The organism is Panacagrimonas sp. (genome assembly GCF_965216805.1).
Classification (GTDB): domain Bacteria; phylum Pseudomonadota; class Gammaproteobacteria; order Nevskiales; family Nevskiaceae; genus Panacagrimonas.
Genome location: NZ_CBDCGN010000002.1, coordinates 1,755,318 through 1,811,203 on the forward strand (window position 1 = coordinate 1,755,318; position 55,886 = coordinate 1,811,203).

General features: G+C 65.9%; 54 protein-coding genes, 3 pseudogenes and 1 other annotated feature (2 of these 58 cut by a window edge). Of the genes and pseudogenes, 29 read left to right on the plus strand and 28 right to left on the minus strand.

Translation table 11 applies throughout. From position 1 onward, the window contains the following. The 3 genes from ACOOHP_RS08355 to ACOOHP_RS08365 form a co-directional block, all read left to right on the plus strand. Positions 1-1,721, plus strand: partial view of a molybdopterin-containing oxidoreductase family protein gene (locus tag ACOOHP_RS08355; RefSeq protein ID WP_420465991.1) — the 3' portion only. It extends 409 nt beyond the left edge of the window; 1,721 of the gene's 2,130 nt are visible here — the last part of the coding sequence; its start codon lies off the left edge, out of view; its stop codon occupies positions 1,719-1,721. 18 nt (positions 1,722-1,739) lie between these two features. Next, on the plus strand, positions 1,740-2,045 hold the full coding sequence (locus ACOOHP_RS08360; protein WP_420465992.1) for a DUF362 domain-containing protein: 306 nt from the start codon (positions 1,740-1,742) through the stop codon (positions 2,043-2,045). Between the two features lie 256 nt (positions 2,046-2,301). Further along, positions 2,302-2,541, plus strand: coding sequence for a hypothetical protein (locus tag ACOOHP_RS08365; RefSeq protein WP_420465993.1), 240 nt, complete (start codon positions 2,302-2,304; stop codon positions 2,539-2,541). 16 nt (positions 2,542-2,557) lie between these two features. Here ACOOHP_RS08365 and ACOOHP_RS08370 read toward each other — a convergent pair whose 3' ends face one another. Further along, positions 2,558-3,472: a DMT family transporter gene (locus tag ACOOHP_RS08370; RefSeq protein WP_420465994.1), complete on the minus strand. Its 915-nt coding sequence runs from the start codon at positions 3,470-3,472 to the stop codon at positions 2,558-2,560. 152 nt (positions 3,473-3,624) lie between these two features. Continuing rightward, the gene (locus ACOOHP_RS08375) at positions 3,625-5,103 is read right to left on the minus strand and encodes a flavin-containing monooxygenase (protein ID WP_420465995.1); all 1,479 of its coding nucleotides are present in this window, start codon (positions 5,101-5,103) and stop codon (positions 3,625-3,627) included. A gap of 207 nt (positions 5,104-5,310) precedes the next feature. On the opposite strand from ACOOHP_RS08375, the gene ACOOHP_RS08380 reads away from it, so the two are divergent. The 4 genes from ACOOHP_RS08380 to ACOOHP_RS08395 all read left to right on the plus strand — a co-directional run bounded on the left by ACOOHP_RS08380 (position 5,311) and on the right by ACOOHP_RS08395 (position 9,829). Further along, positions 5,311-6,876 carry an AMP-binding protein gene (locus ACOOHP_RS08380; protein ID WP_420465996.1) on the plus strand — a complete coding sequence of 522 codons (1,566 nt, stop codon included), beginning with the start codon at positions 5,311-5,313 and terminating at the stop codon, positions 6,874-6,876. 141 nt (positions 6,877-7,017) lie between these two features. Beyond that, on the plus strand, positions 7,018-7,806 hold the full coding sequence (locus tag ACOOHP_RS08385) for an SDR family NAD(P)-dependent oxidoreductase (protein WP_420465997.1): 789 nt from the start codon (positions 7,018-7,020) through the stop codon (positions 7,804-7,806). Positions 7,807-7,865: 59 nt separating this feature from the next. Then, positions 7,866-8,648, plus strand: a complete 783-nt coding sequence (locus ACOOHP_RS08390) for an SDR family NAD(P)-dependent oxidoreductase (RefSeq protein ID WP_420465998.1) — start codon at positions 7,866-7,868, stop codon at positions 8,646-8,648. A gap of 11 nt (positions 8,649-8,659) precedes the next feature. Beyond that, the gene (locus ACOOHP_RS08395; protein WP_420465999.1) at positions 8,660-9,829 is read left to right on the plus strand and encodes an acyl-CoA dehydrogenase family protein; all 1,170 of its coding nucleotides are present in this window, start codon (positions 8,660-8,662) and stop codon (positions 9,827-9,829) included. A 107-nt stretch (positions 9,830-9,936) separates the two neighbouring features. Here the strand turns inward: ACOOHP_RS08395 and ACOOHP_RS08400 are convergent. After that, a pseudogene (locus tag ACOOHP_RS08400) lies at positions 9,937-10,104 on the minus strand (DUF4256 domain-containing protein); the annotation flags it as partial. Between the two features lie 54 nt (positions 10,105-10,158). On the opposite strand from ACOOHP_RS08400, the gene ACOOHP_RS08405 reads away from it, so the two are divergent. Then, positions 10,159-11,384, plus strand: a protein-coding gene (locus ACOOHP_RS08405; RefSeq protein WP_420466000.1) for an IS3 family transposase whose coding sequence is annotated in 2 segments (ribosomal slippage) — positions 10,159-10,444 and positions 10,444-11,384 — 1,227 coding nt in all. Because the reading frame shifts where the segments join, the coding sequence is not laid out codon by codon here. After that, positions 10,437-10,553: a sequence feature (AL1L pseudoknot), on the plus strand. (Overlaps the previous gene by 117 nt.) A gap of 39 nt (positions 11,385-11,423) precedes the next feature. Here ACOOHP_RS08405 and ACOOHP_RS08410 read toward each other — a convergent pair. The 3 genes and pseudogenes from ACOOHP_RS08410 to ACOOHP_RS08420 form a co-directional block, all read right to left on the minus strand. Then, positions 11,424-11,801, minus strand: a pseudogene (locus tag ACOOHP_RS08410) (DUF4256 domain-containing protein); the annotation flags it as partial. A gap of 202 nt (positions 11,802-12,003) precedes the next feature. Continuing rightward, positions 12,004-12,510, minus strand: a complete 507-nt coding sequence (locus tag ACOOHP_RS08415; protein ID WP_420466001.1) for a hypothetical protein — start codon at positions 12,508-12,510, stop codon at positions 12,004-12,006. Between the two features lie 177 nt (positions 12,511-12,687). After that, the gene (locus ACOOHP_RS08420) at positions 12,688-13,515 is read right to left on the minus strand and encodes a TIGR03084 family metal-binding protein (protein ID WP_420466002.1); all 828 of its coding nucleotides are present in this window, start codon (positions 13,513-13,515) and stop codon (positions 12,688-12,690) included. A 203-nt stretch (positions 13,516-13,718) separates the two neighbouring features. On the opposite strand from ACOOHP_RS08420, the gene ACOOHP_RS08425 reads away from it, so the two are divergent. Then, complete coding sequence (locus ACOOHP_RS08425; protein ID WP_420466003.1) at positions 13,719-14,450, plus strand: SDR family NAD(P)-dependent oxidoreductase; 732 nt, start codon at positions 13,719-13,721, stop codon at positions 14,448-14,450. Positions 14,451-14,526: 76 nt separating this feature from the next. Here ACOOHP_RS08425 and ACOOHP_RS08430 read toward each other — a convergent pair whose 3' ends face one another. Together ACOOHP_RS08430 and ACOOHP_RS08435 are read right to left on the minus strand one after the other, a co-directional pair. Then, on the minus strand, positions 14,527-15,294 hold the full coding sequence (locus tag ACOOHP_RS08430; RefSeq protein WP_420466004.1) for a TetR/AcrR family transcriptional regulator: 768 nt from the start codon (positions 15,292-15,294) through the stop codon (positions 14,527-14,529). Next, a complete protein-coding gene (locus ACOOHP_RS08435; RefSeq protein WP_420466005.1) occupies positions 15,267-16,076 on the minus strand; it encodes a helix-turn-helix domain-containing protein in 810 nt (269 codons plus the stop codon). The genes ACOOHP_RS08430 and ACOOHP_RS08435 overlap by 28 nt, the downstream gene beginning before the upstream one ends. A 374-nt stretch (positions 16,077-16,450) precedes the next feature. Here ACOOHP_RS08435 and ACOOHP_RS08440 point away from each other — a divergent pair, with 374 nt between their 5' ends. The 5 genes from ACOOHP_RS08440 (at position 16,451) to ACOOHP_RS08460 (ending at position 22,626) form a co-directional block, all read left to right on the plus strand. Next, the gene (locus ACOOHP_RS08440) at positions 16,451-18,070 is read left to right on the plus strand and encodes an acyl-CoA carboxylase subunit beta (RefSeq protein ID WP_420466006.1); all 1,620 of its coding nucleotides are present in this window, start codon (positions 16,451-16,453) and stop codon (positions 18,068-18,070) included. Then, on the plus strand, positions 18,067-20,037 hold the full coding sequence (locus tag ACOOHP_RS08445; protein WP_420466007.1) for an acetyl/propionyl/methylcrotonyl-CoA carboxylase subunit alpha: 1,971 nt from the start codon (positions 18,067-18,069) through the stop codon (positions 20,035-20,037). The genes ACOOHP_RS08440 and ACOOHP_RS08445 overlap by 4 nt, the downstream gene beginning before the upstream one ends. Beyond that, on the plus strand, positions 20,034-20,816 hold the full coding sequence (locus ACOOHP_RS08450) for an SDR family oxidoreductase (protein ID WP_420466008.1): 783 nt from the start codon (positions 20,034-20,036) through the stop codon (positions 20,814-20,816). The genes ACOOHP_RS08445 and ACOOHP_RS08450 overlap by 4 nt, the downstream gene beginning before the upstream one ends. A gap of 70 nt (positions 20,817-20,886) precedes the next feature. After that, entirely contained in the window at positions 20,887-21,729 is an 843-nt protein-coding gene (locus ACOOHP_RS08455; RefSeq protein ID WP_420466009.1) for an SDR family NAD(P)-dependent oxidoreductase, read from the plus strand. Positions 21,730-21,747: 18 nt separating this feature from the next. Further along, the gene (locus tag ACOOHP_RS08460) at positions 21,748-22,626 is read left to right on the plus strand and encodes a 3-keto-5-aminohexanoate cleavage protein (protein WP_420466010.1); all 879 of its coding nucleotides are present in this window, start codon (positions 21,748-21,750) and stop codon (positions 22,624-22,626) included. Between the two features lie 19 nt (positions 22,627-22,645). Here ACOOHP_RS08460 and ACOOHP_RS08465 read toward each other — a convergent pair whose 3' ends face one another. Then, complete coding sequence (locus ACOOHP_RS08465; RefSeq protein ID WP_420466011.1) at positions 22,646-23,563, minus strand: alpha/beta hydrolase; 918 nt, start codon at positions 23,561-23,563, stop codon at positions 22,646-22,648. Positions 23,564-23,719: 156 nt separating this feature from the next. Here ACOOHP_RS08465 and ACOOHP_RS08470 point away from each other — a divergent pair, with 156 nt between their 5' ends. The 3 genes from ACOOHP_RS08470 to ACOOHP_RS08480 all read left to right on the plus strand — a co-directional run bounded on the left by ACOOHP_RS08470 (position 23,720) and on the right by ACOOHP_RS08480 (position 27,519). Continuing rightward, positions 23,720-24,472 (plus strand): alpha/beta fold hydrolase, encoded by a 753-nt coding sequence (locus ACOOHP_RS08470; protein ID WP_420466012.1) that lies wholly within the window; start codon positions 23,720-23,722, stop codon positions 24,470-24,472. A 239-nt stretch (positions 24,473-24,711) separates the two neighbouring features. Then, entirely contained in the window at positions 24,712-25,875 is a 1,164-nt protein-coding gene (locus tag ACOOHP_RS08475) for a helix-turn-helix domain-containing protein (RefSeq protein ID WP_420466013.1), read from the plus strand. An 18-nt stretch (positions 25,876-25,893) separates the two neighbouring features. Continuing rightward, entirely contained in the window at positions 25,894-27,519 is a 1,626-nt protein-coding gene (locus ACOOHP_RS08480) for a flavin-containing monooxygenase (protein WP_420466014.1), read from the plus strand. A gap of 111 nt (positions 27,520-27,630) precedes the next feature. Here ACOOHP_RS08480 and ACOOHP_RS08485 read toward each other — a convergent pair whose 3' ends face one another. Then, the gene (locus ACOOHP_RS08485; RefSeq protein ID WP_420466015.1) at positions 27,631-29,877 is read right to left on the minus strand and encodes an NADP-dependent isocitrate dehydrogenase; all 2,247 of its coding nucleotides are present in this window, start codon (positions 29,875-29,877) and stop codon (positions 27,631-27,633) included. A gap of 276 nt (positions 29,878-30,153) precedes the next feature. Beyond that, positions 30,154-31,167, minus strand: a complete 1,014-nt coding sequence (locus ACOOHP_RS08490; protein WP_420466016.1) for a tyrosine-type recombinase/integrase — start codon at positions 31,165-31,167, stop codon at positions 30,154-30,156. A 286-nt stretch (positions 31,168-31,453) separates the two neighbouring features. Between ACOOHP_RS08490 and ACOOHP_RS08495 the strand changes: the two genes are divergently transcribed. From ACOOHP_RS08495 to ACOOHP_RS08550, 12 genes are all read left to right on the plus strand, one after another. Then, on the plus strand, positions 31,454-31,981 hold the full coding sequence (locus ACOOHP_RS08495; protein ID WP_420466017.1) for a MarR family winged helix-turn-helix transcriptional regulator: 528 nt from the start codon (positions 31,454-31,456) through the stop codon (positions 31,979-31,981). A 65-nt stretch (positions 31,982-32,046) separates the two neighbouring features. Beyond that, positions 32,047-32,859, plus strand: coding sequence for an enoyl-CoA hydratase/isomerase family protein (locus ACOOHP_RS08500; RefSeq protein WP_420466018.1), 813 nt, complete (start codon positions 32,047-32,049; stop codon positions 32,857-32,859). Then, entirely contained in the window at positions 32,856-33,758 is a 903-nt protein-coding gene (locus tag ACOOHP_RS08505) for an SDR family oxidoreductase (RefSeq protein ID WP_420466019.1), read from the plus strand. The genes ACOOHP_RS08500 and ACOOHP_RS08505 overlap by 4 nt, the downstream gene beginning before the upstream one ends. Positions 33,759-33,780: 22 nt before the next feature. Beyond that, positions 33,781-34,866 (plus strand): phosphotransferase family protein, encoded by a 1,086-nt coding sequence (locus tag ACOOHP_RS08510; protein WP_420466020.1) that lies wholly within the window; start codon positions 33,781-33,783, stop codon positions 34,864-34,866. Continuing rightward, the gene (locus ACOOHP_RS08515) at positions 34,863-35,333 is read left to right on the plus strand and encodes a hypothetical protein (RefSeq protein WP_420466021.1); all 471 of its coding nucleotides are present in this window, start codon (positions 34,863-34,865) and stop codon (positions 35,331-35,333) included. Before ACOOHP_RS08510 ends, ACOOHP_RS08515 begins: the two co-directional genes overlap by 4 nt. A gap of 80 nt (positions 35,334-35,413) precedes the next feature. Then, a complete protein-coding gene (locus ACOOHP_RS08520) occupies positions 35,414-36,157 on the plus strand; it encodes a hypothetical protein (RefSeq protein WP_420466022.1) in 744 nt (247 codons plus the stop codon). A gap of 18 nt (positions 36,158-36,175) precedes the next feature. After that, positions 36,176-36,784, plus strand: a complete 609-nt coding sequence (locus ACOOHP_RS08525) for a cytochrome c oxidase subunit 3 family protein (protein ID WP_420466023.1) — start codon at positions 36,176-36,178, stop codon at positions 36,782-36,784. Positions 36,785-36,789: 5 nt separating this feature from the next. Then, positions 36,790-37,050, plus strand: a complete 261-nt coding sequence (locus ACOOHP_RS08530) for a cytochrome C oxidase subunit IV family protein (protein ID WP_420466024.1) — start codon at positions 36,790-36,792, stop codon at positions 37,048-37,050. Between the two features lie 7 nt (positions 37,051-37,057). Further along, positions 37,058-38,170, plus strand: a complete 1,113-nt coding sequence (locus ACOOHP_RS08535; protein ID WP_420466025.1) for a hypothetical protein — start codon at positions 37,058-37,060, stop codon at positions 38,168-38,170. Between the two features lie 103 nt (positions 38,171-38,273). Beyond that, positions 38,274-39,038 carry a fatty acid desaturase gene (locus tag ACOOHP_RS08540; protein WP_420466026.1) on the plus strand — a complete coding sequence of 255 codons (765 nt, stop codon included), beginning with the start codon at positions 38,274-38,276 and terminating at the stop codon, positions 39,036-39,038. 36 nt (positions 39,039-39,074) lie between these two features. After that, the gene (locus ACOOHP_RS08545; protein WP_420466027.1) at positions 39,075-39,398 is read left to right on the plus strand and encodes a hypothetical protein; all 324 of its coding nucleotides are present in this window, start codon (positions 39,075-39,077) and stop codon (positions 39,396-39,398) included. Between the two features lie 43 nt (positions 39,399-39,441). Continuing rightward, on the plus strand, positions 39,442-41,013 hold the full coding sequence (locus ACOOHP_RS08550; RefSeq protein WP_420466028.1) for a long-chain-fatty-acid--CoA ligase: 1,572 nt from the start codon (positions 39,442-39,444) through the stop codon (positions 41,011-41,013). A gap of 636 nt (positions 41,014-41,649) precedes the next feature. Here the strand turns inward: ACOOHP_RS08550 and ACOOHP_RS08555 are convergent. The 17 genes and pseudogenes from ACOOHP_RS08555 to ACOOHP_RS08635 form a co-directional block, all read right to left on the minus strand. Beyond that, on the minus strand, positions 41,650-42,792 hold the full coding sequence (locus ACOOHP_RS08555) for an alkane 1-monooxygenase (protein WP_420466029.1): 1,143 nt from the start codon (positions 42,790-42,792) through the stop codon (positions 41,650-41,652). Between the two features lie 38 nt (positions 42,793-42,830). Next, positions 42,831-43,637 carry an SDR family NAD(P)-dependent oxidoreductase gene (locus ACOOHP_RS08560; RefSeq protein ID WP_420466030.1) on the minus strand — a complete coding sequence of 269 codons (807 nt, stop codon included), beginning with the start codon at positions 43,635-43,637 and terminating at the stop codon, positions 42,831-42,833. Between the two features lie 30 nt (positions 43,638-43,667). Next, positions 43,668-44,480 carry an enoyl-CoA hydratase/isomerase family protein gene (locus ACOOHP_RS08565; protein WP_420466031.1) on the minus strand — a complete coding sequence of 271 codons (813 nt, stop codon included), beginning with the start codon at positions 44,478-44,480 and terminating at the stop codon, positions 43,668-43,670. 27 nt (positions 44,481-44,507) lie between these two features. Continuing rightward, positions 44,508-45,668, minus strand: coding sequence for an acyl-CoA dehydrogenase family protein (locus ACOOHP_RS08570; protein WP_420466032.1), 1,161 nt, complete (start codon positions 45,666-45,668; stop codon positions 44,508-44,510). 16 nt (positions 45,669-45,684) lie between these two features. Further along, entirely contained in the window at positions 45,685-46,185 is a 501-nt protein-coding gene (locus ACOOHP_RS08575) for a MarR family winged helix-turn-helix transcriptional regulator (protein ID WP_420466033.1), read from the minus strand. 246 nt (positions 46,186-46,431) lie between these two features. Then, entirely contained in the window at positions 46,432-46,845 is a 414-nt protein-coding gene (locus tag ACOOHP_RS08580; protein WP_420466034.1) for an ExbD/TolR family protein, read from the minus strand. An 84-nt stretch (positions 46,846-46,929) separates the two neighbouring features. Then, positions 46,930-47,640, minus strand: a complete 711-nt coding sequence (locus ACOOHP_RS08585; protein ID WP_420466035.1) for a MotA/TolQ/ExbB proton channel family protein — start codon at positions 47,638-47,640, stop codon at positions 46,930-46,932. Positions 47,641-47,657: 17 nt separating this feature from the next. Continuing rightward, positions 47,658-48,278: an energy transducer TonB gene (locus tag ACOOHP_RS08590; RefSeq protein WP_420466036.1), complete on the minus strand. Its 621-nt coding sequence runs from the start codon at positions 48,276-48,278 to the stop codon at positions 47,658-47,660. A 240-nt stretch (positions 48,279-48,518) separates the two neighbouring features. Then, positions 48,519-48,878, minus strand: coding sequence for a DUF3325 domain-containing protein (locus tag ACOOHP_RS08595; RefSeq protein ID WP_420466037.1), 360 nt, complete (start codon positions 48,876-48,878; stop codon positions 48,519-48,521). Beyond that, positions 48,857-50,512, minus strand: a complete 1,656-nt coding sequence (locus ACOOHP_RS08600; RefSeq protein ID WP_420466038.1) for a PepSY-associated TM helix domain-containing protein — start codon at positions 50,510-50,512, stop codon at positions 48,857-48,859. Before ACOOHP_RS08600 ends, ACOOHP_RS08595 begins: the two co-directional genes overlap by 22 nt. Next, the gene (locus ACOOHP_RS08605) at positions 50,509-52,209 is read right to left on the minus strand and encodes a TonB-dependent siderophore receptor (RefSeq protein WP_420466039.1); all 1,701 of its coding nucleotides are present in this window, start codon (positions 52,207-52,209) and stop codon (positions 50,509-50,511) included. Before ACOOHP_RS08605 ends, ACOOHP_RS08600 begins: the two co-directional genes overlap by 4 nt. Positions 52,210-52,330: 121 nt before the next feature. Beyond that, positions 52,331-52,804: pseudogene (locus tag ACOOHP_RS08610) on the minus strand (STN domain-containing protein); the annotation flags it as partial. Further along, positions 52,746-53,129 carry a type II toxin-antitoxin system VapC family toxin gene (locus ACOOHP_RS08615; RefSeq protein ID WP_420466040.1) on the minus strand — a complete coding sequence of 128 codons (384 nt, stop codon included), beginning with the start codon at positions 53,127-53,129 and terminating at the stop codon, positions 52,746-52,748. The gene ACOOHP_RS08615 and the pseudogene ACOOHP_RS08610, both read right to left, overlap by 59 nt. Next, a complete protein-coding gene (locus ACOOHP_RS08620) occupies positions 53,126-53,332 on the minus strand; it encodes an AbrB/MazE/SpoVT family DNA-binding domain-containing protein (protein ID WP_420466041.1) in 207 nt (68 codons plus the stop codon). The genes ACOOHP_RS08615 and ACOOHP_RS08620 overlap by 4 nt, the downstream gene beginning before the upstream one ends. Before the next feature lie 64 nt (positions 53,333-53,396). Then, the gene (locus tag ACOOHP_RS08625) at positions 53,397-54,341 is read right to left on the minus strand and encodes a FecR domain-containing protein (RefSeq protein WP_420466042.1); all 945 of its coding nucleotides are present in this window, start codon (positions 54,339-54,341) and stop codon (positions 53,397-53,399) included. 12 nt (positions 54,342-54,353) lie between these two features. Continuing rightward, on the minus strand, positions 54,354-54,866 hold the full coding sequence (locus ACOOHP_RS08630) for a sigma-70 family RNA polymerase sigma factor (protein WP_420466043.1): 513 nt from the start codon (positions 54,864-54,866) through the stop codon (positions 54,354-54,356). A gap of 350 nt (positions 54,867-55,216) precedes the next feature. Beyond that, a protein-coding gene (locus ACOOHP_RS08635; protein ID WP_420466044.1) for a DUF6607 family protein crosses the window boundary here: on the minus strand, positions 55,217-55,886 show its 3' portion. It continues 383 nt past the right edge of the window; 670 of the gene's 1,053 nt are visible here — the last part of the coding sequence; its start codon lies beyond the right edge, outside the window; the stop codon is at positions 55,217-55,219.

A 55,886-nucleotide genomic window follows, 5' to 3' on the forward strand; every position in this document is an offset into this window, starting at 1 on the left:
CCACGGTTTCCGAGCGCACTTTCTGCGATTCCGGCGCCTCCACCGCCTACATCATGACCCTGGGCCCGACGCCGGGCATGGACCCGGAGAGCCTGCAGCACTCGCGCTTCATCATCCTGTGGGCCTGCAATCTGCTCAGCACCAATGCGCACCTGTGGCCGTTCATCGATCACGCGAAGAAGAACGGCGCCAAGGTGGTGGTGATCGACCCCGCGCGCACCGGAACCTCGGCGATGGCCGACCAGCACATCCGCGTGCGCCCCGGCACCGACGGCGCGCTGGCGCTGGCGCTGATCCACGTGATCGTCAACGAGGGCCTGCTCGATCGCGATTATGTGGATCGCTACACCACCGGCTTCGACGAGCTGGTGCCGCACGTCGCGCAGTACACCCCGGAGTTCGCGGCGACACAGACCGGCGTCGACGCCGAGGTGATCCGCACGCTCGCGCGCGAGTACGCGGCGGCGCAGCCGGCGGCGATCCACATCGGCGTCGCCATCGAACGCTCGGCCGGTGGCGGACAACTGGTGCGCGCACTGGCCTGCCTGCCGGCGCTGGTCGGCGCCTGGCGCAAGCCCGGCGGCGGCCTGCTGCAACTGCCCCTGTGGGCGTTTCCGGTGCGCTGGGACGTACTCCACCGTGCGGACCTGATCCCGCCCGGTACGCGCGTGCTCAACCAGTGGCAGCTCGGTCGTGCGCTCACCGGCGACATGGCGCTGGACCCGCCGATTCGCTCGCTGTGCGTATACAACAGCAATCCGCTGGTGGTGGCACCCGACCAGCTCAGGCTGAAGGAAGGCCTGGCGCGCGACGACCTGTTCACCGTGGTCAGCGACCACTTTCTGACCGACACCGCGCGCTATGCCGACCTGGTGCTGCCGGCGACGACGCAGGTCGAGCAGGTGGATCTGATGTTCTCCTGGGGTCATCTCTATCTCACCTTCAATCGCCCGGCGGTGGCGCCGCAAGGCGAGGCGGTGAGCAATGCCGAGCTGTTCCGCCGGCTCGCAGCCACCCTGGGCTTCGACGATGCGTTCTTCCAGCGCAGCGACGAGCAGATCCTGCGCGAGGCGGTGGACTGGGACAGTCCGGTCATGCAGGGCATTTCCATGTCGTTATTGGAAACCCAAGGCTGGGCGCGGCTGAATCTGCCCGCCGCGGACGTGTTCGCGCCGCATGCCGAGGGCGGGTTCCCCACGCCTTCGGGCAAGGTCGAGATCAAGGCGTCGATGGCGACGGGTGGCAACTTCGTGCTGCCGACGTTTCGTCAGGGCTACAACGAGCATCAGGATGGCTCGCCGGTGGCGGCGCTTCCAACTTACGTGCCGCCGCGCGAATCAGGCCCGCAGCCCGACGCGCGCTACCCGCTGGCGATGATGTCGCCCAAGAGCCATGCGTTTCTCAACTCCACCTACGGCAACCACCGGCGTCAGGCCGCACGCGAAGGCGAGCAGAAGATCTTTCTGCATCCCAGCGACGCCGATACACGCGGCATCCGCAACGACGACGCCGTGCGCGTCTACAACGAGCGCGGCTCGTTCATGGCCGTGGCGCGGATTGGCGAAGAGACCATGCCCGGTGTCGTGATCGCGCCGATGGGGCACTGGGTGGCCACCTCGCGTGCGCAGGCCACACCGGCAGCGCTGAACCCCACCGCGTTCGCCGACCTTGGCGCCGCGCCGACCTTTTCCGACAATCGCGTCGAGGTGGGCTTAGCCTAGCCCGCACGAGGTTCGCACATGCCACATGTGATCACCGACAACTGCCAGGCCTGCCGTTACACCGAGTGCGTCGGCGTGTGTCCGGTCGACTGCTTTCATGGCTCGGCCGATCGTCTGTACATCGACCCGGACGTCTGTATCGACTGCGCTGCCTGCGTGCCGATCTGTCCGGTCAAGGCCATCAGCGACAGCTTCGACCTGGAGTCCGGTGCCGAAGCGCTGATCGAACTCAATCGCAGACGCGCGCGCGAACTGCCGGTGGTGGCTGACCAGTGCGATCCGCTGCCCACCGCCGCAGACCGCCGGCTGGCGCTGGGCTATTGAACGGCGCGACCCCGCGCGATCGGGGCCTCCACACCGAGTGGGCCGGCGCGGTGATCCGAAAAGCGGAGGTTAGTCACGGATCACACGGACGAACACGGATCAAAACATCAACCTGCTGAGCATCGTTGCGTCAGCGATTGAGCGACTTGATCGGCGCTCGCAAGTAGCCGATTTTCGATCCTTGTCATCCGTGAAATCCGTGGCAACCGGTTTTTCGCAGGATAATGCGCGCCCGCAAAAGCCAAGGGCCATCGTCGTGACACCTGAACCCCCCACGCCAGCCGGGACGCCCGCGCCCAAGCGCCTCAACTCGTTCCAGATCCTGGGCGCGGTACTGTCCGCGGCCGGCGGTGTGCGCGGCATCAGCAAGCGCGGCAGCAGCATTGCCGACGCCAGCACCGGTGCCATCCTCGGCGCCATCCTGATCTTCTGCGCAGTGCTAGGCCTGGGGCTCTACGCCTTCGTGCATGCCATCGAGGCGTCGGTCGCCAGCTAGCCCATCGCTGCGGGCCTCAGCCCTGCGCGGCTGCCGCCAGGGCGCGTCGCGACAGATGCGACTTCAGCGCCACCACCGCACCGGATGCTGCGATCACGCCCATGCCGACCAGGCTGGTCAACGGCGACATCTGCCCGAACACCAGCCATCCGAGCAGCGCGGCCCACACCAGTTGCAGGTACATCATTGGCGCCAGCATCGATGCCGGTGCGTAGCGGTGCGCGGCGGTGAACAGGAAATGGCCGGCGCCGCCGAGCACGCCCATGCTGAGAAACAGCAGCACCTGCAGCGGTGTCGGCGCGTGACCGCCCCAGAACCACGGCAGCGAAATGCCGAACAGGATGGAGCCCACCAGCGCGGTGTAGAACAGCAGCGCCACCGTGCGTTCGGTGGTGGCCAGTACGCGCGACAACAACTGGTAGGCTGCGATCACGCTCGCCGCGCACATTGCGTACGCCACCCCCGCGGGATCCAGACCACCGCCGGGACGCGCGATCATCAGCACGCCCGCGAAACCGGCAGCGGCTGCCGCCCAGCCGACCTTGCCGACGTGCTCGCGCATGAACTGTCCGGCCACCACCAGCACCAGCAGCGGCGCCAGGAACACGATGGCGGTGGCCTCGGCCACCGGCATGCGCTGCAGGGCCAGTCCCATGAACAGCGATGCCGCGGCCAGGCAGAACGCCCGCACCAGCACCAGCCCGGTGCGCTGCGTGCGGACCAGGTCGCGGCCCTGCGTGGGGGTCAGCAGGACCACCATCAGCAGGCAATGCACCACGTAACGCACCGCCATCACCACCGGCACCGGGTAATCGGCGGTGAGGATCTTGGTGGTGGTATCCATGCAGGCGAACAGCAGCACCGCCGCCACCACCAGCAGGGCGCCGCGCACCGGGTGCGAGCCCGTCGATACCGCGGGTGTCAACGCCATTGCCGGTCGGCAGGGCTCACTGGCCGGCGCTGCGATGCCGCCTTTGGGGTGCGTCGATACCACTGCGCTTCGATCATGAGCACGAATGTAGAAGGGCCAAAGCGCAAGTGTGGCAGCAGATGAGGCTGCGCAGGGACGGCGCCGACCCGGCGTCAGGCCGGCGGGTGGGTCCGGATCTCGAACTCCTGCGGATTCCACCGGCCCAGCGCTGCGCGAAATTCGTCGGGTGTGCCGGTCCAGGTTTCCGGCACGCCTTTTTCGTCCATGTACCAGCTCTTGCAGCCGGTGACCCAGATGGTGTCGGGCAGCGCGGCCCAATTCTGCTTGATGAACGCGTCCATTGCTTCTGATTTTGCGGCGACGCTGCGCCAGTTATGCGCGTGGGCGGTGCGGATGACGCTGACGATGTGATCGGCAATCACTTCCGAATACGCGACCGCGCTGAAGTTGCCGCGCGGCGAGAACGGTCCGCCCAGGATCATGAAGTTGGGGAAGCCCGGAACGTGGGTGGAAAGATGGGCGCCGGCCTGCTGTTTCCAGATGTCGCTTACGCTGTCGCCGCGCTCGTTGAACACTTCGATCGGGCGGAAGTAGGCGCGGGTGTCGAAGCCCGTCGCCAGAATCAGTACGTCCAGTGGATGGGTGTTGCCGTCGCCGTCGACCACCGCCTGCGGTTCGACGCGCGCAACATCGGCGCGCACGATCTTCACATTGGGTTGGGCGACGGCCGGGTAGTAATCCCAGGACATCACCAGGCGCTTGCACAGCGGCTCGAAGTTGGGGGTGAGCTTGCCCCGCAGTTGCGGGTCCTTGACCCGGGTCAGGTTCCAGCGGCAGCCGCCCTGCAGCAGCTTGCGCTGCCAGCCTGGCCGGATGACCGCTTCGGCGAACACGCGCTCGAAGAACCACTGGAAGAAGCGCCCGGCGGTTCTGCCGATCCACGGGAAGCGCTTGATCAGTCCGCGCTCGGCGCGGCCGTAGCGGCGATTCATCAGCGGAAAAATCCACTGCGGTGTGCGCATGAACACGGTCAGGTCCACGCCATCCTGCGCCAGCGCGGTGATTACCTGGGTACCGCTGGAACCGGTGCCGATGACGCCGACCCGTTTTCCCTTCAGGTCCAGCTCCTGCGGCCAGCGTGCAGTGTGAAAGCTCGGGCCCTGAAAGCCCTCCAGTCCCGGCAGCTTCGGAATGGCCGGAACATGCAGCGGCCCGGTGGCGGCGACGAAAAATTCGGCGCTGTCTTCCACACCCTGGTCGGTGCGGATATGCCAGCGGCTGCCGTCGAAGCGGGCCTGCGTGACCCGCTGGCCGAAGACGACGTCGCGGCGCAGATCGTATTTTTTGCAGACCTTGAGCATGTACTGCTGCAGTTCCGGCCCGCTGGCCAGGCGTGCGCTCCAGCCCGGGTTGTGCTCGAAAGAAAAATTGTAGTGATGCGAGGGCACGTCGCAGGCGACGCCGGGGTAGCGGTTCTCGCGCCAGGTGCCGCCGACCTCGTCGGCTTTCTCGTAGATCGCCAGATCGGGAAAGCCGGCTTCGCGCAGCTTGATGGCCAAGGCCATGCCGGCTGCGCCGGCGCCGACGATGATCGTTCGTGGCCGCTGCGGTGCAAGGCCTGCGCCGTCCATGGGTGTCGTCCTTCCGGTGGTTTGACTACGATGCGGCGCAGTCTGGGGCGCTCCTGCGCAGGCGTCTTGTGCCGACCGGCCAGGGCGACCGCTGGACGCAAGACAGCCCCGCGCGCGGGCTGCAGCCTGGGCTTGCGCGGCGGGTAGGCCTGCGCCGCGCGCCGCGCGTATCGCCGGCAGACCCGACGCCACAGGAGGCGACAGCGGATGGAGACGCAGACCACCTTGATCAATCGCGTGGCGGTGGGCGACATCGTGCGCCGCGCCGCGGTACTGCACCCGCACAAGACCGCCTTCATCGACGGCGAACGTGTCATCAGTTACGGCGAGCTGGACCGGCGTTGCAACCAGTTCGCGCATCACCTGCGCGGGCGTGGCCTGCGCAAGGGCGACAGCGTGGCCTGCCTGTGCGTGAACTCGCTGGATTTCATCATCGCTGCCTTCGGGATCGCCAAGGCCGGTCTGGTGTGGGTGCCGATGAACGTGCTGCTCACCCGCGAGCAGCTCGACTACATCCTGGACAAGGTGGACGCCAGGCTGCTGATTCTGGATCGCAACTTTCTACCCGTCATGCAGGGGCCGGGGCGGGCCCCGCCATCGATGTTGACGGTCGAACCGGGCGCGGACGACGCCGGCTCTGCTGCGTCCGGCTTCGGGCAGGCGCTGAATGCCCAGCCGACCACCGATCCGGAGGCGGACATCGGTGATCGCGATACCGCCATCGTGATGTTCACCAGCGGCACCACGGCGCAACAGAAAGGCGTGGTGATCAGCCATCTGGCGGTGTATCTGGCGACCCTGAACAACATCATCGATATGGAGATGCAGGCGGACGACGTCACCGTCGCCATGCTGCCGTTCTTCCATTGCGCGCAGCACACCCTGGTCACCTCGTTCCTCCATCGCGGCGCCACCCAGATCGTCATGCGCGGCTTCGACGCCGTGACGCTGATGGATCGCATCACCCGCCACCGCGTCACCTGGTGCTTTGCGCTGCCCACCATGTGGCGCGCAGTGCTGGACCACCCGCAGCGAGACCGGTATCGCTTCGATTCCATGCGCTACGGCCTGTACGCGATGACCCCGATGGACCCCGAAACTCTCAGGCGCATGATCGAGGAGATCTGCCCGCGCTTTGCCCTGAGCAGCGGCCAGACCGAGGTGTATCCGTCCGCGTGCGTGTTCAAGCCCGAGCTGCAGTTCGAGAAGAATGGCCAGTACTGGGGCCAGCAGGCGCTCACCGCCGAGTTCCAGATCATGGACGACGCCGGCCGCCTGCTGCCGCGCGGGCAGGTTGGCGAGCTGGTCGTTCGCGGACCCACCGTGATGATGGAATACCTCAAGGACCCGGAGGCCACGCGTGCGGCGCGCGCACACGGCTGGCATCACACCGGCGATCTGGGCCTGATCGACGACGATGGCCTGTTCCTGTTTCACGACCGCAAGAAGGACATGATCAAGTCCGGCGGCGAGAACGTGGCCTCGTGCTCGGTGGAAGGCGCGCTGCTGGGGCATCCCGGCGTCGCCGCCGCCGCCGTGGTCGGCCTGCCGCATGATCGCTGGATCGAGGCGGTGACCGCCTTCGTGGTGCCCAAGGCCGGCGTCGACGTCAGCGAAGCCGACATCATCCAGTGGTGCCGCGGCCGCCTGGGCCAGCACGAAGTCCCCAAGAAAGTGGTGTTCCTGCAAAGCTTTCCGATGACCGTCACCGGCAAGGTGCTCAAGCACGTGATCCGCAAGGAACATGTGAATCTGTTCAAGACCCCGCCATGATCTGAAGCGCCGGCTCCGGCCGTCAGCCGGTCCGCGCAAGACTCGTGAACTCTCGCCTGCCTAGGCTTATGCAGCGTGGCGTGGGCATCTCGCCGTTTTCGATAATCCGCGTCGCGCTGTCATTTGCCGAGGGACGTGAACATGAGTGATGGCACCGAAAAACCGCGCGGCCGCCTGTCCGGGAAAGTATCGATCGTCACCGGCGGTGCCTCCGGGATCGGCGAGGCCACCTGCCTGCTGTTTGCGCGCGAGGGCGCCACGGTGATCGTGGTGGACATCCAGTCCGACAAGGGACAGGCGCTGGCGGCCCGGATTCGCGAAGGTGGCGGCAAGGCCGAGTTCCTGCACTGCGACATGGCGGTCCACGCGCAGGTGAAAGCGATGATCGAGTACGCCGGCAACACCTACGGCCGGCTCGACGTGCTGGTCAACAACGCCGCGGTGGAGAGCCCGCTGGCGGAGGTGGACACCACCGAAGAAGAGTACGACCGCATCATGGACGTCAACGTCAAGGGCGTGTTTCTGGCCACCAAGTACGCGGTGCCCTTGATGAAGCGCAACGGCGGCGGCTCCATCGTGAACATTTCGTCGGCCTACGGGATGATCGGCAGCCCCGGGTTTGCCGCCTACCACGCCTCCAAGGGCGCGGTGCGGCTGTTGACCAAGAGCACCGCGGTCACGCATGCGCGCGACGGCGTCCGCGCCAACTCCATCCATCCCGGTGCGGTGGACACGCCGCTGCTGCGCGAGGCGATCAACACCAATCCGGATCCGCAGCGCTTCGAAACCACGGTGGCCAACATGCAGCCCATCGGTCGCCTCGGGCGGCCCGAGGAGATCGCCTACGGCTGCCTGTATCTGGCTTCCGACGAATCGAAGTTCTGTGTCGGCAGCGAGCTGAGCATCGACGGCGGCATGGTGGCGCAGTAGCTCGTCCGCTGCGCGCATCCGCGACATTCCAGATAGATCATCGACACGGAGACAGCGCCATGCGCTTCGGCATCGACACCCCCGACTTTCCCGACTCCGGCTGCGCCATCGTCTTTGGTGGCAGCGGTGGGCTGGGCATGGCCAGCGCCGGCCTGATGGCGCAGCGCGGCAGCGCCATTGTGGTCACTTATCGTTCGCGCCGGGACGAATCTCAGCAGTTCGTGGAGCAGTTGCGCGGCCTGGGCTACCGGGCCGAGGCCATGGCCTGCGATGTCACCGATCGCGCGCAGGTGGACGCGGTTTATGCGGGTGCACTGAAGTCCTTTGGTCGCGTGCATACGGTGGTGTCGGCCGGCGGTCTGGTGTTCGATACCGGCCCGCTCGCGGACTTCAGGCCGGAGTCCTTTCGCGGCGTGATCGAGACCGACGTGGTCGGGTTCTTCAACATCGCGCAGGCCGGTATTCCGGTTCTGCGGGAAGGCAAGGGCGGCTCTTTCGTGGCGCTCATCACCTGCGCCACGCAGCGCACGGTGCCGCTGGATGCGCTGTCCGCCACGCCCAAGGCGGCGGTGCAGATGCTGGTGCGTCACATCGCCACCGAAGAAGCGCGCAACGGCATCCGTGCCAACTCGGTGGGGCCGGGCGTGGTCAACGGCGGCATGGTGATTCCCATGATGAAGACCGAAACCAGGAAGCTGCTGGACATGGCAGTGGAGTTCACACCGCTGGGCCGGCTGGCGTCCTGCGAGGAAATTGCCGAGGCCGTGGCCTATCTGGCGTCGTCCAAGGCCGCCTACATCACCGGCCAGGCCTTGATGGTGGACGGAGGCCTGTCGGCCTGACCCGACCCCGGATGACCGAACCCAGTCCGCTGCCGCACTACTTCACGCACGAACACGAGCAGTTCCGCGCCAGCCTGCGCGAATTCATTGCACGCGAGGTGACGCCGCACGTCGCCGCATGGGACGCCGCCGGCCGTTTCCCGCGGGAGCTGTACCAGCGCTTCGGCGAACTGGGATTTCTGGCGGTGGGATACCCGGAGGAATACGGCGGCACGCCCGCCGACGCCTTCTACAACATCGTGATCGCCGAAGAGTTCGCCCGCTGCGGCGCCGGTGGCGTGCAGGCCTCCATCAATTCGCACAGCATCACCATGCCACTGCTGGTGGCAGTGGGCGGCGAGGCGATCAAGCGACGTATCGTGCCCAAGGTGATCTCGGGGCAGTGGATTCCGGCCCTGGCGGTGACCGAACCATCCGGCGGATCCGACGTGGCACAACTGCGTACCAACGCCGTGCGTGACGGCGACCATTACGTCGTCAACGGCGAAAAGACGTTCATCACCTCGGGCATGCGCGCGGACGTGATCGTCACCGCGGTGCGCACCGACCCCGAATCCAAGGGAGCCAATGGCATCTCGGTGCTGGCCATCGACGGCAACACGCCCGGTCTGACCCGGACCGAACTCGACAAGATGGGTTGGTGGTCTTCGGATACCGCGCACCTGCATTTCAACAACTGCCGGGTGCCGGTGAGCGATCGGGTGGGCGAGGAGCACCAGGGCTTCCGCGCCTTCATGCACAACTTCAACAGCGAGCGCTTGTATCTCGCCGCGCTGGCCTACAGCTTCGCGCAAGTGTGTTTTGAGGAGGCGCTGGACTGGGCCAGGCAGCGCAAGACCTTCGGCCATTTACTGTCCGAACGTCAGGTCATCCGCCACAAGCTCATGGACATGGCGCTCAAGATCGACGCCGCGCGCAGTCTGGTCCACGAACTCACCTGGCGCATTCAGAGCCAGTCGGACCGTCCTGCCGAACTGGTTGCCCGCATCTGCATGGCCAAGGTGCTGGCCACCCAGGCCATGCAGTTCTGCGCCGACCAGGCGATCCAGATTCTGGGCGGCGCCGGCTATATGCGCGGTACCCGCTCCGAGCGCATCTATCGCGAGGTCAAGGTGATGATGATCGGCGGCGGTTCGGAAGAGATCATGAAAGATCTGGCTGCACGGCAGTTGGGAGTTTGAGCGGCGCGGGGTCGACGCAGCGCCATCTTTGATACGGCGACCCGTCGATTTCGAGACTATAGATAGCGTCGCGATGAAAAGACGCCAGCGCGCCCGTGCCGGCGATGCTAAACCCTCAAAACGCCGCGGAAGCCCCTCACGGCGTAGTACGACTGCGCGCCATTGTGGTAGACGAAGACGTGGTCATAACGGCGGTCGCAGAACAGCGCGCCACCCAGCTTTCTGATGGCGGCGGGTGTCCGGATCCAGCTCGAGGTCTTGGTGTCGAAGCATCCCATTTGAACCGCCCCGGGAATCTCGGAGGCTCCCTCACTTGAGAGAATGGAGCCATGACCAGAGCATCGAAGTATTCCCCGGAAGTGCAGGAGCGCGCGGTCCGGATGGTGGCGGAGCACGCGGCGCAGCACACCTCGCAGTGGGCAGCGATTGAATCGATTGCTGCCAAGATTGGTTGTACAGCCGAGACGTTGCGGCGCTGGGTGCGCCAGGGCGAGCGTGACGCCGGTGTACGGCCCGGCCTGACCACGGCCGAGGGCGAGCGGATCAAGGCGCTGGAGCGCGAGGTCCGTGAACTGCGCCAGGCCAATGAGATTTTGCGCAAGGCATCGGCGTATTTTGCGCAGGCGGAGCTCGACCGCCCGTTCAAACGATGAAGGCGTTCATCGACGAGCATCGCTCGGTCCACGGGGTCGAGCCGATCTGCAAGGTGCTGCCGATTGCCCCGTCGACGTACTACGCCCACGCGGCTCGCGAGGCAGACCCACAGCGCCGTTCTACGAGGGACCAGCGAGATCGAGCGCTGGTGCCGGAGATCGAACGGGTCTGGAACGAAAACTTCCAGGTCTACGGCGTGCGCAAGGTGTGGCGGCAACTGCGGCGCGAAGGCTTTGATCTGGCCCGCTGCACGGTGGCGCGCCTGATGAAGCGCCTGGGCTTGCGTGGCGTCATCCGCGGCAAGTCGGTGCGCACGACGGTGAGTGATGCCAACGCACCTTGCCCGCTGGATCATGTCCGTCGTCACTTCAAGGCGGATCGGCCGAACAAGCTGTGGGTCTCGGACTTCACCTACGTGTCGACCTGGCAGGGCTTCGTCTACGTCGCCTTCGTCATCGACGTCTTCGCCCGGCGCATCGTCGGCTGGCGGGCTTCGTCCTCGGCGCGGACCGACCTGGTGCTCGACGCGCTGGAGCAGGCGCTGCATGAGCGCAAACCGGTCGGCCCGGATCGGCTGGTGCATCACAGCGACAGAGGTGTCCAGTACGTGTCGATCCGCTACACCGAGCGTCTTGCCGACGCGGGTCTCGAACCTTCCGTGGGCAGTGTGGGCGATTCCTACGACAACGCGCTGGCCGAGACCATCAACGGCTTGTACAAGGCCGAGGTGATTCACCGGCGGCCTTCCTGGCAACGCCGCGAAGACGTCGAGTGGGCCACGCTGCAGTGGGTGGACTGGTACAACAATCGCCGACTGATGGAACCGCTTGGCAACATCCCACCCGCCGAAGCAGAAGCTGCCTACTATTCACAAATCCCGAGTCTCGCCCTCGCGGCGTGACTCACAACAACGAGCCTCCGGGAAAACCGGGGCGGTTCACATTCGCTGCAGATCGCGATACTGATCCTCGCTCAGCAATTCGACGCCCATGCCTGTGGCCATGTCGATCGCGCTGTTGTGCGGACGGTGCTCTTTCCGGGACTCCAGTCCTTCGCGGTCGTAGCAAACGCTGCGGCGGCCGGCAGGACTTTCCGCAGAGCAATCGAAGAAGACCAGTTCTGCGGTCCCGGGGTCCTGGGCCACCACGTCCGGCTCGCCGCCGCTGCGCTCCATCTCTTCAAGCGAACGCAACTTCTCCGGCCGGGCGCCCAGCCTCACCAGCACCGCCGACCACTCGATTCGCTTGTGGCGGTGCATGTTGGTTTCGAATCGCGCTTTCAGCGCGCCGAACAGTTGTACCCGCTGCCTGGCGTTCATCGTGCAAGCTTTGCCGAGTTATTACGGTGCGTCCAATCCTGTAAGTCGAAGCAGGTGACGCCCGTGCGGTGGCGGTCGACCGCAGCTCTGCCCCGGACCCCATCGCTTTCGCTCAGTGCTCAGGCGGCAACATTCAACTGCCAGGCCACGCCGAAGCGGTAGTTGGGCCCAGTTGCCATGCTGCCTGCCGGGCACCGAAGCGCTACGGAATCAGGGTCAGGGTGAAGCGAAAGATCTCCACTCCTTCCCGCGAACACCAGGTCGTCGTCTTGAACGGATGCCCCTTTAGGCCCGTGGTGTACTGCGGTCGGACATATCTCCCGCTCCGCCCTTGAAGGACGAACGAGAACGTTCCTCCAGTTACATTCGCTTCGCCGTACCTTGCCGGACTTGCCCGATCTTGCGTGCGATTGGATTCGAACTTGCACTCGATCAATGTTGATTGCACCGGCGATCGATATAAGAATTCGAATCCATGCCACAAGCAGTTGTTCTCGTTTCCGGCAACTACACATCTTCCGGACTCGACATATGGAAACTGATTGCCGGTCTGGGAAATATAGGCATCCCCGTTGGTTCGAAACTCAAGCAGCCCACTTCTCAATGCTGACACCTCAAAAGCCTGTGCTGCTTTTGGGGGAGCCTTGGTGGAGCAACCGAGCAGGATCAGAACGACACCACGGATGATGATTCGGTTGAGGCTGATCACCGATCATGTATCCGTCGTTGCTCTGAACGTTCTTTGGATTAAATGCTTCATCCTTTCATTTCGCAAGCGTCAACCCGTTGGGTGAAAGATGAGAAGTCTCCATGATTGCGTGGCGCCACCTGAAGGTTCGATCCAGGTCCGAGAGGAAGAACAACCTCTCCGACGATTCGCGATCGGTTAACCAGGGCGTTCATGTGATGCGATGCTCGCGCTACCGCCCCGCAGCCCGGGCACCGGCGGGTCTTCCGCCTTTCCCGCGAAGCATTGTGCGATCGCCATCCAGCGCCTTGCCGGATCTCCGATGACTTGCAGCAGGGTGTCTGCGACATTGCGCCCCTGGGTGACGACGTGGCAGAAGTCACTCGCCGATCCTTCGATGCGATGTTCATCCGAAGGGGGGTTCCATTCCCAGATGGCGCCGGAGGGCGCGGTGAGGCGCAGGTAGGGCGCGGGTGCGGGCGGTGTCAGGCCGCGATTGGCAAAACAGAACGCATAGGTCTTGACGCCCAGGGTGGCGATGGCGCGGATGCCATCGGTGTAACGGCGCTGCCGGCCCAGCAGATCGTAGATGTCCTGGCCGTGTGCCCAAGTTTCCATATAACGTGCGGTGACGAACATGCGCGCCCCCATGTCGGGGCCGAACCAGGCCAAGCGGGCCTTGGGGTGCAGCACGGACAGGCGCCGGCCGAGGTCGTCGAAGCTGTCGCTCCAGGCTTGTCTCATCGCAGCGCCGGCCAGATGCTGCAGATGCTCGCGGGTGAAGTCGGTCAGCGCGATGCCGCGATCAAGTGCGGCCAGCACCGGCGCGGCGGCGCTCCTGAACATGTCCGCGCCCTTGAGCGCAGCGACCGCCCATTGGTCGGAAAGGTACAGGTGGGCCACCACGTCCCAGACGGTCCACTGCTTGAACGGCGTGGGTCGCGCCCAATCCTGCGGCTGCAGAGTTTGCAGCACAGCACCCAGCGTCTGGCCTTCTTCCTGCAGGTTGGCGACTTCCTGGAACATCGCTGAGGTCCTTTGCAAGTGAGTTGCGTTGCCGACTGCATTGTCGATGGCAATCAGAGCGTGCTTCTTGTCGCCACCCGCTGCGCGCCGCAGCGCCTGGGTGCAAGACCTTTCCGCTTCGCGTCACGAAAGTCGGGCGTGACGCCGCAAAGCGGCTGCAGGAACGCGGTTGCAGAAGCCGGATGAAATCGGGAGGTCAGCACATGGGTCTGCTCACGGGCAAGGTGGCGATCGTGACGGGCGCGGCCAGCGGTCAGGGCGCGGCCGAAGCGCGCCGCATGGTGGAGGAGGGCGCTTGCGTGACCTTGGCTGACGTACAGTCAGGGAGCGCGCTGGCGGCGGAACTGGGCGCAGAACGCGCGCAGTTTCTCGCCCTGGATGTACGTTCGTGCGAGAACTGGACGCGGGTGGTGGAGCAGACGCTGGCGCGGTTCGGGCGGCTGGACATTCTGGTCAACAACGCAGCGGTGTTTCACCTGGCTACGTTCGAGCAGACCACCGACGAAATCTTCGACTCGATCTTCGAAGTGAACCAGCGTGGCGCCTTCTACGGCATGCGCGCGGTGCTTCCCGCACTGCGCCAGGCCGGCGGCGGCTGCATTCTGAACATCAGTTCCACCTCCGGCCTGCGGGCGGTGCCGGGCATGTGGGCCTATGGCTCCAGCAAGTGGGCAATCCGCGGCATGAGCCGTCACGCCGCGCTGGAACTGGCGCCACACAACATCCGCGTGAACTGCGTGTTTCCCGGCACCATCGACACGCCGATGCTGGGAGCGCTGCCGCAGGAGGCCAGGGCGGGCCTTGCCCCCCTGGTGCCGATCGGTCGCCTGGGCACGCCGGAGGAAGTGGCCAACGTGGTGTGCTTTCTGGCTTCCGACCAGGCGCGCTATGTCACAGGTGCCGAGATCGGCGTGGACGGCGCCATGGGCGCTTGAGCATGACGGCGGCGCGGTTGCCCGCGGGGTCGCGGACGACGCCGGGCTTGCCACGATGCTGGACGCAAGCCGTGGCCTAGGCCTCGCTCGCGGCGAAGCGACGCGGCAGACGCCGCTCCAATGCGCGCAGACGTACCAGCAGCGGGGCGCGCTGCGCGTCGTTGGTCAGGCCCAGCAGCAGCAGGCCGGTGCCGTAAGCGACCTGGGTGCGAAATTCGTCGTCGTCGATTTCGGACTGCACCCACAGGTCCAGCGCGCCGATGAAGTGAGTCACCAGCTGGCGTGCCAGTGCATCGCGCGCCAACGGCGTCGGCATCTGACCGGCCTTGTCCAGCGCGGACAGCGCGCGCTGCCAATAGCCCAGCGAGCGGTCCAGGAATCGCGGACGGTGGGCAGGATCGCTCACGCCCAGCAGGAACTGGTACAGCGGCCGGTAGAACGCAGGGTCTTCGGCAAAGACATCAGCGGCGATACGGGCGGCCGCCATGACTTGTGCGACCGGGTCCGGGTCCACCCGGCTGCGGCCCTGGCGACGCAGCACCGATTCCAGCGAGCGGTTGAGCAACGCATACAGCACGCCGGATTTGGAGCCGAAAAGATTGTAGGGCGTGGGGCCGCTGAGCCGCGCGCGCTTGGCCAGCACGGCCATGGAAAACTCGGTGGCGCCGGTTTCGCGCACCAGGGCCTCGGCGGCATCCAGAATGCGCCTGCGCCGGTCCTGCTTGTTGCGCTCACGCAGTGGCAGCGTGGCGTCCTGCGCGCTGTCGGCTCCCGCTGCAGGCAGGACGACGAACAGGTTGACACCGGCGTCGATGCTCATGTCACCGCAGCGCTGGCGGGCCATTGCGCGACCACCGCCAGGCGCCGCGATCCGGCAAAGATGTCGCGCGGCGTGTAGCCGTAGAACTGGCGGATGGAATGACTGAAATGGGTGGAGTCGGCATAGCCCGCATCCAGCGCCACGTCCACCAGGCTGTTGGCGCCGCCCACCATGGGCATGAGGCCACGCGCACGCTTCCATGCGCGCAGACGGCGGAACGTGGTCTGGGTCTGGCTGCTGAACAAATGGGTGAAGCGCGAGAACGACAGGCCGGCGTCTGCCGCGCAGGCCTCGGCGCTGAGATTGCCGGCGTGGCTGGCGTTGATCTTCCCGATCGCGCGCGCGATGCGAGGGTCCAGTGCACGCGCCGGCAGCGCATGACCGAAGAAGTGCAGATCGAACGCTTCGGGTGCGCGCAGCGGACGCTCGAAACCATCCAGCAGTCGCGTATGAGTTTCGCGGCGCCGCGCGGGTGTGGCGATCAGGTCGGGCAGGGCGGGATCGCCGTCGACGGTCTCGGATTCGATCAGGATCTGCACCAGCTCGCGATCCGGCGTGGCCACGCGATGCGGCGCGTACGGCGGCACCAGCGCGATGTGTTCGCGGTACGCCGGATGACCGTTCACCGAGATTTCGAACGGCCGGTCCAGCGACAGGTAGAAGACCCAGGCGCCGAACGTTCGCACACCGGGCTTTCCGAACAGGCTGCGATAGGCAATGCGTGAGGATGTCACCAGCATGATGCGCGGGCGGCCGTCGCGGTTGTGTTTGCCTGCATCCGCGGACCGGGCTTCGCGATCGTTCACATCTCCTCCACGTTCCCGCGACGGCGGGAGTGATTTTTAGTGAGCTAAAAGCTGCCAGTATTGTGTGCGCGGCACAAGCCAGGGCCAAACCCGACCTTCGCGTTTGCAACCGGTCCGCACAAGACCGGTCCGGAGCCTGCATCTTAGTGTGGGGCCGTGGGTTTCGTTGTGTCGTTCGAAGATTCTGAGGCGAGCCAACTTGAATGCCGCGAAACGAGATGTCGCTGTTGCCGCCGGTTGCGATGCATGGGGATGCGCGGCGCTGGCCGCTCCGCGGTGCGCAGTCCCCGGGTTACCGGCACCATGCATCGACAGCGTTTCGTACCCACTTTTTTTGCGCCGACCTTTACTGATAATCACACCGCCGGTGCTCGATGCCCGTCATTGAATCCTTGATTGCCGCTGGCAGCGACAGCTTCCGGCATAACCGCGATGCCAACCTCGCGCAGTTGCAGCGGGTCCGCGCTCTGGAGGCGCGAACCCGCACTGCCTCTGCGGCGGCCAAGCCGCGGTTCGACAAGCGCGGGCAACTGCTGCCGCGCGAGCGCGTGGCTCTGCTGCTGGATCCGGGTGCGCCGTTCCTGGAGCTGTGTACCCTGGCTGGCTATGGCATGGATGTGCCGGACCCGGATCGCAGCGTGCCCGGCGGCGGCGTCATCGCGGGCATCGGTTATGTGGCCGGCACGCGCTGCATGGTGCTGGCCAACGACTCGGGCATCGATGCCGGCGCGCTGCAGCCCAAGGGTCTCGACAAGCAGCTGCGCGTGCAGGAACTGGCTCTGGCGAATCGGCTGCCCTATGTGCAGCTGGTGGAAAGTGCGGGTGCCAACCTGCTGGCCTACAAGGTCGAAGAGTTCGTCAAGGGCGGCAATCTGTTCCGCAATCTTGCACGGCTGTCCGCCGCTGGCCTGCCGGTGGTGACGGTGACGCATGGTTCGTCCACCGCTGGCGGTGCCTACCAGACCGGCCTGTCCGACTACATCGTGATGGTGCGCGGCCGCACCCGCGCATTTCTGGCCGGACCGCCACTGCTCAAGGCGGCCACCGGGGAGGTCGCCAGTGAAGAGGAACTCGGCGGCGCAGAAATGCATACCGGCATTTCCGGTCTGGGCGACTACCTGGCCGAGGACGATCGCGATGCCATTCGCATTGCGCGCGAGATCGTTGCCAAGCTGCGCTGGAACCAGGCGCTGCCGGCGCCGACATCGCCAGGGTTTCTGCCGCCGCGGTATCCGGATGAAGAATTGCTGGGTCTGATGCCTGCCGACTACCGGCGTCCGGTCGACATGAAAGAGGTGATCGCACGGCTGGTGGACGATTCCGATTTTCTGGAATTCAGTCCCGGCTACGGCGCCCAGACCGTATGCGGTCACGCCGCCATCGAGGGACATGCGCTGGGTCTGATCACCAACAACGGTCCCATCGACAGTGCCGGTGCCGCCAAGGCCACCCATTTCATCCAGGCCTGCTGCCAGGCACAGGTGCCTATCGTCTACCTGCAGAACATCACCGGGTACATGGTGGGCCGCATGCACGAAGAAGCCGGCATCATCAAGCATGGCTCCAAGATGATTCAGGCAGTGACCAGTGCCACCGTGCCGCAGATCACCATTCAGTGCGGTGCCTCGTTCGGCGCCGGCAACTACGGCATGTGCGGTCGCGGATTTCATCCGCGGTTCCTGTTCTCATGGCCCAATTCCAAGGTCGCGGTGATGGGCGGCGAGCAGGCTGCCAGGACCATGACCATCGTCAACGAAGCGGCCATGGCACGGAAGGGCCAGGTGGATCGCGCCAAGCTCGATGCGATGGAGCGGAACATCATCGAAACCTTCGACCGCCAGATGGACGTATTCGCCACCAGTGCGCACGTGCTCGACGACGGCGTGATCGATCCGCGCGACACGCGCGCGGTGCTGGCCTACACCTTGTCGGTGTGTCGCGATGCGCAGGCGCGCCCGCTGCAACCGATGCAGTTCTCGGTGGCGCGCCCATGAGTGTGTGCACGCCTTTCGACAAGATCCTGATTGCCAACCGCGGCGAGATCGCGCTGCGGGTGATGCGCAGCGCACGCAGGCTGGGCTACCGGACCGTGGCGGTCTACTCCACCGCCGATGCGCACGCGCGACACGTGCGCGAGGCCGATCAGGCGGTGTGCATCGGCCAGGCGCTTCCTTCGCAGTCCTACCTGCGCATCGATGCCGTCCTGGCCGCGGCCCGCGCCACCGGCGCGCAGGCGGTGCATCCCGGCTATGGTTTTCTGGCCGAGAACGAAGCGTTTGCACGTGCCTGTCGCGACGCAGGCCTGGTGTTCATCGGTCCGTCGCCGGAAGCGATCGCGGCGATGGGGCACAAGGCCGGTGCCAAGCGGCGCATGCAGGAGGCCGGCGTGCCCTGCGTGCCGGGCTTTCTGGGCGATCAGGATCCCGCGCGGCTGGCGTCGGAGGCTCGGCGCATCGGGTATCCGGTGATGATCAAGGCGGTGGCCGGCGGCGGTGGGCGTGGCATGCGTCTGGTGCGTCGCGAGGAGGATTTCGCCGATGCCCTGATCAGCGCGCGTTCCGAAGCCCACAGCGCCTTCGGTGACGCCGATGTGCTGCTGGAGCGCGCGGTGCTGCAGCCGCGTCACATCGAGATTCAGATCCTGGCCGATCGGCACGGCAACGCAATTCATCTGGGCGAACGCGATTGCTCGGTGCAACGTCGCCACCAGAAGCTGATCGAGGAATCGCCATCGCCCGCGGTGAGTCCCGCGCTACGCGTCGAGATGGGTGCCGCCGCGGTGCAGGCCGCGCTGGCCATTGGTTACGAGGGCGCCGGCACGCTGGAGTTTCTGCTCGACGGCAACGGTCGCTGGTACTTCATGGAAATGAACACACGGCTGCAGGTCGAGCACCCGGTGACCGAGGCGCTGACCGGGCTGGACCTGGTGGAACTGCAGTTGCGCATCGCCGCGGGCGAGACGCTGCCGCTCGGGCAGGACGATGTGACGTTCAACGGTCATGCCATCGAAGTACGCCTGTGTGCAGAAGACCCGGAGCAGGGCTTCATGCCGCAGAGCGGCCGCATGGGCTGGTGGCAGATGCCGGAGGCGCGCGTGCGGGTGGAGCATGCGCTGTCGTCCGGTATGGAGGTGCCGCCCTACTACGACTCCATGATCGCCAAGCTGATCGCGCGTGGCCGCACACGCGATGACACCAGGCGTCTGCTTGCCAGCGCGCTGGACCAGGCGGTGGCGCTGGGCGTGACCACCAATCGCAGCTTTCTGGCGCGCTGCCTGCGCCATCCTGAATTCGCGGCCGGCGGCGCCACCACGGCGTTCGTCGATACCCATGCCGAAGCGCTGCTGGCGCGCTGCCCGCAGGACGACGATCGCGCGCTGGCAGTGGCGGCGATGCTGCTGCGCGCCACGCAGCAGGACGCGGTGCCGTCGGCGGCGCTGTCGCCGATGCTGCCGGTGCATCTTCGCGTCGGTTGCGGTGAACGCGTGCACGAGGTGACGCTGCGCCCGGAGTCGGGTGAGCGCTTTGCCGCCAGCCTGCGCGAGCAGCGCTTCACCCTGGCCTTGATCGGGTTGGACGCCGGTACGGCACGGATCGAATGCGACGGCGTGGCCGAAGCGGTGGTTTGGTGGCGCGCCGGTGCGGTAATGCATCTGCAGTTCCGCGGTCGCAATTATTCCGTGGAAGACCGCAGCCTGTCGGCGAGCGCGGCGGCCGGTGCCGCCCGCGACGGAAAAATCCGGGCGTCGATGAATGGCCGTGTCATTGCCATACACGCCGCGGTCGGCGATACGCTGAGCGCGGGTCAGCCGGTGATGACCTTGGAGGCCATGAAGATGGAGCACACCCACACCGCACCCGTCGCCGGCATCCTGCGCGTGCTCAGTGCCGCGATCGACGACCAGGTCGGCGCGGCGCGCGTGATCGCGGAGATCGAAGCCGCGAACGCGAGCGCGCCATGAGCCCGCTGCAAGACGATCTGTTCGATCTGAGCGGCAAGCTGGCACTGGTCAACGGCGCCAGCCGCGGCATCGGCGAATCCTGTGCGCGAGCGCTGGCGGCCTATGGTGCCCGCGTGATCGTGAGCAGCCGCAAGCAGGACGCCTGCGAAGCGGTGGCCGCCAGCATCCGCGACGCCGGCGGCCAATGCGAGGCGCGTGCCTGTCACAGTGGCGACCTGCAACAGGTGGAAGCCCTGTTCGCCGGCATCGAGCGCGACCACGGGCGGCTCGATGTGCTGATGAACAACGCCGCCACCAGTCCGTACTACGGTCCGGTCTGCGACACCGATCTGGCCTCGTTCGACAAGGTCATGGACGTCAACTTCAAGGGCTACTTCTTTGCCAGCGCACGCGGCGCACGGCTGATGGCAAAGATCGGCGGCGGCAGCATCATCAACACCGCCTCGGTGTTCGGCCTGCAACCGGGTGGCGGCGACGGCGCCGCGATCTACTCGATCTCCAAAGGGGCGGTCATCACCATGACCAAGGCTTTCGCCAGCGAATGCGCGGCGATGGGCGTGCGCGTAAACGCCTTGCTGCCGGGCCTGACCCGGACCCGTTTTGCCAGCGCCTTGCTGGAAAGCGACGCCACCATGGGCACGATGCTGCCGCGCATCGCGCTCAAGCGCGTGGCTCAGCCCGACGAGATGGCCGGCGCGGTGGTGTTTCTGGCTTCCAAGGCGTCGAGCTACGTCACCGGCAGTCTGCTGGTGGTCGACGGCGGCTACTCGATCAACTGAGAGCCTGTGAAAATATCGCCCACCTACTGCGGTCGCCGCTACGGCGTTCAATTTTTTTACAGGCTCTGAGATGAAAACACTGGGCGGAAAGGTGGCGGTGATTACCGGCGCCGGCAGCGGCATCGGCCGTGCGCTGTCGCTGGCCTGCGCGCGGCAGGGTATGCATCTGGCATTGCTGGACCTGAAGCCGGCGGGGCTGCAGCAGACCGCACAGTTGCTGGATCCGGCTTGCGCGCCACCCCTGCTGCTGGCTTGCGACGTGACCGACGAGCAGGCGGTGGAGACCGCGGCGCAGGCGGTGTACGCACGCTACGGCGGCGCGCACTTGCTGTTCAACAATGCCGGCGTGTTCACCGGCGGGCCGCTGTGGCAGGCCCCGGTCGCGGAATGGCGCCGGCAGTTCGACGTCAACGTCATGGGTGTGGTGCACGGCCTGCGCAGCTTCATTCCGCGCATGCTGGCCGCCGGCGAACCGGCCCACATCGTCAATACCGCGTCTGTCGGCGGTCTGACCTCGCCGCCGCATTACAGCGTGTATGCAGCGACCAAGCATGCGGTGGTGGCGCTGAGCGAATGTCTGCATCACGACCTGCAAGCGGAGCGGGCGGCCATCGGCGTGTCGGTTCTGTGCCCGGCCTTCGTCCGAACTGCGATCGCCGACGCGCCTGCCGAAGACCTGGCCGGGGCGACCAGTCCCGCCGCTGCAGAACACCTGGCCGCTACGCGCAAACTGATGGAGCATGCGCGTCTGAGTGCGGACGATGTCGCGGGCATCGCCATCGAAGGCGTGCTGCAGGACCGTTTCTACATCCTCACGCATCCGGGATCCCGGGCGGGGATCGAATGGCGCATGCGGGATATCCTGCAGGATCGCGCGCCGACCAATCCGATGCGACCTCCTTCAACAAACTGAGCTATCGGAAGCCCAACCATGTCCTCCAGCAAAGTCGTCATCACCTGCGCGCTCAACGGCGTGCTCACCGACCCCAAGCAGCATCACGTGCCGGTCACGCCGCAGGAGATGGCCGCGGAGGCCAGGCGCGCCTACGACCAGGGCGCCACGGTGATGCATATGCACCTGCGTCGCCAGGAGCCCAACCAGGGCCACGTGCCGTCCTGGGATGCCCAGCTGTCGGCCGAGGTGCAGCAGGCGATCCGCGAGGCCTGCCCGGGCGTGATCATCAATCACACCACCGGCGTGGTCGGGCCGGACATCGAAGCGGCGCTGGACTGCGTACGACGGACGCGGCCGGAGATCGCGGCCTGCAATGCCGGTTCGCTCAACTATCTGAAGACGCGCGCCGACGGTCGCTGGGCCTGGCCGCCGATGCTGTTCGACAATCCGGTGCACAAGGTCGAGGCGTTCCTGAAAGTGATGAAGACGGCCGGATCGCTGCCGGAGTTCGAATGCTTCGATGTCGGCATCGTGCGTTGCGTGGGCATGTACCGCGAGGCGCGGATGTACGAAGGCCCGCTGGAATATAACTTCGTCATGGGGGTGGCCTCGGGCATGCCCACCGAGCCCGACCTGCTGCCGCTGCTGATCAAGCTGATGAAGGCGGAATCGAGCTGGTCGGTCACCGCCATCGGCCGCGCGGAAATCTGGCCGCTGCATCGACGCACCGCAGAACTGGGCGGCCACCTGCGCACCGGGCTGGAGGACACCTTTTACCTGCCCGACGGCGCCAAGGCGACCTCCAACGGCCAGCTCATCGAACAGATGGCGCGCTATGCGCGCGAATGTGGCCGCGAAATCGCCACCCCGGCCGAAGCACGCGAGCTGCTCAGGCTATCCGCGGTCAGCGCCTGAGCCGCCGGCGCGCAAGCGCTCAGCTTTTGCGCGCCAACCTCGGCTGCAGGAAATTGCCGATCGCTTCCAGCACTTCGCAACTGCGCGGAATGGCGCCGGACATCCAGAACACGCCATGGATCAGGCCGTCCAGCGAGATGTGGACGGCATCGTTGCCGGCCCGCTGCAGCGCATTGAGATACTCGATGGCCTCGTCGCGTGAGGGATCGTATTCCGCGGTGAGGATCAGCGCCGGCGCCAGACCGGACAGAGAGGCGTTGAGCGGCGAAGCCAGCGGGCTTTCGATGTCCGCCGGCTGCGTCAGATAGTGCTGCCAGAACCAGTCCACGGCGGCGCGGGTGATCAGGTAACCCTCGGCGTGCAGGGTCTTGGATTCGCCGCTGCAGCGATGATCGATGACCGGGTAGATCAGCACCTGTGCGGCCAGCGGCAGGCCGGCGTCGCGTGCGCGGATGGCGGTGACCGCGGCGAGGTTGCCGCCGGCGCTGTCGCCGACGACGGCGATGCGCTGTGGGTCCACACCCAGGCGTTCGGCGTTGGCGCGCAGCCACTCGAGCGCGGCGTAGACGTCGTCGGTCTGCGCGGGAAAGCGCGCCTCCGGTGCCAGCCGATAGGAAGTCGCCACCACGACCGCGCCGGTCTCGTTGGCCATGGCCCGCGCCGGCTCGTCGCAGACCCCGAGATGCCCGCCGACCCAGCCGCCGCCGTGCGTATAGAGAATGGCTGAGCCGTTGGCATTGTCCGGGGTGTACACCCGTAACGGCACGCTGTTGAGGTCGAGGTCCTCCACGCTGCGCACGTCCTGCGGCGTGTTCTGCAGTTGCGGAAAGGTGTCGACGACGGCACGCGCTTCGGCCACGCTGAGCTGCTCGAACGACTTCACCCCTTGCTTCTGCAGGGCGGCGAGGATGAAGCGGGCGGTCGGATCAAGAGCCATGGTGACGATCTCGCAAGCGGTGGACGGCGTGCAGCCGGACGTGGCATTGCACCACATCCGCGCGCGCCTGCACTGTCTCGAATTGAGACACTGCAGCGGGCGGCGCGTTGACTAGAATCGGAGCTGCTCACTGTCGCTTCCGAACCGGGGTTGCTCATGTCCGTTATCGCGAAATTCGCCGCTGTCGAAGGCGCAGGTCCGCGCAAGGTACTGGTCCTGCATGGCTGGGCGCTGGACAGCGGGGTATGGCTGACCACACGCGCGCTCAGCAATACGCGCGACTTCACCTGGGCTTATCTGGACTTTCCCGCCTACGGCGTCAACCGTGCGATGGCTCCGGCCGCCGATGTGGACGGCATGGCGCAGGCGGCGCTGGCGGCGGTGGACGAACTGGGCTGGAGCTCGTTCGCCGTGCTGGGACATTCCATGGGCGGCGCCACCGCCCTGCGCGTGGCCACCCTGCGGCCGCAGAGCGTGACGGCGGTCGCCGCCGTGACACCAGTATCGCCCGGCGGCACTCCGCTGGACGCCGACACGTTTGCCGCTTTCGATGCCGCCTGGGCCGATCCCGCGGCCGCGATCAGGGGTCATCTGTCGCCCGGCATGCAGGCCGACGATCTGACGCGCCTGGTGGATCGCAACCGCGCCAGCATGGATCGGCCCACCTGGACCGCGTACCTGAAGAACTGGACTTCGCCTGACTTCATACCGGCGCTGGCCGACTACGCAGGTGCGGTCACGCTGTTCTACGGACAGACCGATCCGTTCGTGACCGCGGCCTACCTGCAGCCCACCTTGAAAGCGCTCCGCAAGGGCCGGCTGGTCGCCCTGGACGACGCCGGTCATTACCCGATGATCGAATCCGCCGCGGCGTCCCAGGCCGCTTTCGAAAGCGCGCTGCGGCTCTGAGAGGATGGCCGGCTCCGCCGGCCCCTCCTTGATCGCCAACGGGTCCGGTCGGCGATTGGCGAACGGCGAAACGGGGTTGTCGCCCTAACTGCCGCGCGTGCGCCAGAGGTGCTCCAATTCCTGGTCGCCACGCCCGCTGTTTACGGGCAGTAAGGCAGAACCGATAGCAGGGGCACGAGGTTGCGCATGACGCCACCTCGTCGAAACGACCCGCACCCTGCACGACGCGAGGAGGACACATGGGCAACGCTGTTGCGGCGCAGGCCGGCGACCCGATCCCGGGCGAGGGCCTGCTGCGCGCCTTCGCTGCTCGCAGCCGTGTCTGCGACGGGCCGCTGATCGCGGTGTCGCCGTCTTACTTGATCGGCAACTGGGCGGCACAGCCGCTGCTGGCGGCCATCGATCTGGCCCGGGTCGCGACGGCGTTCGAAAGCGGCAGCAGCGAGTTCGGCGTCATCGAAGCGTTCGAGCGGACCGATCCCGGCTACCTGATCCGGCCGCCGATCGCGCAGCCCGCGGCGGTCGCCGATGTCTGCCAGCGCGGACGCAACGACGCTCGCCTGCGGGAACTGCTGCCGGGACAGAGCGAGCTGATCGCCGATACCCGCGGCAATGCTGCGCGCATCATGCAGGCGGGCGGTCATGTCCTGGTGTCGGGCGAACCCGGTGTCGGCAAACGCACGCTTGCCGAAGGTCTGCTGGCGGCCGAGGCAGCCGTGGTGGCAACGATCGATGTGGCCATACGGGCGGACTGGATTGAGGCCACGCAGACGGCGCTGCAGACCGGCAGGGCGGTGGTGCTGCAGCACGCGCACGCCCTGGCTGAGGTGAATCTGGCCGAATGCCAAGGCCTGCTGCGGCTGGCGTGCGCGCAGGGTCTGCGGGTGGTGCTGACCGCCACCCCCAATCTACCGCTGCACTTGCACGCGCTCGCCGCGCATACGCCCTGGCGGTTGTGGATTCCCCCACTGCGCGACCGCCTGGAGGACATTCCGCAGATCGTTGCCGCGTGGACGCGCCAACGGCGCCCGCGGCCACCGCGACCCGGTGCCGAGGCGCTGCGCTGGCTGTGGTCGCGGACCTGGCCGGGCAACCTGCGCGAGCTTGCGCAGGCCTTGCGTGAAGATGGACGCCCGGCCTGGAGCGGCCATCGGCTGCCCGCCTGCTCCAACGACGAAGACGGCCGCTACGCGCCGCGCGCGCGGGCTCAGCAGGTGCAGAAGCGGGCGCTGGTTCAGGCCCTGGCACGCTGCGGCGGCAACCGCAGCCATGCCGCACTGATGCTGGGCCTGTCGCGCGCCACCCTGTATCGAAAGATGGCGCAATTCGGAATCGCCCGTATGGGAGCTTCCCATGCAGGCCACCCGGCAATGCCGGTCCGGCAGAATCCCGCTGTGCCCTAACTCTCCCTGGAACGTGACATGACTGCAGACTCCACTTCACCCTCGGCCGACGTCCAGCATTGCGATGCGGTGGTGGTCGGTGCCGGTTTCGCCGGCGTGTACCAGGTCCTGCGCCTCACCCGCGCCGGCTATCGCGTGCGCGCGATCGAAAAAGCGCCCGATGTCGGCGGCACCTGGTACTGGAACCGCTATCCCGGCGCGCGTTGCGACATCGAGAGCCTCACCTATTCGTACTCCTTCGACGCCGACCTGCAGCGTGAATGGAAATGGCCGCAGCGTTACGCCGAGCAGCCGGACATCCTGCGCTACATCCAGCACGTGGCCGAGCGCTTCGATCTGCGCAAGCACTTCACGTTCGCAACCAGCGTGGAGGCGGCGATCTACGACGAAGCGTCCCAGCGCTGGCAGGTGCGGACCTCGTCCGGCGAGCAGATTTCCGCCCAGTTCTTCGTGATGGCCACCGGCTGCCTGTCGCGACCGCTGGAGCCCAGGTTCAAGGACATGGAGCGCTTTCGGGGCGCCCGCTACATGACCAGCCGCTGGCCGCACGAAGGGGTGGATTTCAGCGGCAAGCGGGTGGGCATCATCGGAACCGGCTCCAGCTCGATCCAGGCCACGCCGCTGATTGCGCAGCAGGCGGAGCACCTGTTCGTGTTTCAGCGCACGCCGCAGTTCGCGATCCCGGCCTGGAACCGTGCGCTGACCGATGCGGAGATGCGTCACGCGCAGGAGACCTACGACGAGATCCGGCGTCTGTGCCGGCAGTCCGAGGTCGGCATCTCCTACGAGGGGCCGGACCACGGCGCCAAGGAAGCGGACGCCGAATCGCTGCGCCGGCAGCTCGAATTCGCCTGGGAACGCGGCGGCTACCTGATGCTGGCGGCCTATCCCGATCTGGTCACCGACCTGGAGTCGAACCGGATCGTCAGCGATTGGGTCAAGGAAAAGATCCGCGCCCGCATCAAGGACCCCGAAGTGGCGCGCAAGCTGATGCCGCAGTACCCGCTGGGTGCCAAGCGGCTATGTGTGGATACCAATTACTTCGAAACCTTCAATCGCGACAACGTGACCCTGGTGGACCTGCGCGAATCCGCCATCGACGGTTTCACCGAGCAGGGCTTGCGCACGGCCGACGGCAAGGAGTACGCGTTCGATGCGGTGATCTTCGCCACCGGTTTCGACGCCATGACCGGCGCGCTGCTGGCGGTGGACATCCGCGGTCGCAACGGCCTGAGCCTGCGCGAGAAGTGGAAGCGGGGTACCAGGAACTATCTGGGTGTGACCGTATCCGGCTTTCCCAACATGTTCATCATCACCGGCCCCGGCAGTCCGTCGGTGCTCTACAACATGGTCAGCAGCATCGAGCAGAACGTCGACTTCGTGTTCGACGCCATCGAACACGTGCGTAAAAACCGTTACGCCAGCATCGAGGCCAAGGCGCGCGAGGAGAGCGCTTGGACGCAGTATGTCGACTGGGTGTCCAAACAGACCATCTATACCAAGGTCCAGTCCTGGTACACCGGCGGCAATGTCGACGGCAAACCCACCGGATTCATGCCCTATGCCGGCGGCGGCCTGACCTATTTCGAGTTCGCCCGCCAGGCCGTGGAAAACGGTTATCGCGGTTTCACCCTGGCGAACTGAAGGTCGGAGCGGTACAGGCCCGGCGTGATCAGGTGTTGCCGCGGGCGCATGCCGTGAAGCCTGCGCGCCGCGGCTTGCACTGTAGCGACGCCAGCCGCGGGTGGCGCTTGGTCAGCTGTTGTCCGCCCGCGTCGCGGCGAGCGCGTCCTTGAAGGTCTGGCTCGGCTGCATGACCGCTTCGAGCTTGGCGCGGTCGGGCATGTAGTAGCCGCCGATGTCCACCGGCTTGCCCTGCACGTCGGACAGTTCGCCGACGATGGTCTTCTCGCGCTCGGTGAGCGTGGTGGCCAGTTTGGCGAAACGGGCCTGCAGGGCGGGGTCCTGGGTCTGTGCCGCCAGTTCCTGCGCCCAGTACATGGCCAGATAGAACTGGCTGCCGCGGTTGTCGAGCTGGCCGGTCCTGGGCGACGGATTCTTGTTGGTGTCGAGCAGCTTGCCGGTGGCGGCGTCCAGGGTCTTGGCCAGGATGGTCGCCCGCGGATTGCCGCTCTTGATGCCCAGGTCCTCCAGGCTCACCGCCAGCGCCATGAACTCGCCCAGCGAATCCCAGCGTAGGTGGTTTTCCTCCACCAGCTGCTTGACGTGTTTGGGCGCCGAGCCGCCGGCGCCGGTTTCGTACATGCCGCCTCCGGCCATCAGAGGCACCACGGACAGCATCTTGGCGCTGGTGCCCAGCTCCATGATGGGGAACAGATCGGTCAGATAGTCGCGCAGGATGTTGCCGGTGACGGAGATGGTGTCGAGGCCGCGAATGGCGCGCTCCAGCGTGTAACGCATGGCACGCACCTGCGACATGATCTGAATGTCGAGCCCGCTGGTGTCATGGTCCTTCAGGTAGGCCCGGACCTTCTTGATCATCTCGTTTTCGTGCGGGCGATAGGGATCCAGCCAGAACACCGCCGGCATGCCCGACAGGCGCGCGCGCGTGACCGCCAGCTTCACCCAGTCGCGTATCGGCGCATCCTTGACCTGGCACATGCGCCAGATGTCGCCGGCCTCGACGTGCTGCGTCAGCAGCACTTCGCCGGTGGCCAGATCGACGATATTGGCCACACCGTCATGGCTGACTTCGAAGGTCTTGTCGTGCGAGCCGTACTCCTCGGCCTGCTGCGCCATCAGGCCCACGTTGGGCACCGTGCCCATGGTGCGCGGATCGAAGTTTCCGTTGGTTTTGCAGAAGTTGATCATCTCCTGGTAGATGCGCGCGAAGGTGCTCTCCGGAATGACCGCCTTGGTGTCCTTGGGCCGGCCGTCGGCGCCCCACATCTTGCCGCCCAGGCGGATCATGGCCGGCATCGAGGCATCGACGATCACGTCGTTGGGCGCGTGCAGATTGGAGATGCCCTTGGCCGAATCCACCATCGCCAGCTCGGGGCGGTGTTCGTGGCAGGCGTGCAGGTCGCGGATGATCTCCTCGCGCTTGGAGGAGGGCAGGGTCTCGAGCTTGTCGTAGAGATTGACCAGGCCGTTGTTGACGTTGACGCCAAGCTGGTCAAACAGCTCGCCGTGCTTGTCGAAGGCCTCCTTGTAGAAGATGCGCACCGCATGGCCGAACACGATGGGGTGCGACACCTTCATCATGGTGGCCTTGACGTGCAGCGAGAACATCACGCCGGTCTTGCGCGCGTCTTCCATCTGCTCTTCGTAGAAGGCCAGCAGCGCCTTCTTGCTCATGAACATGCTGTCGATGATCTCGCCCGCCTGCAGCGAAACCTTGGGCTTGAGCACCAGGGTCCGGCCGTCGCGCGTCTGCAGTTCCATCTTGACGTCGCGGGCGCGGTCCAGGGTCATGGACTTCTCGCCGTGGTAGAAGTCGCCGTGCTTCATGTGCGCCACATGCGTGCGCGAAGCCATGCTCCACTCGCCCATGCTGTGCGGATTCTTGCGCGCGTATTCCTTCACCGCCCTGGGTGCGCGCCGGTCGGAATTGCCTTCGCGCAGCACCGGGTTCACCGCGCTGCCCAGGCACTTCGAATAACGCTTGCGGATGGCTTGCTCCTCTTCGGTCCGCGGGTCCTCCGGAAAGTCCGGAACCGGGTAGCCCTTGGCCTGCAGCTCCTTGATGGCACTCACCAGCTGATGCACCGAAGCACTGATGTTGGGCAGCTTGATGATGTTGGTATCCGGCAGCAGGGTCAGCCGGCCCAGCTCGGCCAGATTGTCCGGTACGCGCTGTTCTTCGCCGAGGAAATCCGGGAACTCGCCGAGGATGCGGGCGGCCACCGATATGTCGCTGGTGACCACCTGGATGCCGGCCGGCTCGGCGAACGTGCGCACGATCGGCAGGAAGGCACAGGTTGCAAGCAGCGGCGCTTCATCGGTGAGGGTGTAGATGATGGTGGGCGGTTGTTCGCGCATGTTCGCGGTCCTGAATACGAAAAGGGTTCCAGCCCGTGCCGGCGCTGGCTGGCAGGACGCCTCGTTGCGGCCGTGCCGGAAGTGAATTCGGTTGCGGTGGGCTCAAGGTGATTCGGTGAAGGCGGCGCGGGTGTATTCGACAGCCCTGACGGCGGCCGAACCCAGGGACTCCGATCCTTCACGATCAACCTGTGGATTCCGCGTTCGATCCTAGCACCGAGCCGTGGCGTTCACGACCGACGGTCAGCGCACTTAGGTGGGTTCCCTGAGTTGGCATCAGCCCGGCGATCGCCTCCTTTTTCGGGCAGGACCGCCCGCCATGAGCTGTGCCATCGCGCTGCGCCCGGCGCTCAGGCTTTCGCCGTAACGCACGATCATGCGCTCCGACTTCCAGCGGCCCTGGCGCATGATCTCGGCGCCGCTGAAGTTGGCGGCCAGCAGATCCTGCGCCGCACCCACGCGGGTGCTGTGTCCGGAGATACGCTCGGGATCGAGCCCCGCCGCCAGTGCACGCTGCTTGAATATTCTGGCGACATCGCGATCCGACAGCGGCGCCCGGTAGCGGTCGGGCCGGTTGGATCGCGGGGTCGAGCGGAACAGCTCGCCGGATGCCAGGCCGGCAGTGTCGATCCAGCGTTCCACGCGCTGCACCGTGGCCGGGGACAGATACTGCAGCGCGCCCTGGCCCTCCTGATCGGTCTTGCTGCGGCGCAGAAAGATGCGGCCGGAGCCGTCGGCCTCCACCTGGAAGTCCTCGATCTGCAGGGCGACCAGCTCCGAGCGGCGGAACATGGTTTCGAAGGCAAGGCCGATCAGCGCGGCGTCGCGGATATCGCGCGGTTCGGTGAGGTTCAGGCTCGCCAGAATGGTTTCCACATCGCGCAGCGTCAGGCCCTTGGCCTGACGCTGGCGCTGGGTCAGGTGCTCGCGCCGCAGGCCGCGCCACATCAGGCGTGCTTCCATCGAATCCATCGGCGAGGGCAGGCCGACCAGCCGATGGATCATGGTCAGCGTGGACAGGTAATGCTCCAGGGTCGCGCGCTTGCGCCCGGCCTGAATCCGCTCCAGCAGGAATGCGCGCAGCTGCGGCAGTTCCACCGGCAGCACGGCAATGCCGCGGCCGCTGCAGAACCCGGTCCACACGCGCCAGTCTGCGCGCCAGCTCTTCAAGGTGTTGGGGGCGTAGGCCAACTGCAGGTCGTCCGCCAGCCGCCGCAGACGCTCGACGATGGCGTCGGGCGACTGGTCGATCAACTGCGCGATTGCGGTAGGGGCAGGGTCGGGATTCATGACGTACTGAGCGCGCGATCCGAGTTTCGACCGGCAGCGTAATGTACGGAGATTTATACGACGAATCAAATAACTGTGAGTATTACTTAATGCTTATTGGAGACCTCGCTCCAAGCCGATCGAAGCGCGCGCAAAGGGGATGCCGGCTGGCCGACGGGAGGTGGCCGGCGCAGCTGCCGCGCTGCAGTGCGCGGCGACGCAGCGATTCGGTTCCGACGAAAGGTCTTGCCACGAATCGGGGGATCTGCCATATGTATTTCATACATAAACGATATGCGTAACAATTATGAAAGGATCCGAACGTCTCGCCCAGGTCGCGGTCAGCACGCCGCTGATGAAAAAGGCACTACCGCAACTGTCGATGCCCGGGACCGTCATGGTCCGGCTGCTGCGAATCACCGCTTTCGGGCTCGGCAGTTATTTCGAGCCGGTTTTCCGCTCGATGGGCCTGACCGAGAACACCTTCCATGTGCTGTGCCTGCTGCTGGCGACCGACAACGGGTCGGCGTCGCCCGGCGAGCTGAGCGAGATGGTCGGCACCAGTCGCGCCAACATGACCCGGCTGCTGGAAGAACTGATCGAAGACGGCCACGTGGAGCGCGCCATCGACCCGCGTGACGGCCGGCGCCACATCATCACCATCACCGACCAGGGGCGCGCCAAGGCTCTGGATACCGCGCCGCAGTTGCGCGAACCGATCGAAAGTGCCTTCTCCGATCTGAGCCGCGAGGAATTCGCACAACTGGATCGCCTGTTGCGCAAGCTGATCGTGTCGCTGGACAAGAGTCCGCGGCAATTGCGCTTCGCCGCCTGAAGTCCGCTGCAATCCTGACGGCCGGCGCTGCTGGCCGGTGCGGTATCGCTGGAGGAATACGACCGATGTCGAAGAAAGTGCTTTACGAGAAGAAGGGCGAGGTCGCCTACGTCACGCTCAACCGTCCCGAGTGCAAGAACGCGGTCGATTACGAAACCCACTTGCTGCTGTGCGACGCCTGGAAGGATTTTCGCGATGATCCGAAGCTGCGGGTCGCGATCCTGACCGGTGCGGGCGATGCGTTCACCGCGGGCGCGGACCTCAAGACGCATGCGCCCGAGTGGCAGAAGGTCGGCCCGATGGTCGGCCGCGAGCGCATGGAAGATGGCCTGTCCGGCATCACGCGCGGACCGCTGTCGCGCATCACCAAGCCTATCGTCGCCGCCATCAACGGCTGGTGCCTGGGGCATGGCATCGAGCTGTCGATGGCCTGCGACATCCGCGTGGCCTCGGAGCGCGCCCAGTTCGGCACCTTCGAAGTGCGCCGCGGCATGCACTCCGCCGACGGCGGCATCGTGCGCATGCTGAATGCCTGCGGCGTCGGCATCACGATGGAGATGATCCTCACCGGTGAGCCGTTCTCGGCGCAGCGCGCGCTGATGCACAACATGGTCAACAAGGTCGTGCCGCACGATGAGCTGATGGCAGCGACCGAGGATCTGGTCGCGCGCATCCTGCGCTGTGATCGCGCCGCTACCGAGTCTGCGAAAGAGACCCTGCTCGAAGTGATCGGCCGTCCGCTGCACGACCAGCTTCGCGTGGAGGCCATGTGGGGCTACGCGCTGTGCGGCGGTAACCAGACGGTGATGGAACGCTCGCAGCAGTTCTTCGACAAGGCCGACAAGGGCCGCGCGGGCGTAACCGCGAGTTCGCTGTGAGCTATAAGTCCATCTACCGCTCCGATCTGTTCGAAGGACAGGTGTTCATCGTCACCGGTGCCGGCAGCGGCATCGGCCGCTGCACCGCGCATGAGGTGGCCTCGTTGGGCGCAACCGTCGCCATCGTCGGTCGCAAGATCGAGAAGCTGGAAGCGGTGAAGGCCGAGATCGAGGGCGGCGGCGGGAAGGTCAGCACGCATGTCTGTGACATCCGCGAAGAGGAGCAGGTCGGCGCGACCATCGACGCGGTGCTCGCACAGCACGGCAGGATCGACGGCCTGGTCAACAACGCGGGCGGCCAGTACCGCATGCCGGCAGAGGACATCAGCACCAAGGGCTTCGAGGCCGTGGTGCGCAACAACCTCGTTGGCGGCTTCATCTTCATGCGCGAGACCTACAAGCGCTGGATGAAAGCCAACGGCGGCGCGATCGTGAACATGATCGCGGACATCTGGCACGGCTGGCCCAACTATTCGCACTCGGCTGCCGCGCGTGGCGGCATGTGGACCCTGACCGAGAGCGTCGCCTCGGAGTGGGCCAGCTACGGCGTGCGCGTGAACGCGGTGGCGCCGGGCTGCATCGCGAGCAGCGGTCTGGACACCTACGAGCCCGAGGCGCAGCAGTTCTTCGCCGAGATTCCCAGGACCATTCCGCTACAGCGCTGGGGCAATGCCTCCGAGATCTCCAGCGCCATCGTGTATCTGCTGTCGCCGGGCGCGGCCTATATCACCGGTGCCTGCATCCGTATCGACGGCGGCTCGCCGAATGCGCGTGTCTGCTGGGGACCGCTGCGCCAGGAGTGCAACTCGGAGGCCTTCGACGGCTTCCACCTCGAAGCACCGCCCAAGGTGCTGGTCGAGGGGCCGAAGAAGCATTCGACCCGCGCGGCGAAGGTCTGAGCGCATATCTGTCGCCGAAGACATGGTCATCGATCCGCTGTCCGACGAGGCGCGCATCCGCGCGCGTCTCACGGAATATCTTCAGACGCAGACCCAGCGCCGCTGGACGCTCGGTGCGTTCACGCGCTATGCCGTGGGCTTCTCATGGATCACCTACGGGTTCAGCGCGAAGGAAGAAGGCGTCGAAGGGGAGCGCGGGCTGATCCTGCGGCTCGGCCCACCCTATGGATTGTTCGCGCCCTACAGCGCCTTGCCACAGCACGCCGCGCTCAAGGCACTCGAAGGCACGAATGTTCCGGCACCGCGCTCGTACTGGTGGAGTGACGACGCCGCCATTCTCGGCGCGCCGTTCTTCATCAGCGAGCGGGTCGCGGGATCCGCGCCGGTGCCCTGGGTCAGTGGAAACAGCTCGGGCTTCGAGGAAGGCTATCGCCTGAGCCTCGGCGCGCAGTTCGTCTCCGCCATCGCCGGTCTGCACAAGGTCGAGTGGCGAGGAAAGGAAGGCTTCGAGAACGACGGCACTACCTGCGAGAACGCAGCGCTGCGCCAGGTCGAAGAATGGGAACGCAACCAGGCACGCTGGGCATTGAAGCCCTACGCGATGCTGACCTGGGCCTTCCGCTGGTTGCGGCAGAACCTGCCGGTCGCGCCGAGAGTGAGCCTGGTGCACGGTGACTACCGCCTCGGCAATTTTCTGGAACAGGACGGCCGCATCACCGCAATCCTCGACTGGGAACTCGTGCACCTAGGCGATCCGCACGAGGATCTCGGCTGGGCGTTCCTGCCGCAGTACACGGGTGGGTCGGGACTGATCTGCCGCCTGCTCACCAAAGAAGACTTCATCGCGCAGTACGAGCGTGAAGCCGGCTTTCAGGTGAATCCAGCGAGCTTGCAGTTCTACCTCGTGTTCTCGCTGGTGAAGCTCGCGATCACCCACATGGCGGCGGTGCGCTGCTACGAGGACGGACGCTTCAACGACATGCGCATGCCGGCGATGGGCACGCAGATCGCGCCGGTGCTGCGCCAGATCTCCAAGATGCTACCGGCGGAGGCGCGATGCACTGATCCGCATCGCGGATCTGACCATGAGGCCCGGAGGACCGAATGAATAACTCCCTGAAGCGGATGATCGAGGGGATGGCGGCGACCCTGCGCAAGGAGGTGATTCCGCACATCGGTACCGAGTTCGCTCGCGGGCAGGCCTTCGGTGTGATCTACATGCTCAACAGCATCGGCTTGCGCGCGAACTGGTCGCCAGAGTTTGTCGGCGAGCAGATTGCGGCGCAGCTCGCGCTGCGCGAGGAGCTCGCGCCACTGATCGCGGACACCGACGCGCCGGCTTTGCCGCAGGCGGCCGAGGCCCACCTGAGCGTGAAGGCGCTGGAAGCCCTGCGCGACGACAACGAGGCCCGCATCTGCGCGCTCGTCGAATGGCACGGGAACGCGCAGCTCGATGCGGCGCGATCACAGGCAATCGAAGCGCAGTTCCGCAGCTACATGGACCGCCAGCTCAAGCACGACATCCAGACCTCGGCCCGGCCGATGTTCGCCGAGATGTCGTCGGGATCGGAATGAACCCATGACCGCGCACAACGAATCCATCCCGCTATCGCCGAGCCATCTGCACGTTCCACAGCTTCACCGGAGGAAATCCAATGGATGAGCAAACCAAGATCCTGTATCAGAAGCTCGCGCTCTACGCCGGTCCCTTCTTCGTGATCACGTTCGTGATCTTCTGGGGGTGGATGGGCAACAATCTGCCGCCGCCGCATCCGGCCTGGCCGGCGCAGGCGTTCACGGATCGCTACGTCAGCAACCTGGCTTCGATCCGCGTTGGCTTTCTCGTCTCGCTGGTCACGATCTGCTTCTATCTGCCGTGGACCGCGTACGTGACCATGCGGATGAAGCGCATCGAGACCGGTCCGTTTCCGGTGCTCGCCTACACGCAGTTGCTCGGTGGCTGTCTCACCGTGATGGTGGTGTCCATCAGCATGTGGTGCTGGGTGGTCGCGGCGCAGCGCCCGGAACGCACCCCGGAAATCACGCAGATGCTGACCGACGCCGGTTGGCTGATGAACGACACCGCCTACATGTGCACCACCATCCAGATGTGGGCGATGGCGCTGTGCTTCCTGCATGACAAGAAGGCCAAGATTCCGGTCATGCCGAACTGGGCCTGCTATCTGACGATCTTCTGCGGTGCCACCTTCTTCCCGGCGAGTCTCACCGCGATTCTTCGCGACGGCCCCTTCGCCTACGACGGCCTGCTCGGCTACTGGTTACCGTATCCGGCCTGGCTGATCTGGATGTTTGTCGCCACCTACTACCTGCTCGGCGATCTCAAGCGCCGCGTGGGCGAGGAAGCGCCCGAAGGCGCGGCCGTGGCAGCGGTTCGCTGAGACGGCACCTGAAGCGCGATGAGCACCGTGGTGTCGAACATCGATAGCAGTCAGGGACGGTCCGCGCCACGCGCGGGCCGTCACCTGCCGGGCAGCGAAGGCGTCTGGGTGTTCGTGTACGCCGACATGGCGATGTTCGCCGCCATGTTCGGCTGCTTCATGTGGGACCGTCACCACGCGCTGGAGCTATTCGAAACCTCGCGCCAGGCGCTGAGCCTGAACGTGGGCGGCATCAACACGCTGATCCTGCTGACCAGCTCGATGTTGGTCGTGCTGGGCGTCGATGCCCTCAAGTTTGGCCGCAGGCATCTGGCGCCCGCCTTCTTCGGGCTGGCCGCGGCCTGCGGACTGGCATTCATCGTGTCCAAGATCTTCGAGTACCGCGCCAAGTTCGAGGCCGGCATCGGGCTGACGACCAACGACTTCTTCATGTACTACTTCATCATGACCGGCCTGCATCTCGGCCATGTCGTGGTGGGCACGGGGATCATCACCGTGCTGGCGCTCAAGTCCCGATCAGAACGTCCCGGCGGCAACCTGGCGATCTACGAGGGCGGGGCGACCTACTGGCACATGGTCGACCTGCTCTGGGTCTGCCTGTTCCCGCTGCTCTACATCGTCCGGTGATCGACGTGAACGCTGCCGTCCGATCCGTACTGCTCGTCTGGTTGGTGCTGATGATCAGCACCGCTGCATCGACCTGGTGGTTCACGCAACCGATGTTCGACCCGGTGGTCTGCACGGTGGCGGTGATGCTGATCGCCGCGGTCAAGGTGACGCTGGTCATGACGCACTTCATGGAACTTCGCGGCGCACCGCGACCCTGGCAATTGGCCGGTCTGATCTGGGTGCTGGCGGCCGCAGGGACCGTCATCGCTTTCTACCTGCTTTGAGAACCCTATGCTCACCGCTCAAGACGATTTGATTGGCCATCAGTTGCCGACGACGTTCGACCACGTCGGCAACAGCGATCCCGCCTGGATGGAGCGGCTCTGGTACACCGGGCATCCGAAGGCGGGCGATGTGATCTTCGACATCGGCCTGGGCTACCACCCCAACCGCAACGTGATGGACGCCTTTGCCGGCGTCACCATCGGTTTGAGGCAGATCAACTTCCGCGCCTCGCGCCGGCTGCGTCCGAACCCACTGGAGACGGCGGTGGGTCCGCTGAAGATCGAGGTGCTCGAAGGGCTCAAGCGTCATCGACTGAGCCTTGCGCCGAACGAATCCGGGCTGAGCTTCGATATCGAATTTCTCGGCACCTTGAATGCACACGAGGAAGAGCCGCACTTCCGTCGCCGCAACGGCCGCGTCACCGAGCACATGGCGCGGGGCCAGCAGCTCGGTGCCTACCGCGGCTGGATCGAGGTGGATGGTCAGCGCCGCGCGATCGAACCGCAGGGCTGGCTCGGCCAGCGCGATCACTCCTGGGGCATCCGCGCCGAGATGCGCACGGACGAGGCGCATCCGCCGGTCACGTTCTACCCGCCGTTCTTCTACGCCTGGACCACGGTGCAGTTCGCCAACAAGGGCCTGCACGTGTTCTTCAAGGAACGTGCGCCGGGCGAGTTCATCTACCTGTCGGGCGAGGAAGTGCTGCCGCTCGGAGAGAAGCCGCGCGCCGGCAGTCGCATGGCGGGCGTGAGTCATGAGATCCAGTGGTCGAACGACCCGCACGGCCAGACCGTGGCCAGCGCCACGTTCGACGTGAAGCTCGACGACGGCTCGCAGCGCCTGCTCTCCATCCGCACCCTGCCGGCGCGCTATTTCCTCAAGGGCGGCCTGTATGGCGGCCTCAACGGCTGGTTCCACGGCGACGACAAGGGAAAGCTGCATGTCGAGCACGACCGCTGGCACCTCGAAGACCCCGCCACCCGCAAGCTCGCACGCACGCTGTGCGATCACGTGATCGAGGTGCGCATGGGCGACGAGGTGGGCTACGGAATCATGGAGTACGGCGTGGGCAAGGGTTACGCGAAGTACGAGCAGGTGCAGCAGCATCCGCCGATTTGAAGCGAGGAATCGGGAATGGAGAATCGGGAATCGTTAAGCGCATCGGCCTCTACGATTCCCCATTCCCGATTCCCGATTCTCGGCAGTTAACGAGGAGAGTGTCATGACGGACTATCTGAAATTCTGGTTGATTCCCAACGGCATCGTGGCAGCCGGCATCGCGGGCTTCCTGCTCGGAGGCGACTGGGTGTGGCTGGGCATCGCCACCTTCCCCGTGCTGGCCCTCATCGACAGCTTCCTGCCCCGCAACATGAAGCCGCGCCGGATGGCCACCGGCTTCTGGTCCACCGCGCCGGTGTGGATCGCTGCGATCGGCTCGCTGGCGATCTACTTCTTCGCTGCCCACCACATCGCGACCAGCGAGCTGACGACGATGCAGATCGTCGGCAGCATCGCCTCGCTGATGTGGATCTCGGTGGTGCCGGGTGGGCCGGCCGCGCACGAGCTGTGGCACCGGCGGCACAAGCCTTCGCGCATGCTCGGGCAGATCACGCAGATCTGCATGTTCGACGGCATCCGCGACATTGGCCATATCGTGGGTCACCACATCGACGTGTGCACGCCGGACGACGGCGACACCGCACCGCGCGGCCAGACCCTGTACTGGTTTGCGCTGCACGAGCTGTACGTGAGCTTCAGCATCGGCATCCGGCTGGAGAACCGCTCGCTCAAGAAGCGCGGCCTGAGCTTCTGGAACTGGCGCAACCGCACCTGGTCCTGGCTGGCCGTGCTGGTCCTCTTCCAGGCCGCGATCTATCTCGTCGGCGGCTGGGCGGGCGTGGCGCTCACGATCACCGGCATGCTCGCGGCGCGGCTGTGGATCGAGTCCTTCAACTACTTCCAGCACTACGGCCTGATCCGCGTCTAGGGCGCCAAGATCGGCAACCGCCACGTGTGGAATCACATGAGCGAGCTGTCGCGCATCGTGTCCTTCGAGATCACCAACCACGCCGGGCATCACCAGGATTCCTACATGCCCTACAACAAGCTCGTGCCGCACAAGGACCAGATCCCGATGCCGAGCCTGTTCACCTGCTTCTTCGTCGCGCTGATTCCGCCGCTATGGCATCGCCACATCATCATGCCGGCGCTCAAGCGCTGGGATCTCGAATACGCGACCGCCGAGGAGCGTGCGCTTGCGCGCGAGCAGAACCGTCGCGCCGGCTGGCCGGACTGGATAGGCGAGGCCGGAGAAAACGCGGGCAAGGCGGCGACAGCAGGCTGCTGAAGCGGATCGACATCATGTCGACGCATTGGAGGAGACAAGAACTATGTGGCTGCATTCAGAAGTCATTACCTTGGGCGACATCCCCCGCTACTGGGCTCGCCGCAAGCCGGGCGCGCGCGCGCTGATCGATGGGTCGGCGGTCACGACGTGGGCAGAACTGGACGCTTCCAGCGACAGGATTGCCCAGGCACTCGTCTCCACCGGCATCCGCTGCCCCGCCAATGTGGGATTCCTTGGCAAGAACTCGGCGCTGTATTTCGAGTTGCTGTTTGGCGTCACGAAAGCCGGGTTGGCTATGGCGCCGCTCAATTGGCGCCTGTCCATCCCGGAGCTGGTCGCCATCACTGACGATGCGCAGTGTCCTGTGGTGTTCGTCGACAGCGAGTTCTCCGAGGTGCTGGACGCCGTCGCCGCACAGTGCGCCACCCGGTTCGAGATCGTCCGCTTGAGCACGCCGGCAGGTGCGCGATCCGGTCTCGATCAATGGTTGCAGCGAGGTGTGGATGCGGACTTGCCGCGGGTTCACCCGCTCGATACGGCGGTGTTGATCTACACCTCCGGAACGACCGGCAAGCCCAAGGGCGTTGAAGAAACGCATCGCGCATTCGATGGAATGCGGCTCTGCGAGCATCTCGGCAATGTCTTCGACTGGCAGGACGGCGATGTGATGCTCACCGTGATGCCGGTCTTCCACCTCGTGGGCACCGGGCTTTCCATACAAGCGCTCTATAACGGCGCGGCGATCAGCGTGTTGCCGATGCTTGAGCCGGTGTCGGTGTTGAAGGTGATCGCGCGCGACCGGCCCTCCATTTGTGCGCTCGTGCCCACCGCCATCCAATTGCTTGCGGATCACCCCGAATCAGAATCGACCGACTTCTCGTCCTTGCGGGTGATCATGTATGCCGGTTCATCCATCGCGTCCGCTGTGCTGCAGCGGGCCATCAAGCGCATGGGTTGTGGATTCGCGCAGTTCTACGGCGCTTCCGAGACGCTGAGTGCACAGACCTTGCTCCGGCCCGAGGAGCACGACCCTGCGAACGAACAGCGTCTTCGCTCCTGTGGCAGGCCACTGCCGCAAATCGAGTTCAAGGTTGTTGACCCCGAAGGCCGCGAGGTGCCGACCGGCACCGTCGGCGAGTTCTGGGTGCGGGGTCCCTCGATCTTCCGGAGCTACTGGCGCCAGCCCGAAGCGACTGCAGCCGCCTTGCACGAAGGGTGGTATCGAACCGGAGACGCCGGGTACCGGGATGCCGAAGGCTTCCTGTACATCGTCGACCGAGTCAAGGACATGATCGTCAGCGGCGGCGAGAACGTCTATTCGGCGGAGGTCGAGCAGGCTCTGGCCAAGCACCCCGCGGTGCAGTCCTGCGCCGTGGTCGGCCTTCCGGACGCCAAATGGGGCGAAGCGGTCACCGCAGTGGTGGTGCTCCGTCAGGGGGCCCAAGCGACTGCGAGCGAGATCATCACGCATTGCCGGGGATTGATCGCCGCTTACAAGGCGCCCAAACAGGTGCACTTCGCTTTGTCCCTGCCCATGACGAGCAGCGGGAAGATCATGAAGCGGGAGGTGCGAGCGCTGTACTTGCGCGACCGGAGCGCTGATCAGAAGGCCTGACACCCGTGACCCGACAGTTGAGCCGTCCGGCTGTGACCGCCCTGGTGCCCGGCCGATGTGCTCGCTCTCTCGTCCACGCGACTGGCGCACGCGCATCCGGGCCCAAGCAGGTCGTCGGATGCCGTAGCGCGACGGTAGCGCACCGCAGCGTTCGAACCGTTCGAACACAAGCGTCGAAACAAAAAGACCTGCCTATAGGCAGGCGCCACCCGTCGCCAGGCTTGGTTGAATAGGTCTCCGTCGATTCCCCATCCGGCATTCCGGCCTGATTATCGGAGACTTTCGTGCACGTTCAGAGTAATGCCCAGGCTATGCCAGCGCCGCTTTCCAGGGCTTTAGAATCAAAGTAGGCGGTCCGAAACGGGATCATGACCGCCCGGTATCGCCAGCGGACGGTCCGAGGTCAATGCTCGCTGCCACGACGCTCCCGGCGGGCAGCGGCGGCATGTTGTTGCGGCGTGACCGCGTAAACCTTCTTGAACACGCGGCTGAAGTCCAGTAGCCCGGGTGAAACCCGGGGTTCCACGTGCCGGCACAGGCAAACCCCGGGTTGCACCCGGGCTACGACTCAGGGTGACAGTTTCGGTAGATTTGTCTGCACAAAACTCGAAGACGCTCTAGTCCCCGCCAACGCGGTTATGCGGGTACGGTTCTGCTCAACAACCCACGGTGGCGGCTTTGCCGACATCGTCGCCGGCTGCGCCGATCCAGTCCGGCCAGCCGGCACGGCGGTTCTGTGCGCGGGCCAGCGCGCGTTCCTCGGCGGTTGCGTACTCCAGGTCCCAACGCTTGAGCCGGCATGGCGAATCGCCGGTGCCACAGCGGCGGAATCAGCGAGGCGAAAAAGCACATGAACAGACTGGGCATCGGGATCGATTCCCGGTGCGGCACCAGCTCGTAGTAGCGCTTGTAGGAGTTCAGGTGATGGTCCGCGTGGTTGGTGATGTCGAACGACAGCACGCGCGACAGCCAGCTCAGGTGATTCCATAGATGCCGCCGGCCGATCGGCGCCCCTTCGGAGCGCACCAGCCCGTAGTGCGGGAAGTAGTTGAAGGACTCGGCCCACACCCGCGTCAGCAGCATCGCAGCGGTGGTCAGGGCGGCGGCGACAGCGCCTCCGATGACAAACACCAGCCCCTGAAACAGAACCTGGGCGACCAGTGCATGATAGCCGCGATGTCGCCAGTTCCACGGCGACAGGCCTCGCTTGCGCAGCGCGCCCGACTCGGTGGTGACGTCCCACGGGGTCTGTTCCCACACCGCCTTGAACACGAAGGCGTACAGCTTGGTGCCGCGCGGCGCGGTGTCGCCATCCCGGGTGGTGGCGACGTCGATGTGATGGCCGACCACGTGTGCGATATCGCGCATCGAATCGAACTGGCACATCTGTGCGTAGCGGCCCACGGTGCGGCCGAGCAGGCTGCGCTTGTGGTACATCTCGTGTGCGGCGGGCGCCAGCGGCACGATCGAGGTCCAGGCCAGGCTCAGGACCGCGCCGATCAGGTTCGAAGTGGCGGCATAGGCGCCTTGATCGAAGCGCCACGCGAACACCAGATACAGCAGCAGCGGCCCGATGCAGCAGAGGTAAAGCGGCAGGTCCGCCAGGGCCTCGTTGGTCATCCGTCGCGGGGCGTAGTCGCGGGGCAGCAGGGAATCGATCACCGTGAGCAGCGGGAACATCGCAAAGCCTGCCCACGCCCAGTGTCCGCCGACGATCATCCCGGCGTAGGCCACCGCCAGCACGCCGACGCCGGTCCAGTATTTGAGATAGTCGTTCATCGCTGCGGCTCCTCCATCGATTCGCGCTGCGACGGCGCTCAGGCCACCGAGATGCCGCCGTTGATGCTGATGGCCTGCCCGGTCATGCGTCTGGCTGCCGGGCTGGCCAGGTACAGGATCATTGCGGCCTGGTCGGCGCAGTCCGCCACGCCCAGGTGCGCCATCGACGAGGCCTTCTCGAACATCTTGGCGCTGAACGGCTCGTTGAAGATCAGGGCTGCGCCCGGCGTGTCGGAGATCAGCGAGGGCGTGAGCAGGTTGATGCGAACGTTCTCGCGCTTGCACTCCAGCGCGGCAGTCTTGCAGTAGGTGAGGATGGCGCCCATCGCCGCACCGACCATGGTTTCGCCGGGCGTCGGGATCTTGCCGGCATCGGACGCGACGACGACGATGGCGCCGCTGCGTTGCTGGCGCATGGCCGGCAGCGCGGCATGCACGAAATGCAGCGGCGGCAGCATGATCTCCTCGATACGCTGCTGCAGATCCTCGATCGCGATGTTGTGCATCAGGCGCGGCGGCACGCTCGGTCCGGTGGTGCAGACCAGCACGTCGATGGCGCCGAGCCGTGCGCGGCACTGCGCCTCGGCCCGCACTGCGTCGGCCGCGATGGTGGCATCGACCCTCACGAAGCCGATGTCAGCCTTGGGTGCGCGCTCGCGCAACCGGGCGCAGGCGGCGGCGCCGCGCTCGTCGTTGCGGCCCAGGATCAGCACGCGCGCGCCTTGTCCGGCGAACTGCGCGGCGGCTTCCCAGCCGACGCCGGCGCAGCCGCCGAGTACCACGACGCCGCATTCGGCCAGGGGCTTGGGCGGCGATGCAGGGGCGTTTTCGGGGCGCGTACTCACCGACCGGGCTCCTGCAGCTGCGGCGACTGGTCAGAGCGCAGTGGCATGGGCGCCGGCCCGACCCTTGTCGGACTTGTCGAAGAACTGCCGCGAGCGTTCCGGAATTACCGGATTGCCGCCGCACAGCGCGTAGCCATACAGGCATTCGACTTTGAGCTGCTCGTCGAGCGTGCGTCCCACCACCTCGAAGATGGTTTCCTTGGCCGACTCCACCGCGCGGCGGTCGTTGCGCAGGATCTTTTTCGCGTAGTCGCGCGCGGTCGCCATGAGTCGATCGTGGGGTACGACCTTGGAAACCATGTTGGCGTGGAAGGCGCGCATGGCGTCGATCGGCTCGCCGGTGAGTTCCATCTCCAGCGCAATGCCGACGCCGCAGGTGTTGACCAGCCGCACGATGCCGCCATCGGCCGGATGCATGCCGCGGCGCAGTTCGAAGGACCCGAACTGTGCGCGCTCGGAGGCGATGCGGATGTCGCAGGCCATGGCCAGCTCCAGCCCGCCGCCGAGTACCCAGCCGTTGCAGGCCGCGATGATCGGCTTGTAGATGCGGTGCACGCCACGCGTGATGCCGCCGGCAAAGCCATCGGGCAGCTTGTCGCGGGCCAGGCTCGGACCGGCACGGTCCCACTCGGGCACGTGGGTCTTGAGGTCGGCACCCGCGCAGAATGCGTCGCCGCTGCCGGTAAGGATGGCCACACGCAGTGCCGGATCGTCACGGAAATCGGTCCAGATCTCGCGCAGCCGATGATGCACCTCCAGATCGATCGCATTCTTGCGCTCGGGCCGGTTGAGCGTGATGGTCGCGATCTCGCCGTTCTTTTCGTACAGGACTTTGTCGGTCACGGTGTTTTCTTCCGCAGGAATGGGATTTCAAACGTTGCCGCGTGCTTCGGTGGCAGCGCGGCCGGCGCGGGCACGGGCGACGATCATCTTCATGATGCCGGCGGTGCCATCGCCGATCTCCAGGCCCATGACATCGCGCATGCGCTGCTGGTGGGGCAAGTCCATCGACCAGCCGTAGTGGCCGAGGGTGAGTGCGCACTGGTGGATCACCTCGAACGCGGTCTTGGGCGCCAGGTACTTCACCATCGCCGCCTCCACCGTGTGCGGCTGACCGGCGTCGCGCAGGGCAAGCGCGTGGTACGACAGCTGACGCGCCGCCGCGACCAGCGTCTCGCCCTCGACCAGCGGAAAGCTCACGCCCTGGAAACGTGCGATGGGGCCGCCGAAGGCCTGGCGCTCCTGGGTGTAGACCCAGGCCTCGTCGATGGACGCCTGCGCCGCGCCCAGACACTGCAGGGCGATCAGCGCGCGCGAGTAATCGAAGCCCGCCATCACCTGGCTGAAGCCCTTGCCCTCGTCGCCGAGCCGATGGTGGGCGGCCACCCGGACACCGTCGAAGAATACCGAGCCGCGGCCGGCGCAGTGGCTGCCCAGGTCCTTGAAGCGGGTGGTCTGCAGGCCGGGTGAGCCGGACGGCACCAGAAAGGCGGTGACGCCCCTGGCCCCGTCATCCGGTCGGCCGGTGCGCGCAAAGACCAGGAAGGCGTCGGCGCTGTCGCAGTAGGTCGTCGAGGTCTTCTCGCCGTCGAGCACATAGAAGTCGCCGCTGCGGCGTGCCTTGAGCTGCAGGGCGCTGGCGTCCGAACCGCAGCTCGGTTCGGTGATCGACAGCGCCAGGATCGCGTCGCCCCTGGGCACGCGCGCCAGCCAGCGCGCAGCCACCGCGGGCTGTGCATTGCGCGCCAGGATTGCCGCGCATAGCGACATCACCAGCACCACGGCGGCCACGTTGAAATCGCCGTAGGCCAGTTCCTCGACGATGGCGCCGGTGGTCACTCCGTTCACCCCCAGCCCGCCATGTTCGGGCGCGATGTCCACGCCGAGCAGGCCCAGCGCGCCCATCTCGTGCAACAGCGCCCGATCCAGCGTGGCGTCCTTCTCGCGCTGCTGGTAGGTCGGCAGCAGACGGGTGCGCGCAAAGCGCCGGGCGGCGTCGCGCAGGGCGATCTGATCGTCGTCGAAGATCAAGGCGGGTCTCGAAAGTTCAGGCGGCCGACCGCAGCGCGTGGGCGCTGTGGTCGAACGACACGATCAGCTTGCGCAGCAGCCCATCGAGCTGTGCCAGCTCCTGGGTGCTCAGGCCCGAAAAGCCGATTCGCAGCGGCTCCGCGATACGCGGGACGGTGTCGCGAACCTTCTTGCGACCGGCAGCGCTGATGGTGACGACCTGGCGTCGCCCGTCGCGCGCCGCGGTGGTGCGGGTGACGTGGCCGTCTCCGACCAGTTGGTCGAGGATGCGGGTCATGTTGGCGCGGCTGGTGCCGACCATCTCGCTGAGTTCGCTCGGAGATTCCGAGCCCTTTTCGGCCGCGCACAGCAGGCACATCACGTGGAAAGAGTTCTCGCTCAGATCGAGCGCCCGAAACACCGGTTCGAAGAAATTGCCCATGCCGAGGACGCCGATGCGAAGTAGCCGCACCATCACGGTCAAGTCCATCGGCAGATCGGGCAGCGCGCGCGCCATGCGCGGGGTGCTGGTGTCCATATGCAGAAGTCGTTCGCGTCCCTTCATGATTATTTATCGATACTTCATCGGTGAACTATTGTTGCACCATCAAAGCTGGTCCGGCAAGCGTATTCGCGCCTGCGGCATCCAAGCGTCGGTAGGTCAGTGGGAGGAAGGTGTGGAGGGGCGCCGGGCAGCACCGCGCCGGCGGGCACGCTCGCAAGCCCGATCGGGTGCGCCGCAAGCGGTCACGGGTCCGGCGGACACGCCGTCCCCGAGTGGCACTCAGTGCTGCGGTTCGGTGACGAAGCCGAGCTTCCGAATCCCGGCGCGCTGCGAGGCGGCCATCACGCGGATGACGTGTTCGTACTCGGCGGCGCGATCGCCGCGAATATGGATTTCCGGTTGCGGCTCCTGCTGTGCCGCCTCGCCCAGCCGACGCTCCAGGTCCTCTTCGGTGACCGCCTCTTCGTTCCAGTACACGGCGCCGTGCTCGTCGACCGCGATGGCGATGGTTTCCGGTTTGATCTCGTTGGGCTGGTTTTCCGCCCGCGGCAGATCCACCTTGACCGAGTGGGTGAGCACCGGCACCGTGATCATGAAGATGATCAGCAGCACCAGCATGACGTCGACCAGCGGCGTCATGTTGATCTCGCTCATGGGTTCTTCGATGTCGTCGAGTCCGCCGCCGAAGGCCATGGCTTATCGATGCGGCCGAACGGCGGCCGCCTCCAGGTGAAGGGTGGGTTTCGTCGACCGCATCGAGGCGCCATCAATGATCACTTAGTTGCCTCCCGAGGCGGGCTTGATCGAGGCCACACGCGAACGCACCGGCGGCGCGCCGGTGAGGAAGTAGGCGTGGAGTTGGTGCGCGAAGCGGTTCAAGTGCGACAGCAAACCCTTGTTGGCGCGGGTCAGCGCGTTGTAGCCGAGCACGGCGGGAATCGCCACCGCCAAGCCAAATGCGGTCATGATCAGCGCCTCGCCGACCGGTCCGGCGACCTTGTCGATGCTGGCCTGGCCGGACACGCCGATGCTGACCAGCGCGCGGTAGATACCCCACACGGTGCCGAACAGGCCCACGAACGGCGCGGTGGCGCCCACCGACGCCAGGATTGACAGCCCGCGCTGCAGTTGCTCGACGGTCTCGTCGATGGCGGCGCGCAGTGACGCGGTAAGCCACTCGCCGATCGGCAGCATCCCGTGCAGATCGGACTTGTGCTGCGCGTGGTGATCCACCGCCGCCTGCGCTTCGCTGGCCAGATGATGGAACGGGCTTTCGCCCAGGCGGTGCAGGCCTTCGTCGAAACTCTGCGCATGCCAGAACGCTACCGCCGAGCGCCGTGCGGGGCGCAGCCGCAGCAGCCCGTATCCGCGGATCAGGATCACGAACCACGACGCCACCGACATCATCAGCAGCAGCAGGGCGACCGATTTGATCACCCAGTCGCCCTGGGTCCAGAGCGCTTCGATGCCATAGGGATTGTTTTGCATTGCGGAGTGTCCTGCGATCAGTTCAAGGAGAATTCGAGCGGCTGCACGTACCAGTACGGAATCGGTTCCGCGCCGCGCCGCGCCGGCATGTACTTCCACTGCCGTACCGCCTCGAGCGCGGTATCGTCCAGGCGCTGGTGACCGCTGGACTGGCGGATGCGGATTTCGCCGACACTGCCATCGGGCAGGATCAGCACGTCCAGCAGCACCACGCCCTGCTCGCGCAGTCGGCGCGACAGGGCCGGGTAGGCGGGCGCCGGGTTGCTGACCTGATTGGCATCCACGAACGGCGGTGTGATCGGCGCGCCCAGGGTGTCGTCTTCCTCCGCCATCGGCGTGTTCGGCGGTGCCGGCTCCGGTTCGGCTTCCGGCACCTCTTGCGGCGGGGTCGCGATTGCAGTCTCCGAGGGCGGCAGCTCCGGCAGCGGTTCCGGCTTCGGCTTGGGCTTGGGCTTGACCGGCAGCGGTTCGGGTGGGGTGACGTCTTCCTGCTGGCTCGGTGCCTGCACCTCTTCGGCCGGTGGCAGCGGAATGATCACGCCCTGGATGGTCGGCAGGCTGATCACCGCAGCCGGCTCAACCGGTGTCCACAACAGCGCAGCCAGGCCGCTGGCGTGTACGCACAGCACCAGCAGCATGGCAACGACGGGAGACAGGCGCGGCAGGCCCTTCCCGTGACGGGGGTGATCGGAACTAGGCGACAGCAATGGGAAGGGATCCGGACAATGCGGGCGGTCTAACTGATATGACGAACGAAAAGCCGAAAGAGGAACCCGAGCCTTGCCAGATCGCCGCCACGGCTGCGGCGCCGGCGCGGGTGGAGGTCTTGAGCACCACCTTCGACGATGAACGCGGATGAGTTCTGTGCGATGGCACGATCACCCCACCGATCCGCCACGCAGTACGCTCCAGGCCGCATCGCAGGCTGCGATCGTCACCGCGGTCGCAGCCAGACGCGGTATCGCGCAGGGCAGGTAGGACAGCGCGGTCGCCACGGTGCAGGCGCCCACGGTCAGCAACCCGAACCGGGCGGTGACGCCCACGGCAGAGTTCATCTGTTGAACACAGGCGAGCAGCGAGACCGTCAGCAGGATGCCGCCCAGCGCGCGCAGGCCCAGGCGCAGGCCGCGGCCGGCCCGTGGCCGTTCCGGACAGGCCTGCCGCCGGTGGCGGTCCATCGCCAGACTCAGGCACGCGCAGCCAGCGACGGCCAGCATCACGGCCGCGAGCATCGCCATCCCGGGCGTGGACGGTCCGTTCTTGCGCGCGCCGCCGTGCCGCAGCGCAGCGGCGGTTCGCGCGCCGACACATCGCTCGTCGCGACGTTCAGCGCAATCGATGCGGCTGCGTTTACGCGCGCCTGTCGGGCCGCCGCCGCGAACAGCAGGCCGAGGCCGAGCATCACCAGGTCGAATCCCGCGAACACCCAGTCGCCCGCCGACAGGCTCTGTGCCAGATGCCGATCTGTGGTGAGCGCGTTGAGCAGCGGCAGCAGCGCGAAGGCGGCGGCGGCCAGCCGCAACTGTTCGGTCCACGACCGCTCCGGCGGACGCAGTGCGGCGTGGACCAACAATGTCGCCCAGGTCAGAAACATGGCGTGCACCTCCCAGTCCGCGCGGTCGGGCAGATTCACCGGCAGCAGGCGGTTGGCCCAGAAATAGGCGGTGATGGCGACGGGGAGCCCGACGAACGTTCCGATGTTGAGACGGCTGACCAGGTCCACGTCGCGCGCTGCCGGCGCATTGCCGGGTCTTCGCTTGACCGTCCACAGGATCGCGCCGGTGGCGATCATGGCCGCACCCAGCAGGCCGGACAGGACGTACAGCGAGCGCAGCACCGGTCCGGCAAACACGCCCTCGTGCAGCGAGAACAAGGTGTCGCGCAATATCGACGCAGGTCTGCGCTCGGGCGCAACGCGTTGCAGCAGGGTGCCGGTCGTGCCATCGAAAAGCAGGGCATCGGCTTGCGGGCGCAGTGCCGTCGTGGAGAGTCGGGGGCGCAGGAAGATGCGTGCATTGGCATCGCCTGGATGACGAACGTCGATCACCAGCGGAGCCTGCCCCGGCGGCCACAACGCGAGGGACTGACGGACAAGATCCTGCAGCGGTACCAGCGGCGCGGGCCGGCCGGCCGACGCCGTCGACCTCAGCTCGGAGTAGGCCTCGCGATCAAACTGCTTGCGGGCCTCGTCTCCGGTTCCGTAGACGCCCATCAGCACGAAGGGTATGCAGGTGAACAGAAACAGCACCAGTCCGGAGTAGGTGATCATCAACTGGAACGGCAGACTGACGACGCTGGCGACGTTGTGCGCGTCTAGCCACGAGCGTTGGCCCTTACCCGGGCGAAAGGTGAAGAACTCCTTGAAAATCTTCTTGTGCACCACGATGCCGGTGACCAGCGCCACGAGCATCAACATCGTGCAGATACCGACGATCCACCATCCGGCCAGAGTTGGCAGATAGTGCAGGGCGTAGTGCATGACATAGAGCGCCTGTCCCCCTCCGGTCTGACGCGGTTCGATTACCGCCCCGGTGGACGCGTCCAGGATCGCCTTGCCGAACTGCCCGCCACCTGCATGACTCACCCGCAGTTGGTAGGCAACGCGGTTGGGTCGATCACTCGGGAGATAAATGCGCCAGCGGCTGGTCCCCGGAGGCGATGTTTCGCGAAGCCACTGCTCGGCGTGGCGGGCCGCCGTGACCGGATCAGCCACCGCCTGCGGTGCCGGCAGTTCCGGCTGCATCCACTGGTCGATCTCGTAATTCACATACCCGGCGGTTCCGGTGAGGAACACGAAGTAAAGAATCCACGCCGGCAGCAGACCGACCCAGGTGTGCAGCCACGCCATCGACTGACGAAAGAAACCCTTCATCCGGGCCGCATCAACGCAACGTCCACCACAGCACCGCGCACGCAGCGGCAGGGATCATCAATCGCAGCCAGGCGCGCAGCGCGCTGCGCGCGGCAAAGACCCACATCACGGCGAGGCAGTAGATCGCAAAGCTCGCCATGCTCGACGCGATCACCGCTTCCGAACGGCTGCCGGGCAGCACCATCGCCATCGCCAGTGCCGCGACGGCGGCCAGCGCGTAGCCGCCGAACGTCGAAGCGGTCCACGTCGTTGGCATCCAGAATGGCGAGGTCCTGCTCGATCTGGAAGATCGCCGCCTCACCGGTCATCCGGCCGCCGAACCATTCGCCCTTTGCGCCCGCTTCCCACTGCTCGGATTTCTGCACCCCGAGCGGCTCGAGGGCGTTGGCGGCCGCACGCCTCGCGAAGCCGCCGTCCTGCAATCCGCGCGTATAGGTCAGGTAGGTGTGAATGCCGGGCAGCGGCGCAACCATCAGCGCCAGCGGCGGCGACCAGGCGTTGACCTTGTCATTGGATGCGGGGTCGTCGGCGTAGGTGTTTTCGTACTCGCCGTAGCGGACGCCAACCAGTGCCGATATCTTCTCGCTGAACGCGACGGTGTCGGTGGCGAAGAAGCCGGTTTCCTCGTATTCGAACTTGCCGGGACGCGGCCCCCACGGACCTCCGTCCGGCTCGGGCAGTGGGTTCAACTGATAGGCGTTGTTCGGACCCACGTCGGGAAAACTGCGCTGGCCGGAAGATTCATACGCGCCGTACTGGGTGCCGATCACCACCGCGTGCCGCAGGCTGCCGGTAACGAATCCACCTTCCAGGTGCAGATGCCCGCCCTGGGTTTCCCATTCGAATGGCCCGTTGGTGATCAGGGCACCTTCGGTGTAGTCGCCGTTGTCCTGCACCGAGTAGGGACAGGACAGTTGCGACTCGCGGGCCGTGTCCTGGTAGCTGAGCGAAGCGCGCAGTTTCCAGTTCGGATTCAGGGTGAAGTCCGAACCGATCGCCGCATCGAGCGTCTCGCGCTCGTTGCGCGCCCAGTCCTGCATGATGTTGGTCTTCACGCCGGTGTCGAGAATCACGCCGTTGGCTGTCACCATCGGGCCGTAATAACCGGCGCGTTCGAGGTCCTGCCCGCCGACCGATGCCCAGAGCTTTGCTGCCTGACTCACCTTCCACTCGGCGAACAGCGAGCCGGTCAGTCGGTCGCCACCGGCCTTGTCGTAGAAGCTGTCGAAATCGTCACCGGCGAGCACCAGGCGATAGCCCAGCGTTCCGTCGGCGATGGTGTCGCTGACGTCGAGCTGGGAGTACAGGCTGCCGAAGGTGTCGGCGTCGAATTGCAGCGAAGTCGCGAACTCTGGCGTCGGGCGCTTGCGCACCAGATTGATGGCGCCACCGGGCGGCATGAAACCGAAGCGCAGCGCCGCCGGCCCCTTGAGCAGTTCCACGCGCGACTTGTCGTCGATGGAGGACTCGACGGTGTGAATCACCGGCAGCCCGTCCAGCCGGTAGCCGTTGAAATTGTCCACCCGGAAGCCGCGCGAGCTGAAGTTCTGGGTGCCGTAGAAACCGCCGGGCATCTGGACCGCGACGCTGGGGTCGTTCTGCAAAACGTCCTTGAGCGTGAAGGCGCGCTGGTCCTCGATGAGCGTCTCGTTGTAGACGCCGACACTGAACGGAACTTCGATCAGGGGTTTCCGCAAACAGCGCGACGGAAGAAGACCCCGCACGATACTTCTCCGGCTCGGCCTGCGAATCTGCCGACACCCGCACCGCCGGCAAGGTCGGCGCATTGCTGCCCGGCATCGCCACGGAGCTGAGCACGTACTTGCCATCGCCCCGACTCACGGCCTGCAAGTCGCTGCCCGCGAGCAAGGCAGCGAAGCCTTCCGCCACCGCGTAGCGCCCGCGCAGGCCGGGCGAAGTCCTGCCCGCGGTCTGCGCGGGCTCGAAGCTCAAGGTCAGTCCGGCGGCAGCGGCAAATTGGCTGAGCGCGGCGTCCAGCGGGCCGGCAGGAATGGCGTATTCATCTGGCGAAACCTGCGTGGCCTGGGCGGCCACAGCGATCGGGTAAAGCGGCGCGGCCATCAGGCAGGCGGCGAGCAGGGTGTGAGGGCCAAGCGGCGAAGGAGAGGACGGCATGGAGAATCCCGGATCGAATCGTGAATCGGTCTGGCTGGGCGCGCGCGCCTGGCTCCTGACTGCTACAGCCGAACGAAACGGGAAATCGGCAACCCGCTCAGGCTGCGGGCTGCCTGGGCCAGTAGCACACCTCGGGCAGGCCATCGAAATCTGCATCCTGGGTCCAGACCACCGCGCGATGCTGCTGGGCCGTGGCGTAGACCACGCTGTCGGCCAGCGGAAGCTTGTGCCGTCGCCCGAGCGCGGCGGCGGACAAAGCGAGTGCGGCGTCCAGGTCGATCACCTGGCCTTGCTGCATCAGCGCCACGCATTGCAGGGCGGGGCCTTCGCCGCGCTGGGCGGCAACGCGCTTGAAGACTTCCAGCAGGGTGATGCTGGGCACGATCAGCTTGGCGGGGCGCTCGATGGGCTCCGCGAAGTGCGCGGCATTGGGGCCATCCGCAAAGTATTCCAGCCAGGCAGAGGAATCGACGACGTTCACGCGCGATCCGCGTCGCGCTCGACCTCGGTGTCGATGCCGCGCAGGCTGCCGCGCAGTTGTCGCGCGGTGCGCTGCGGGATGAACTCGATGCGGTCGTCGTACTGCACCACTTGCAGCTTCTGGCCCGGTGAGAGCTTCAGCGCCTCGCGCACGGCTTGCGGTATGACGACCTGGAATTTCGGCGAGAGGGTAACGGCGTTCATGGCGACTCCGGTATCGATGCAGTTATCGTAATACGATATCGCTATCGATGCGGCGCTGCCGCGATCAGCCCTCGCGTGCCACCGCCCGCACCCAGTAGCCCGACACCCGATGCAGGCGCAGGGGCAAGGTGGCGGCGAGGTTATCGAGCGCGGCGTCGGTATCGTCGAGGCGAAACGCACCGGACACGCGCAGGTGCGAAACGGCCGGATCGCAGCCGAGGTAGCCGCGACGATGACGCGCGAGTTCGGTGATGAAGTCGTCGAGCCGCCAGTCGAGCGCGATCAGTGCGCCGCGCGTCCAGGCCTCTGCGTTCGCGTTGAGCGACTCCGCGAAGCCGATGCCACTTGCGTCGAAGCGCGCTTGCTCGCCGGCTTCGAGTCGCAGCACGCGGGCCGAATCACGCGGCTGAAGTTCCACCGCGTGTTCGAGCACGGCGACGCGCACCGCGTCGCTGTCCGCGCGCACGCTGAAGCGGGTGCCCAGCGCGCGGATGCGACCCTGCTCGGTGTCCACGACAAACGGGCGGGCCAGCAGATCGGACGCGGTCTTCACCAGGATCTCGCCGTGACGCAGGCGCAAGCGGCGCTGCTGTGCGTCGTAGGCAATGTCGAGCGCGGTCGCGGTATTCAGATGCACGAGGCTGCCGTCGTCGAGATGCAGTTCGCGGCGCTCGCCGGTGGCGGTGGCCACATCGGCCAACGCGCGCTGCGCGGTCTGGGTACGTGATGCAGTCCAGGCCAGCGGCCCGGCACCGAGCAGGACAACGAGCGCACGGAACGCGGCGCGGCGACCGGCGTCGGCACCGCGCAAGGTGGGTAGCGCGATGCGTGCGGGCAGATCGTGCAGTTGCTGTTCGAGTTGCTGCACGCGTTCCCAGGCCGCGCGATGCGATGGGTTGGCGGCCAGCCAGCACTGCCAGCCGTCGCGATCCGCGGGCGAGGCATCGGTTGCCTGCAACTGCACGTACCAGCGCGCAGCGGCTTCGAGGGTGGTGGCGTCAGGCTTCATGCTTCAAGCGCCTCAGCCTTCGGCGATCACGAGGCACTGCGTCAGCGCGCGCACCAGATGCTTCTTCACCGTGGTGACGGATACGCCGAGCCGCGCACCGATCGCGGGGTAGGTCAGCCCCTCGAACTGCGCCATCAGGAAAATCTGCTGCGTGCGTTCGGGTAGGGCGTTCAGCATCGCGTCGATGGACTGCAGGGTTTCGAGCAGGACCACGCGTTCCTCGGTGGACAGCTCGGTAGCCTCGGGACGCGCGGCGAGCGCTTCGAGGTAGGCCTGTTCCAGCGCGCGGCGTCGATAGAAATCCACGGTAAGGCCGTGCGCGATTCGGCCCAGGTAGTCGCGCGGGCTGCGCAATTCCGCGACCGCCTGCTTGGACGCCAGCACGCGCACGAAAGTGTCCTGCGCCAGGTCTGCCGCCTGTTGCGAGCAGCCGGTCCGGCGGCGCAGAAAGCTCTGCAACCAGCCGAGGTGATCGCTGTAAAGCGCCCGAAGATCGTGCGAGGAAACTGCTTGTGCCGACGCCATGGATGCCCCGAATCTGCGGGCGCAGAAGCGCGCTGAATACAGATGAGAATTAATCGCATATTAGTGTCGTGACGATTGGGGGATCAAGCCCTTGCAAAAGCCCATGCGACCTCGCCGACCACATCGCCCGCTGCGATTCGCTGCAACGCTACCCGCATGACCGCACGCGCTGTTCCCATCCAGACCGTCCAGTCGCTCTATCGCGCCCGTCAGGGCTGGCGGCAGAGCGGGCTGTGCTGCTCGCCCCCGGCATTGAGGCTGCGCAACGACGGCGTCGTCGTTGTGCACGACGGCACCGGCCATTCGGCGAATGCGCTCCGACGAAGTGGCGAGCGCAGTCAGGTGCAGCATCAAGGCGTCGACGAGGCGGTGACGGCCTTGGCCGACGTAGCCGCAGTCCACCGATCGAACAGCCCCGCGATCGTGGCGTCGTCCACCGTTCGGCCTTCTTGTACGCCCGCGGCCAGCACAAACAGCGGCGCGATCAGCGCCATGCCATCCACCGACGTTTTCAAGCGGATGCCAGCGCCCGCTGCGATGCGCCGATCCCACTGTGCGCGCACGCGCGCCCAGAAGTTTTGCGTATCGCTCCAGTACGTGGTGGCCGGCGAGAAGTCGAAGCCGGCGATGCGGCGGTAATCGTTGAATCCGAACTCGCGCACCAGTGTGCGCGCAGTGCGTTCGCCGTCGCGCACGGTCTTGGTGTGGTCCTGTTCGTGCGTCCAGCCGGCGGGCGTCAGGGTGTGGCGGTTCTCCACGTTGAGCGCGTTGTAGTCGTTGCGTGTGGTGTACTCGCGCCGCGGCAGCGGACGCCAGCTACGGTCCGAGGTCCAGGTCGCCACGCCGTAGCGATGGTTCCACTTGCCGGTGCCGCAGTAGCGCGGCGCATCGCTGACCTCGTACACGCACTGGGTCCAGGCGCCGCGCGACTGTTCGGCGCTCAGGGGTTTGCTGCGCCAGGTCTGGTCTTCGCTGAATTCCAGCCGTGTCGGCGCCTCGTAATGCCAGTCCTGCCGCCAG

Coding starts and splice junctions, on each gene's coding strand:
- ACOOHP_RS08625 (WP_420466042.1), bottom strand. CDS start 54,341: ATGAAGCCTGACGCCACCACCCTCGAAGCCGCTGCGCGCTGGTACGTG.
- ACOOHP_RS08480 (WP_420466014.1), top strand. CDS start 25,894: ATGACTGCAGACTCCACTTCACCCTCGGCCGACGTCCAGCATTGCGAT.
- ACOOHP_RS08385 (WP_420465997.1), top strand. CDS start 7,018: ATGAGTGATGGCACCGAAAAACCGCGCGGCCGCCTGTCCGGGAAAGTA.
- ACOOHP_RS08575 (WP_420466033.1), bottom strand. CDS start 46,185: ATGGACACCAGCACCCCGCGCATGGCGCGCGCGCTGCCCGATCTGCCG.
- ACOOHP_RS08535 (WP_420466025.1), top strand. CDS start 37,058: ATGCTCACCGCTCAAGACGATTTGATTGGCCATCAGTTGCCGACGACG.
- ACOOHP_RS08580 (WP_420466034.1), bottom strand. CDS start 46,845: ATGGCCTTCGGCGGCGGACTCGACGACATCGAAGAACCCATGAGCGAG.
- ACOOHP_RS08420 (WP_420466002.1), bottom strand. CDS start 13,515: ATGTTCCAGGAAGTCGCCAACCTGCAGGAAGAAGGCCAGACGCTGGGT.
- ACOOHP_RS08620 (WP_420466041.1), bottom strand. CDS start 53,332: ATGAACGCCGTTACCCTCTCGCCGAAATTCCAGGTCGTCATACCGCAA.
- ACOOHP_RS08425 (WP_420466003.1), top strand. CDS start 13,719: ATGGGTCTGCTCACGGGCAAGGTGGCGATCGTGACGGGCGCGGCCAGC.
- ACOOHP_RS08590 (WP_420466036.1), bottom strand. CDS start 48,278: ATGCTGCTGGTGCTGTGCGTACACGCCAGCGGCCTGGCTGCGCTGTTG.
- ACOOHP_RS08585 (WP_420466035.1), bottom strand. CDS start 47,640: ATGCAAAACAATCCCTATGGCATCGAAGCGCTCTGGACCCAGGGCGAC.
- ACOOHP_RS08500 (WP_420466018.1), top strand. CDS start 32,047: ATGTCGAAGAAAGTGCTTTACGAGAAGAAGGGCGAGGTCGCCTACGTC.
- ACOOHP_RS08395 (WP_420465999.1), top strand. CDS start 8,660: ATGACCGAACCCAGTCCGCTGCCGCACTACTTCACGCACGAACACGAG.
- ACOOHP_RS08460 (WP_420466010.1), top strand. CDS start 21,748: ATGTCCTCCAGCAAAGTCGTCATCACCTGCGCGCTCAACGGCGTGCTC.
- ACOOHP_RS08450 (WP_420466008.1), top strand. CDS start 20,034: ATGAGCCCGCTGCAAGACGATCTGTTCGATCTGAGCGGCAAGCTGGCA.
- ACOOHP_RS08360 (WP_420465992.1), top strand. CDS start 1,740: ATGCCACATGTGATCACCGACAACTGCCAGGCCTGCCGTTACACCGAG.
- ACOOHP_RS08525 (WP_420466023.1), top strand. CDS start 36,176: ATGAGCACCGTGGTGTCGAACATCGATAGCAGTCAGGGACGGTCCGCG.
- ACOOHP_RS08470 (WP_420466012.1), top strand. CDS start 23,720: ATGTCCGTTATCGCGAAATTCGCCGCTGTCGAAGGCGCAGGTCCGCGC.
- ACOOHP_RS08595 (WP_420466037.1), bottom strand. CDS start 48,878: ATGGCGATGCTCGCGGCCGTGATGCTGGCCGTCGCTGGCTGCGCGTGC.
- ACOOHP_RS08465 (WP_420466011.1), bottom strand. CDS start 23,563: ATGGCTCTTGATCCGACCGCCCGCTTCATCCTCGCCGCCCTGCAGAAG.
- ACOOHP_RS08550 (WP_420466028.1), top strand. CDS start 39,442: ATGTGGCTGCATTCAGAAGTCATTACCTTGGGCGACATCCCCCGCTAC.
- ACOOHP_RS08510 (WP_420466020.1), top strand. CDS start 33,781: ATGGTCATCGATCCGCTGTCCGACGAGGCGCGCATCCGCGCGCGTCTC.
- ACOOHP_RS08440 (WP_420466006.1), top strand. CDS start 16,451: ATGCCCGTCATTGAATCCTTGATTGCCGCTGGCAGCGACAGCTTCCGG.
- ACOOHP_RS08375 (WP_420465995.1), bottom strand. CDS start 5,103: ATGGACGGCGCAGGCCTTGCACCGCAGCGGCCACGAACGATCATCGTC.
- ACOOHP_RS08630 (WP_420466043.1), bottom strand. CDS start 54,866: ATGGCGTCGGCACAAGCAGTTTCCTCGCACGATCTTCGGGCGCTTTAC.
- ACOOHP_RS08540 (WP_420466026.1), top strand. CDS start 38,274: ATGACGGACTATCTGAAATTCTGGTTGATTCCCAACGGCATCGTGGCA.
- ACOOHP_RS08485 (WP_420466015.1), bottom strand. CDS start 29,877: ATGCGCGAACAACCGCCCACCATCATCTACACCCTCACCGATGAAGCG.
- ACOOHP_RS08545 (WP_420466027.1), top strand. CDS start 39,075: ATGAGCGAGCTGTCGCGCATCGTGTCCTTCGAGATCACCAACCACGCC.
- ACOOHP_RS08430 (WP_420466004.1), bottom strand. CDS start 15,294: ATGGCCCGCCAGCGCTGCGGTGACATGAGCATCGACGCCGGTGTCAAC.
- ACOOHP_RS08380 (WP_420465996.1), top strand. CDS start 5,311: ATGGAGACGCAGACCACCTTGATCAATCGCGTGGCGGTGGGCGACATC.
- ACOOHP_RS08555 (WP_420466029.1), bottom strand. CDS start 42,792: ATGAACGACTATCTCAAATACTGGACCGGCGTCGGCGTGCTGGCGGTG.
- ACOOHP_RS08370 (WP_420465994.1), bottom strand. CDS start 3,472: ATGGCGTTGACACCCGCGGTATCGACGGGCTCGCACCCGGTGCGCGGC.
- ACOOHP_RS08490 (WP_420466016.1), bottom strand. CDS start 31,167: ATGAATCCCGACCCTGCCCCTACCGCAATCGCGCAGTTGATCGACCAG.
- ACOOHP_RS08475 (WP_420466013.1), top strand. CDS start 24,712: ATGGGCAACGCTGTTGCGGCGCAGGCCGGCGACCCGATCCCGGGCGAG.
- ACOOHP_RS08520 (WP_420466022.1), top strand. CDS start 35,414: ATGGATGAGCAAACCAAGATCCTGTATCAGAAGCTCGCGCTCTACGCC.
- ACOOHP_RS08515 (WP_420466021.1), top strand. CDS start 34,863: ATGAATAACTCCCTGAAGCGGATGATCGAGGGGATGGCGGCGACCCTG.
- ACOOHP_RS08455 (WP_420466009.1), top strand. CDS start 20,887: ATGAAAACACTGGGCGGAAAGGTGGCGGTGATTACCGGCGCCGGCAGC.
- ACOOHP_RS08600 (WP_420466038.1), bottom strand. CDS start 50,512: ATGAAGGGTTTCTTTCGTCAGTCGATGGCGTGGCTGCACACCTGGGTC.
- ACOOHP_RS08495 (WP_420466017.1), top strand. CDS start 31,454: ATGAAAGGATCCGAACGTCTCGCCCAGGTCGCGGTCAGCACGCCGCTG.
- ACOOHP_RS08390 (WP_420465998.1), top strand. CDS start 7,866: ATGCGCTTCGGCATCGACACCCCCGACTTTCCCGACTCCGGCTGCGCC.
- ACOOHP_RS08445 (WP_420466007.1), top strand. CDS start 18,067: ATGAGTGTGTGCACGCCTTTCGACAAGATCCTGATTGCCAACCGCGGC.